The 49,331-nt window shown below is 76.7% G+C and carries 40 protein-coding genes and 1 pseudogene; 13 read left to right on the forward strand and 28 right to left on the reverse strand.

The window, feature by feature from the left end:
- Positions 1–276: 276 nt before the first annotated feature.
- The 5 genes from ACYVOF_RS12755 to ACYVOF_RS12775 form a co-directional block, all read right to left on the reverse strand.
- Complete coding sequence (locus tag ACYVOF_RS12755; protein WP_460867024.1) at positions 277–1,128, reverse strand: shikimate dehydrogenase; 852 nt, start codon at positions 1,126–1,128, stop codon at positions 277–279.
- Positions 1,115–2,449, reverse strand: coding sequence for an endolytic transglycosylase MltG (locus ACYVOF_RS12760; RefSeq protein WP_460867026.1), 1,335 nt, complete (start codon positions 2,447–2,449; stop codon positions 1,115–1,117). Before ACYVOF_RS12760 ends, ACYVOF_RS12755 begins: the two co-directional genes overlap by 14 nt.
- A complete protein-coding gene (gene ruvX / locus ACYVOF_RS12765; protein ID WP_460867028.1) occupies positions 2,446–2,982 on the reverse strand; it encodes a Holliday junction resolvase RuvX in 537 nt (178 codons plus the stop codon). Before ruvX ends, ACYVOF_RS12760 begins: the two co-directional genes overlap by 4 nt.
- Positions 2,979–5,654, reverse strand: coding sequence for an alanine--tRNA ligase (gene alaS, locus ACYVOF_RS12770; RefSeq protein WP_460867029.1), 2,676 nt, complete (start codon positions 5,652–5,654; stop codon positions 2,979–2,981). The genes ruvX and alaS overlap by 4 nt, the downstream gene beginning before the upstream one ends.
- Positions 5,655–5,756: 102 nt before the next feature.
- On the reverse strand, positions 5,757–6,149 hold the full coding sequence (locus ACYVOF_RS12775) for a hypothetical protein (protein ID WP_460867031.1): 393 nt from the start codon (positions 6,147–6,149) through the stop codon (positions 5,757–5,759).
- 230 nt (positions 6,150–6,379) lie between these two features.
- Between ACYVOF_RS12775 and ACYVOF_RS12780 the strand changes: the two genes are divergently transcribed.
- The gene (locus ACYVOF_RS12780; RefSeq protein WP_460867033.1) at positions 6,380–7,696 is read left to right on the forward strand and encodes a M18 family aminopeptidase; all 1,317 of its coding nucleotides are present in this window, start codon (positions 6,380–6,382) and stop codon (positions 7,694–7,696) included.
- Positions 7,697–7,712: 16 nt separating this feature from the next.
- On the opposite strand, the gene ACYVOF_RS12785 is transcribed toward ACYVOF_RS12780, so the two are convergent.
- The 5 genes from ACYVOF_RS12785 to ACYVOF_RS12805 all read right to left on the reverse strand — a co-directional run bounded on the left by ACYVOF_RS12785 (position 7,713) and on the right by ACYVOF_RS12805 (position 14,800).
- Positions 7,713–9,110 carry a replication-associated recombination protein A gene (locus ACYVOF_RS12785; protein ID WP_460867034.1) on the reverse strand — a complete coding sequence of 466 codons (1,398 nt, stop codon included), beginning with the start codon at positions 9,108–9,110 and terminating at the stop codon, positions 7,713–7,715.
- A gap of 2 nt (positions 9,111–9,112) precedes the next feature.
- Positions 9,113–10,318: a phosphotransferase family protein gene (locus ACYVOF_RS12790; protein ID WP_460867036.1), complete on the reverse strand. Its 1,206-nt coding sequence runs from the start codon at positions 10,316–10,318 to the stop codon at positions 9,113–9,115.
- A gap of 53 nt (positions 10,319–10,371) precedes the next feature.
- A complete protein-coding gene (locus tag ACYVOF_RS12795) occupies positions 10,372–11,379 on the reverse strand; it encodes a zinc-binding metallopeptidase family protein (RefSeq protein WP_460867037.1) in 1,008 nt (335 codons plus the stop codon).
- A gap of 119 nt (positions 11,380–11,498) precedes the next feature.
- The gene (locus ACYVOF_RS12800) at positions 11,499–12,428 is read right to left on the reverse strand and encodes a transglutaminase family protein (RefSeq protein WP_460867039.1); all 930 of its coding nucleotides are present in this window, start codon (positions 12,426–12,428) and stop codon (positions 11,499–11,501) included.
- Positions 12,425–14,800, reverse strand: a complete 2,376-nt coding sequence (locus tag ACYVOF_RS12805; protein WP_460867040.1) for a circularly permuted type 2 ATP-grasp protein — start codon at positions 14,798–14,800, stop codon at positions 12,425–12,427. Before ACYVOF_RS12805 ends, ACYVOF_RS12800 begins: the two co-directional genes overlap by 4 nt.
- A gap of 121 nt (positions 14,801–14,921) precedes the next feature.
- Between ACYVOF_RS12805 and ypfJ the strand changes: the two genes are divergently transcribed.
- On the forward strand, positions 14,922–15,815 hold the full coding sequence (gene ypfJ, locus ACYVOF_RS12810) for a KPN_02809 family neutral zinc metallopeptidase (RefSeq protein WP_460867041.1): 894 nt from the start codon (positions 14,922–14,924) through the stop codon (positions 15,813–15,815).
- Positions 15,816–15,917: 102 nt separating this feature from the next.
- On the opposite strand, the gene aspS is transcribed toward ypfJ, so the two are convergent.
- Positions 15,918–17,741 carry an aspartate--tRNA ligase gene (gene aspS / locus ACYVOF_RS12815; protein WP_460867043.1) on the reverse strand — a complete coding sequence of 608 codons (1,824 nt, stop codon included), beginning with the start codon at positions 17,739–17,741 and terminating at the stop codon, positions 15,918–15,920.
- Between the two features lie 147 nt (positions 17,742–17,888).
- On the opposite strand from aspS, the gene ACYVOF_RS12820 reads away from it, so the two are divergent.
- The 3 genes from ACYVOF_RS12820 (at position 17,889) to ACYVOF_RS12830 (ending at position 20,012) form a co-directional block, all read left to right on the forward strand.
- Positions 17,889–18,692 (forward strand): class I SAM-dependent methyltransferase, encoded by an 804-nt coding sequence (locus ACYVOF_RS12820; RefSeq protein ID WP_460867044.1) that lies wholly within the window; start codon positions 17,889–17,891, stop codon positions 18,690–18,692.
- 93 nt (positions 18,693–18,785) lie between these two features.
- Positions 18,786–19,385, forward strand: a complete 600-nt coding sequence (locus tag ACYVOF_RS12825) for a DUF805 domain-containing protein (protein WP_460867046.1) — start codon at positions 18,786–18,788, stop codon at positions 19,383–19,385.
- Between the two features lie 114 nt (positions 19,386–19,499).
- The gene (locus ACYVOF_RS12830) at positions 19,500–20,012 is read left to right on the forward strand and encodes a class I SAM-dependent methyltransferase (protein ID WP_460867048.1); all 513 of its coding nucleotides are present in this window, start codon (positions 19,500–19,502) and stop codon (positions 20,010–20,012) included.
- 3 nt (positions 20,013–20,015) lie between these two features.
- Here ACYVOF_RS12830 and ACYVOF_RS12835 read toward each other — a convergent pair whose 3' ends face one another.
- Positions 20,016–21,173 (reverse strand): alcohol dehydrogenase catalytic domain-containing protein, encoded by a 1,158-nt coding sequence (locus ACYVOF_RS12835; protein WP_460867049.1) that lies wholly within the window; start codon positions 21,171–21,173, stop codon positions 20,016–20,018.
- A 158-nt stretch (positions 21,174–21,331) separates the two neighbouring features.
- Between ACYVOF_RS12835 and ACYVOF_RS12840 the strand changes: the two genes are divergently transcribed.
- Entirely contained in the window at positions 21,332–22,564 is a 1,233-nt protein-coding gene (locus tag ACYVOF_RS12840) for an MFS transporter (protein ID WP_460867051.1), read from the forward strand.
- Positions 22,565–22,571: 7 nt separating this feature from the next.
- On the opposite strand, the gene ACYVOF_RS12845 is transcribed toward ACYVOF_RS12840, so the two are convergent.
- The 8 genes from ACYVOF_RS12845 to ACYVOF_RS12880 form a co-directional block, all read right to left on the reverse strand.
- A complete protein-coding gene (locus tag ACYVOF_RS12845; RefSeq protein ID WP_460867053.1) occupies positions 22,572–23,753 on the reverse strand; it encodes an acyl-CoA dehydrogenase family protein in 1,182 nt (393 codons plus the stop codon).
- Positions 23,750–25,759 carry an acetyl/propionyl/methylcrotonyl-CoA carboxylase subunit alpha gene (locus ACYVOF_RS12850; RefSeq protein ID WP_460867054.1) on the reverse strand — a complete coding sequence of 670 codons (2,010 nt, stop codon included), beginning with the start codon at positions 25,757–25,759 and terminating at the stop codon, positions 23,750–23,752. Before ACYVOF_RS12850 ends, ACYVOF_RS12845 begins: the two co-directional genes overlap by 4 nt.
- 11 nt (positions 25,760–25,770) lie before the next feature.
- Complete coding sequence (locus ACYVOF_RS12855; RefSeq protein WP_460867056.1) at positions 25,771–27,366, reverse strand: acyl-CoA carboxylase subunit beta; 1,596 nt, start codon at positions 27,364–27,366, stop codon at positions 25,771–25,773.
- Between the two features lies 1 nt (position 27,367).
- On the reverse strand, positions 27,368–28,555 hold the full coding sequence (locus tag ACYVOF_RS12860) for an acyl-CoA dehydrogenase family protein (RefSeq protein ID WP_460867057.1): 1,188 nt from the start codon (positions 28,553–28,555) through the stop codon (positions 27,368–27,370).
- Positions 28,552–30,252: an acyclic terpene utilization AtuA family protein gene (locus ACYVOF_RS12865; RefSeq protein WP_460867058.1), complete on the reverse strand. Its 1,701-nt coding sequence runs from the start codon at positions 30,250–30,252 to the stop codon at positions 28,552–28,554. Before ACYVOF_RS12865 ends, ACYVOF_RS12860 begins: the two co-directional genes overlap by 4 nt.
- The gene (locus ACYVOF_RS12870) at positions 30,249–31,031 is read right to left on the reverse strand and encodes a TIGR03084 family metal-binding protein (RefSeq protein WP_460867060.1); all 783 of its coding nucleotides are present in this window, start codon (positions 31,029–31,031) and stop codon (positions 30,249–30,251) included. Before ACYVOF_RS12870 ends, ACYVOF_RS12865 begins: the two co-directional genes overlap by 4 nt.
- A complete protein-coding gene (locus tag ACYVOF_RS12875) occupies positions 31,028–31,684 on the reverse strand; it encodes a TetR family transcriptional regulator (protein WP_460867062.1) in 657 nt (218 codons plus the stop codon). Before ACYVOF_RS12875 ends, ACYVOF_RS12870 begins: the two co-directional genes overlap by 4 nt.
- A gap of 74 nt (positions 31,685–31,758) precedes the next feature.
- Positions 31,759–32,841, reverse strand: a complete 1,083-nt coding sequence (locus ACYVOF_RS12880) for an Rv2578c family radical SAM protein (RefSeq protein WP_460867063.1) — start codon at positions 32,839–32,841, stop codon at positions 31,759–31,761.
- 224 nt (positions 32,842–33,065) lie between these two features.
- Between ACYVOF_RS12880 and ACYVOF_RS12885 the strand changes: the two genes are divergently transcribed.
- Complete coding sequence (locus tag ACYVOF_RS12885) at positions 33,066–35,156, forward strand: putative bifunctional diguanylate cyclase/phosphodiesterase (protein WP_460867065.1); 2,091 nt, start codon at positions 33,066–33,068, stop codon at positions 35,154–35,156.
- A 23-nt stretch (positions 35,157–35,179) separates the two neighbouring features.
- On the opposite strand, the pseudogene ACYVOF_RS12890 reads toward ACYVOF_RS12885, so the two are convergent.
- Positions 35,180–35,794: pseudogene (locus ACYVOF_RS12890) on the reverse strand (alpha-ketoglutarate-dependent dioxygenase AlkB); the annotation flags it as partial.
- Between the two features lie 10 nt (positions 35,795–35,804).
- Positions 35,805–36,305, reverse strand: coding sequence for a DnaJ family domain-containing protein (locus ACYVOF_RS12895; RefSeq protein WP_460867067.1), 501 nt, complete (start codon positions 36,303–36,305; stop codon positions 35,805–35,807).
- 220 nt (positions 36,306–36,525) lie between these two features.
- On the opposite strand from ACYVOF_RS12895, the gene ACYVOF_RS12900 reads away from it, so the two are divergent.
- Genes ACYVOF_RS12900 through wecB form a run of 5 tightly spaced genes read left to right on the forward strand, consistent with a single transcriptional unit; the run spans position 36,526 to position 40,868 of the window.
- Positions 36,526–36,681, forward strand: a complete 156-nt coding sequence (locus ACYVOF_RS12900; RefSeq protein WP_460867069.1) for a hypothetical protein — start codon at positions 36,526–36,528, stop codon at positions 36,679–36,681.
- Between the two features lie 2 nt (positions 36,682–36,683).
- The gene (locus tag ACYVOF_RS12905; RefSeq protein WP_460867070.1) at positions 36,684–37,244 is read left to right on the forward strand and encodes a hypothetical protein; all 561 of its coding nucleotides are present in this window, start codon (positions 36,684–36,686) and stop codon (positions 37,242–37,244) included.
- Positions 37,241–38,800, forward strand: coding sequence for a glycosyltransferase family 2 protein (locus ACYVOF_RS12910; protein ID WP_460867072.1), 1,560 nt, complete (start codon positions 37,241–37,243; stop codon positions 38,798–38,800). The genes ACYVOF_RS12905 and ACYVOF_RS12910 overlap by 4 nt, the downstream gene beginning before the upstream one ends.
- On the forward strand, positions 38,797–39,672 hold the full coding sequence (locus ACYVOF_RS12915) for a hypothetical protein (RefSeq protein ID WP_460867074.1): 876 nt from the start codon (positions 38,797–38,799) through the stop codon (positions 39,670–39,672). The genes ACYVOF_RS12910 and ACYVOF_RS12915 overlap by 4 nt, the downstream gene beginning before the upstream one ends.
- 5 nt (positions 39,673–39,677) lie before the next feature.
- Positions 39,678–40,868, forward strand: coding sequence for a non-hydrolyzing UDP-N-acetylglucosamine 2-epimerase (gene wecB / locus ACYVOF_RS12920; RefSeq protein ID WP_460867076.1), 1,191 nt, complete (start codon positions 39,678–39,680; stop codon positions 40,866–40,868).
- 8 nt (positions 40,869–40,876) lie between these two features.
- Here the strand turns inward: wecB and ACYVOF_RS12925 are convergent, their stop codons facing one another.
- The 3 genes from ACYVOF_RS12925 to ACYVOF_RS12935 are packed head-to-tail and all read right to left on the reverse strand — an operon-like array spanning position 40,877 to position 43,468.
- The gene (locus tag ACYVOF_RS12925) at positions 40,877–41,521 is read right to left on the reverse strand and encodes a hypothetical protein (RefSeq protein ID WP_460867078.1); all 645 of its coding nucleotides are present in this window, start codon (positions 41,519–41,521) and stop codon (positions 40,877–40,879) included.
- The gene (gene hisS, locus ACYVOF_RS12930) at positions 41,514–42,776 is read right to left on the reverse strand and encodes a histidine--tRNA ligase (RefSeq protein WP_460867079.1); all 1,263 of its coding nucleotides are present in this window, start codon (positions 42,774–42,776) and stop codon (positions 41,514–41,516) included. The genes ACYVOF_RS12925 and hisS overlap by 8 nt, the downstream gene beginning before the upstream one ends.
- A complete protein-coding gene (locus ACYVOF_RS12935; protein WP_460867081.1) occupies positions 42,776–43,468 on the reverse strand; it encodes an MBL fold metallo-hydrolase in 693 nt (230 codons plus the stop codon). The genes hisS and ACYVOF_RS12935 overlap by 1 nt, the downstream gene beginning before the upstream one ends.
- A gap of 135 nt (positions 43,469–43,603) precedes the next feature.
- Between ACYVOF_RS12935 and ACYVOF_RS12940 the strand changes: the two genes are divergently transcribed.
- A complete protein-coding gene (locus tag ACYVOF_RS12940) occupies positions 43,604–44,389 on the forward strand; it encodes a peptidylprolyl isomerase (RefSeq protein WP_460867083.1) in 786 nt (261 codons plus the stop codon).
- 176 nt (positions 44,390–44,565) lie between these two features.
- Here ACYVOF_RS12940 and ACYVOF_RS12945 read toward each other — a convergent pair whose 3' ends face one another.
- From ACYVOF_RS12945 to ACYVOF_RS12955, 3 genes are all read right to left on the reverse strand, one after another.
- Positions 44,566–46,932 (reverse strand): RelA/SpoT family protein, encoded by a 2,367-nt coding sequence (locus ACYVOF_RS12945; RefSeq protein WP_460867084.1) that lies wholly within the window; start codon positions 46,930–46,932, stop codon positions 44,566–44,568.
- A 52-nt stretch (positions 46,933–46,984) separates the two neighbouring features.
- Entirely contained in the window at positions 46,985–47,542 is a 558-nt protein-coding gene (locus ACYVOF_RS12950) for an adenine phosphoribosyltransferase (protein ID WP_460867086.1), read from the reverse strand.
- On the reverse strand, positions 47,539–49,331 hold a 1,793-nt coding region (locus ACYVOF_RS12955), incomplete at its 5' end, for an ABC transporter substrate-binding protein (RefSeq protein WP_460867087.1). The genes ACYVOF_RS12950 and ACYVOF_RS12955, both read right to left, overlap by 4 nt.

Genomic DNA, 49,331 nt, shown 5'->3' on the forward strand with positions numbered 1-49,331 from the left:
GAGCGCGACCGCCCCGCCGCCGAGCGCCACGCCCGTGCGGGGCAGCGGCACGGGCCGGGACGCGCCGAGCAGGGCCCGGCGGCCGAGGACGAGCGCCGCGAGCACGAGGCACGCCACGAGCAGGGACCCGGCGGTGGGCGGCAGCAGGGTGGTCACCGGCCGATCGTCGCGGCGCGCGGCCCGCCGCGGGACGGGCGTCGGGCACCTGGGGACCGACGCGACCGTGCGTCCACACCCGGGCCGCCGGGGGTTGCGCCGCGGGCCCCGACGTGGTGCTCAGCCGGGCGGGGCCGCCAGCGCGGCCGCCATCGCCGCGCGGGGGGCGGGCAGCCCGGTGAAGGCCTCGACCTGCCCGAAGGCCTGGTGCAGCAGCACCCGGGCGCCGCCGACCACCCGGCCGCCGCGGGCCAGCACGGCCGCGGCGAGGGGGGTGGGCCACGGGTGGTAGACGACGTCGAGCAGGGACCGCACCGGGGCCAGGGCGTCCACGAGCGCCGCCTGCGCGTCCGCGGGGACCGTCGACACGCACGCCGCCGCGGCCCCGGCCTCCGCCGTCACGGCGTCGAGGCGCACCACCCGGAGCGGGACCCCCAGCCGCTCGGCCGTGGCGCGCACCCCGTCGGCGCGGGCGGGCTCCCGCACGGCGACGACCACCTCCGCCACCTGCTCCCGGGCCAGCGCGGCGACCACGGCCCGCGCCGTGCCCCCCGCCCCGAGCACGAGCACGGGGCGCCCGGCGACGTCGGGCCGGCCGTGCCCCAGCTCGGCCAGCGCCCCGGCGGCGCCGTCGACGTCGGTGCAGTCGGCCCACCAGCCCCCGTCGCGGCGCACCAGGGTGTTGGCCGCGCCGACGGCGGCGGAGCGCTCCGAGCGGGTGTCGGCCCGCCCCAGCGCGGCCAGCTTGGCCGGCATCGTCACCGACAGCCCCACCCACTCCGGGCCGAGCCCGTCGACCAGCGGGGCGAGCCCGGCGGCGTCGCACTCGACCCGGGTGTAGGTCCAGCCGGTCAGCCCGAGCGCGGCGTAGGCGGCCCGGTGCAGGTCCGGGGAGCGGGAGTGCCCGACGGGCGAGCCGAGCACGGCCGCCCGGCGGGGTGTCGACGCCTGCGCCGGCTCAGCCGAAGACACCGTTGGCCTGGGCCAGCCGGATCGCGGCCTCGTGGTCGGCGAAGGAGGTGGAGAACACCGTGGTGCCCTGCGTGTCCACGGTGACGAAGTACAGCCACGTGCCGTCGGCGGGCTGCTCGGCGGCGGTGAGGGCGGCGTCGCCCGGCGACGAGATCGGCGTCTTGGGCAGGCCCGGGGTGGCGTAGGTGTTCCACGGGGTGACCGTGGCGCGGGCGGCGTCGGTGGTGGCGACGGCCTGCACGTCGAGCGGGTAGTTGACGGTCGAGTCGAACTCCAGCTTCTGGCCGACCGCGAGGCGGTTGTAGATCACCCGGGCCACCTTGGCGAAGTCGGCGGGCAGCGCCTCGCGCTCCACCAGCGAGGCGACGGTGAGCACCTGGTAGGGGTCGAGCCCGGCCACCGGTGCCCCGTCGAGCAGGCCGGTCGCCTGGAACGAGGCCGCCGAGGTGGTGAGCACCTGGTTGAGCAGCTGGGTGGCGGTGGTGCCGGGGGCGACGTCGTAGCTGCCCGGGCGGATGAGCCCCTCGAGGCGCTTGCCCGCGTCGGTCGCGGCGGTGACGGCGGGGCGGGCGAACTCCGGGACCCCCAGCGCGTCGAGGTCGGCGGTGGCCGCCGCGGTGCGCAGGTCGGCGACGTCGACGCAGCTCCGGGTGCCGTTGATGGTGGCGCAGGAGGCCTGGGAGAGCATCGACAGGATGCCGGGGGTGACCTGCCCGGTGGAGCCGGTGACGTCGTCGAGCTGGCGGCCCTCGGGGATGACGAGGGTGCCGACGCGGGCGTCGGGGGCCAGCAGGTCGGTCACGGCCTGGGTGCCGGGGATGTTGGTGGGCAGCACGTAGTAGCCGGGCTGCACGGAGGTCACGGCGGCGTTCGTCCGCGCCGCCTCGTTGAAGGCGGCCGCGCTGGCGACGACGCCGCGGTCGGCGAGCGTGGCCCCGATCTGGGCCGACGTGTCGCCCGAGGCGACGCGGACGACGACCTCGGGGCCCGCGGGGCCGGCGAAGTCCGGGGTGCTGCTGGAGCCGAAGCTGCCCAGCAGCGCCCGGCCGCCGACCACGACCCCGGCGACCACGCCGAGCAGCACGACGACGGCGACGACCGTGCCGAGCCGGCGGCGCCGGCGGGCGACCGTGCGCCGCTGCTCGGCACGCCGGGCCTGAGCCCGCCGCCGCGGCGGCAGCGAGCCCTCGGCGTCCTCGACGTGGCGGGGCACGGCCCGTGAGCTGCCCCAGGCGTCCGGGCGGTCCCACCCGTCGTCCCGGCGGCCGCGGGGCTCGTCGTCCTCGGGGTGGCCGAGCAGGCCGAGGTCGTCGTCGCTCACGCCTGCTCCTCCACGTCGGCGGCCGCGGCGGCGGCCAGGGTGCGTCGGCGGCCGTCGAGCCACCCCTGCAGGATCGCCACCGCGGCGGCCTGGTCGATGACCGCGCGCTGGCGGGCGCCCCGCACCCCGCGCTCGGCCAGGGTGCGCGTCGCGGTCACGGTGGTGAACCGCTCGTCGGACAGCCGGACGGGCACGGGGTCCACCCTCTCACCGAGCAGCCGGGCGTAGCGGGAGGCGCTCTGCGCGGCCGCCCCGTGCTCGGCCCGCAGGGTCCGGGGCAGCCCGACGACGACCTCGACGCAGTCGTGCTCGGCCGCGAGGGCCGCGACCCGCAGCAGGTCCGGTGCGTCGGGCCGGGTGCTGCCGCGCTGCCGGGCCACGGTCTCGACGGGGGTGGCCACCAGGCCGTCCGGGTCGCTGACCGCGACCCCCACCCGCACCGAGCCGACGTCGACGCCGAGGCGCCGGCCCCGGCCGGGGTCGTCGTGGCCGGGTCGGTCGGGGTCGGTGCGGTCGGGGCCGTCCACCGTCATGCCCCGGCGGCCAGGTGGGCACGCAGCGCCGCCACCGCGTCGGGCACCGCGGCGGGCTCGGTGCCGCCACCCTGGGCCATGTCGGGCTTGCCCCCGCCCCGCGCGCCGAGCACCGCGGCGAAGCTGGGCACCAGGGCTCCTGCCGCCACCCCGGCCTCGCGTGCGGCGGCGGTGGTGGCGACGACGAAGGACACCTTCTCCCCCGCCGGGGCGAACAGCGCCACGACGCCCGGGCGGGCACCGAGGCGGGCGCGCACGTCGGTGGCCAGGGTGCGCAGGTCGCCGCCGGTGACGCCCTCGGGCACCGCGGTGGCCACGAGGTCGACCGCGCCGACCCGTTCCGCGCCGTCGGCCAGGCCCGCGGCGGAGGCCAGCACCTGCCGGGCGCGCACGGCCTCGAGCTCGCGCTCGGCGACGCGCAGCCGCTCGAGCAGGGCCTCGACCCGGGCGGGCACCTCCGCGTCGGGCACCTTGAGCACCGCGGCCAGGCCCTGGAGGAGCGCCCGCTCGGCGGCCAGGTGGCGGAAGGCGTCGTGGCCGACGAAGGCCTCGACGCGGCGCACCCCGGACCCGACCGAGGACTCCGCGGTGAGCGTCACCGGGCCCACCTGCGAGGAGTGGGTGACGTGGGTGCCGCCGCACAGCTCGCGGGAGAAGGGCCCGCCGATCTCCACGACGCGCACCTCCTCGTCGTAGGTCTCCCCGAACAGGGCCAGCGCGCCGAGCTCGCGGGCGCCGCCCATGTCGGTGTGCAGCACCCGCACGGCCAGGTCGTCCCGGACGGCGCGGTTGGTGACGTCCTCGACCTCGCTGCGGGTGGCCGCGCTCAGCCCGCCCTGCCAGGCGAAGTCGAGCCGCAGGTAGCCGGGCTTGTTGTAGGAGCCGGACTGCACCGCGGTGGGCCCGAGCACGTGGCGCAGGGCCGCGTGGACCAGGTGGGTGCCGGAGTGCGCCTGGCGCGCCCCGACCCGCCACTCCGGGTCGACCTGGGCGAGCACGGCCTGGCCCTCGGCCACCTCGCCCTCGGCCACGCGCACCCGGTGCACCCAGAGCTGCTTGGCCACCTTCTGCACGTCGAGCACCTCGAGCCGGGCACCCGGGGCGGTGATGGTGCCGGCGTCGGCCTCCTGCCCGCCCGACTCGGCGTAGAGCGGGGTGCGGTCGAGGACGAGCTCGACGGTCTGGCCCTGGGTGGCCGCGGCGACGCGGGCCCCGTCGGCCAGCAGGCCGCGCACGGTCGCCTCGCTGGTCAGCTCGTCGTAGCCGGTGAAGTCCGTCGGGCCCTGGGCCAGCAGCTCGCGGTAGGCGGAGAGGTCGCCGTGCCCGGTCTTGTTGCGCTGCGCGTCGGCCTTGGCGCGGTCGCGCTGCTCCGCCATGAGGGCCCGGAAGCCGGGCTCGTCGACGGTGAGGCCCGCCTCGGCCGCCATCTCCAGGGTCAGGTCGATGGGGAACCCGTAGGTGTCGTGCAGCGCGAACGCGCGGTCGCCGGCGATGACGGTCGAGCCGGCGGCGCGCACCTGCTCGGCGGCGGTGTCGAACAGCGTCGAGCCGGCCTCGAGGGTGCGCCGGAACGCGGTCTCCTCGCCCACCGCAGCCCGCTCGATGCGCTCGGCGTCGCTGACGAGCTCGGGGTAGGACGGGCCCATGGTCTCGCGGACCACGGCGACGAAGCGCGCCATGCTGGGCTCGGTGATGCCGAGCAGCCGGGCCGCGCGGACGATGCGGCGCAGCAGCCGGCGCAGCACGTAGCCGCGGCCGTCGTTGCCGGGGGTGACCCCGTCGGCGATGAGCATGACCCCGGTGCGCGCGTGGTCGGCGATGACGCGGAAGCGGACGTCGTCGGCGGTGCCCTGCTCGCCGCCCGCGCCGTAGCGGCGCCCCGAGAGCTCCTCGGCGACGGCGATCACCGGGCGCACCAGGTCGGTCTCGTAGACGTTCTCCACGCCCTGCAGCAGCATCGCGACCCGCTCGACGCCCATGCCGGTGTCGATGTTCTGCCGGGGCAGCGGGCCGAGGATCTCGAAGTCGTCCTTGCCGATCCCCGCGCCGCGCTCGTTCTGCATGAACACGAGGTTCCAGACCTCGATGTAGCGGTCGGAGTCCACCGCCGGGCCGCCCTCGGCACCGTGCTCGGGGCCGCGGTCGAAGAAGATCTCCGAGTCCGGGCCGCACGGGCCGGGGATGCCCATGGACCAGTAGTTGTCGGCCTTGCCCAGGCGCTGGATGCGCTCCAGCGGCACCCCGGCGACCTCCTGCCACAGCCCGATCGTCTCGTCGTCGTCGAGGTAGACGGTCACCCACAGCCGCTCCGGGTCGAACCCGTAGCCGCCGTCGTCCTGGCTGCGGGTGAGCAGCGACCAGGCGAACGCGATGGCCTCGCGCTTGAAGTAGTCGCCGAAGGAGAAGTTGCCCGCCATCTGGAAGAACGTGTTGTGCCGGGTCGTGACCCCGACGTTCTCGATGTCCCCGGTGCGCACGCACTTCTGCACGCTGGTCGCCCGCGGGTAGGGCGCAGGCACCTGGCCGAGGAAGTAGGGGACGAACGGCACCATGCCGGCGTTGACGAACAGCAGGTTCGGGTCGTCGAGGAGCAGCGACGCGCTGGGCACCAGGGTGTGGCCGGAGGCGGTGAAGTGGTCGAGGAACCGGCGGCGGATCTCGTGGGTCTGCACTGTGCGTCCTTCGCTCGCGGTGCCGGGCCGGTCCGGGTCCCGGGTCGGGGACGCGCGGGCGCGGCGCGGCAGGGCCTGTGGGTGGCGGCCGGTGGGCCGCCGTCAGCCCGGGGGCTGCTGCGGGTCGGGGCCGGACTCCTCCGGCGGGACCCAGGCGTGCCGGCCGGAGGGCTCCGGGCGCGGGCGGGGCCAGGGCGCCGGGGTGGGCCGGGCCGTGCTCACCGTGGGGCGCTCGGGCGGGGCGGGGTCGGGCACCTCGGTGGCGGGGTCGGGAACCTCGGTGGCGGGGACCGGGGCCTCGGTCGCCGGGGTGGTCGCGGCACCGGACGCGGGGCCCTCGGCGGGTCCCCCCGCGGGGGTGGCGCCGAGCGCGACCCGGGTGGCCGCGGCCAGCACGGGCGGGCCCGGCTCGGCCTCGGTGCGCCGCGCGACCACCCGGCCGCCCAGGATCCCCACGGCCACGCCCAGGGCCATCCAGCCCAGCCGCGCGATCACCGTGGCACCCCGGCGGTGGGCACCGTGCGTCGCTGCACCAGCACCTCGTCGACCTCCCTGCGTCGTCGGGCGCGTCGTGCACCCGGGCCCCCGTCGGCGACGGCGGCGTCCTGTCGTGCGGTCACGCTACCGGGCGCACCGCGGACCGACCGCCCCGTGCGTGCCCGGTGGGGTCGGCGGCGGTGCCCGCGGGGGCGGGCCGGACGCCCGCACGTGGCAGGGTCGCGGTCGTGACGGACCACACCTCCGGGGTCGACAGCACCCCCGGCACGACCGCACCCGCACCGACCGGCGACGACCTGCGGGCGTTCGTCGACGCCGCGCCCTCGCCGTCGCACTCGGTGGCCGAGGCGACCCGGCGGCTGCGCGCGGCGGGGTTCACCGAGCTCGCCGAGGCCGACCGGTGGGCGCTGCGCCCCGGCGACCGGCGCTACGTGGTGCGCGGCGGGGGCAGCCTGGTGGCGCTGCGGGTGGGCACCGACGCCCCGGCCGCGGCCGGCTTCCGGCTCGTCGGCGCCCACACCGACTCCCCCACCTTCAAGGTGCGTCCCCGCTCCGACGTGCACCGCTCCGGGTACCGGCTGGTGGGGGTCGAGCCCTACGGCGGGCTGCTCGCCCACACCTGGCTGGACCGCGAGCTGACGGTCGCCGGGAGGGTCGTGCTGCGCGGCGGCGCGGTGCGGCTGGTGGTGCTGCCGGGTGCCCCGCTGCGGTTCCCGTCGCTGGCGATCCACCTCGACCGGTCCGTGCGGGAGGGCCTGGTGCTCGACCCGCAGCAGCACCTCGTGCCCGTCTGGGGCGCCGAGCTGGGCACCGAGCCGGGGCTGCGCGAGGCCGTCGCGGCCGCCGCCGGCGTGGGGGTCGAGGAGGTGGTGGGCCACGACCTGGTGCTCGCCGACACCCAGCCGGCCGCGCGTGCCGGCGCGGACGGGTCCTGGGTGGCGGCGCCCCGGCTGGACAACCAGTCCAGCTGCCACGCGGGCACCCACGCCCTGCTCGCCGCCGCCCCCGCCGCCCACACCCAGGTGCTGGTGGCCAACGACCACGAGGAGGTGGGCAGCGGGTCCGCGGAGGGCGCCCGCGGGTCCTTCCTCGCCGACGTGCTGGCCCGCGTGGTCGCCGCCACCGGGGACCCGGACCCGCAGGCGCTGCACCAGGCCGTGGCCCGATCGAGGCTGGTCTCCGCCGACGTCTCCCACGCCGTGCACCCCACCCGGGGCGAGCGCCACGAGCCGGCCCACACCCCGGTGCTCGGCGGTGGTCCCGTGGTCAAGCTCAACGCCAACCAGGCCTACGCCACCGACGCCCGCAGCGGCGGCTGGTTCACCGAGCGGTGCGAGGCGGTCGGGGTCCCGGTGCAGCACTTCGTGTCCCGCGCCGACCTGCCCTGCGGGTCGACCATCGGGCCGCTCACCGCCACCCGGCTGGGCATCTCCACCGTCGACGTGGGCAACCCGGTGCTGGGGATGCACTCCTGCCGCGAGCTGGCCTCGGCCGACGACGTGCCGCTGATGGTGCGCGCGCTGGTGTCCTGCCTGCAGGACTGACGCCGGGGCGGCCGGTCTAGCGGGCCAGGCCCCGGACGATGCGGCGCAGCCGGCCCAGCCGCTCGCCCACGCCGCGCTCGTGGCCGTGCGGGGTGGGGGCGTAGTAGTCGCGCCCGACGAGCTCGTCGGGCGGGTACTGCTGGGTGAGCACCCCGTCGGGGTGGTCGTGGGGGTATCGGTAGCCGACGGCGCTGCCCTGGGCCTGCGCCCCGGCGTAGTGGCCGTCGCGCAGGTGCGGCGGGACCGGACCCGCCCCGCCCGCGGCGACGTCGGCCAGCGCGGCCGAGAGCGCGGCCACGACCCCGGGTGACTTCGGGGCGGTCGCCAGGTGGATCGTGGCCTGCGCCAGGGCGAGGCGGGCCTCGGGCATGCCGATGAGCGCCACCGCCTGCGCGGCGGCGGTCGCGGTCAGCAGGGCGGTCGGGTCGGCCATGCCGACGTCCTCGCTGGCGTGGACCACCAGCCGGCGGGCGATGAAGCGGGGGTCCTCCCCCGCGGTGATCATCCGCGCCAGGTAGTGCAGCGCGGCGTCGACGTCCGAGCCGCGGATCGACTTGATGAAGGCGCTGATGACGTCGTAGTGCTGGTCGCCGTCGCGGTCGTAGCGCACCGCCGCGGTGTCGACGGCCGCCTCGACCACGGCCAGGTCCACCGTCGCGGGGTCCTCCGGCGTGCCGCCCACGGCGCCCGCGGCGGCCTCCAGCGCGGTCAGCGCGCGGCGGGCGTCCCCGGAGGCCAGGCGCACCAGGTGGTCCTCGGCGTCCGCGGCGAGCACGACCCGGCCATCCAGGCCCCGGGGGTCGGTGACCGCCCGGCGGACCAGGGCGCGGACGTCCTCGGCCCCCAGCGGGCGCAGCGCCAGCACCAGGGACCGGGAGAGCAGGGGTGAGACGACCGAGAACGACGGGTTCTCGGTGGTGGCGGCGACGAGCAGCACCACCCGGTCCTCCACCGCGCCGAGCAGCGCGTCCTGCTGGGTCTTGGAGAAGCGGTGCACCTCGTCGATGAACAGCACGGTCTGCTCGCCGTGCACCAACCGGCGCCGGGCCAGCTCGATCACGGCGCGGACCTCCTTGACCCCGGCGCTGAGCGCGCTGAGGGCCTCGAAGCGCCGGCCGGTGGCGTGCGAGACCAGGGTGGCCAGCGTGGTCTTGCCGGTGCCGGGTGGGCCGTGCAGCAGCACCGACGCCGGGGCGGCGCCCTCGACCAGGCGGCGCAGCGGGGCGCCGGGGCCCAGCAGGTGGTCCTGGCCGAGGACCTCCTCGAGCGAGGCGGGGCGCATCCGCACGGCCAGCGGGGCGTCGGGGCGGACCGCGGCGGGGGCCCGGCGGGGCGCGTCCTGCGGCGGGCCGACGGGCTCGACGCCGGGGGCCACGTCGAACAGACCGTCCTCGGCCGCGTCCGGCTCGGTCACGCTCAGGCCCCGAGCGCCCCGGCGACCGCGCGGGCGTGGGCGGCCACGGCGTCCTCGTCGAGGGCGTCGGCCGTGGCGGCCAGCCGGGACCAGCGGGTGGCCAGCACCTCGGCGCGGGGGTGGGCCAGGGTGTGGACGCTGCTGGGGCCGCGGCGGGCCGGTGCGGCGGGCAGGAACCAGTGGGTGCTCGCCCACACCCACAGCAGCTGGGCGTCGAGCAGCCGGGTGGCCAGCGCCGCGTCGTCGGCCAGCTGCGGCCACACGCCGACGACCTCCGAGCGCCAGGCCTGCACCAGGTCGCCCGCCTGGCCGGCGGAGAGCTCCGCCGAGCACCAGCAGTCGGGGAACGGCACGAGCATGTAGGCCGCGTCGAGGGCCACGTCGCGGAACCCGCCGTCCTCGAAGTCGAGGAACTTGACCCCGTCGGAGGTGACCAGGGCGTTGCCGGGGCACAGGTCCGACGGGCTGAACGCCCGCAGGCCGCCGTCGAGCAGCCGCTCGCACCGCGCCGCCCGCTCGAGCACGGCGTCGGGGGTGGGCACCCCCAGGTGCGTCCCCAGCAGCGCGGGCAGCTCGGCGAGCGCCGTGCGGGCGGGTGCAGCCAGGGGGTCGACCCAGGCGGAGTCGTCGCTGCGGCGCAGCAGCGCGGCGAAGTCCTGCTCCCGGCCCGCGGTGGCGGCGTGCAGCCGGCCCAGCGCCTGCGCCCACGCCATGAGCGCGTGGTGCAGGTCCGCCCCGTCGTGGGAGGCGATGACCTCCGCCATGGTCGGGGCCGACCCCAGGTCACCGAGCACGAGGAGCTGGGAGTCGACGTCGTAGCCGACCAGCGCCGCGCCCGGGCGGCGGTCGGCGTGCAGGGCGGTGGCGAACTGGTAGGAGACGACCTCGCGCAGGAAGGCCTGGCGCTCCTCGGCGGCCGAGCGGCTCGCGCCGACGTCGAGCAGCGGGCCGTGCTCGCGGTCGGTGCCGCGGGCGGGGCGGACCTGCTTGACCACCAGGGTGCGCGGCAGGGAGAAGGGGTTCTCCGCGACCCGCACGCGCAGCACCACCGAGCGGCCGCTGCCCCCCAGGTCCTCCGGGTCGGCCAGCACCACCGGCGCCCCGGTGCGGCGGGCCAGCAGCCGCTCCGCGCTGTCGAGGACGTCCGAGACCGGGTCGAGGACGGTGGTGGGGGTCGGGGTCGTCGCGGTGGGGGTCGAGGAGGGCATCGACTCGACCGTACCGTCCACGCCCGACTCGTCCGGCTCCGTCACGCCCGGGGTCAGGAGCTCGCCCCCGTCACCAGCTCGTGGACGAAGGCCATCTTCTCCAGGACCCGGCCGCGCAGCACGAACGGGTAGAGGTCGGCGTGGCCCATGGAGCGGTTGATCATGTTCAGCGACCAGGCGAGCGGCAGCCACAGCTCGATGATGCGGTCGAAGCCGACCCGGCCGGGCACGGGGCCCTCCAGCGTCATGCCGGCCGGGGCGAAGCCGAAGGCGGCGGCGGTGTCGAGGGTGTCGCGGATGTGCAGGTAGTGGGCGAAGGTCTCCGCCCAGTCCTCCGCGGGGTGCATCGTGGCGTAGGAGGAGACGTGGTCCTGCTCCCAGCCGTCGGGCGCGCCCTGGGAGTAGTGCCGGTCGAGCGCGGCCTGGTAGTCGCTGGCCGGGTCGCCGAACAGCTCGGTGAAGCGCGGCAGCTCGGGCCCGGCGCCGACCAGCACCGTGAAGTAGTAGTGGCCGGTCTCGTGGCGGAAGTGCCCCAGCAGGGTGCGGTACGGCTCCTCCATCGACACCCGCAGCTGCTCGCGGTGCACGTCGTCGCCCTCGGCGAGGTCGAGGGTGATGACCCCGCTCGCGTGCCCGGTGATGACGTTCGTGCTCGAGCTGTCCAGCAGGTCGAAGCAGAGCCCGCCGTCGGGGTCGACGCTGCGGCCGGTGATGGGCAGGCCCAGCTCGGTCAGCTCCACGACGAGCCGCCGCTTGGCCGCCTCGGCGTCGCCGAACGCGCCCATGGCGTCGCTGCTCGCGGCCGGTCGGGTGCGGGTGAGCGCGCAGGAGGCGCACATGCCCTCGCTGGCCGTGGTGGGGGCCAGCCAGTTGCACCGCGCGGTGCGGGCGCAGGCGCAGCGCTCGTGGACCACGCCGTCGACGCTGACCGTCTGGTTCTCGTCGAGCACCCGCAGCTGGCGCTCCGGCAGGCTGTAGCCGAGGCGGCTGTGGCAGTGCAGGCACTCGGTGTTCTCGAAGGCGAGGCGTTGGCCACACGTGGTGCAGGCGAAGTCGCGCATGGCGGTGGGAGCTCCTGGGGTGGGGGTGCCGGGACGGGCCGCGGGTCGGCCGACGGTCCGCGGCGCCCGGGGAACCGTAACGACGCCCCGGGGCGGCTGCCCAACGATCCGGGGCCCGCTCAGCCCGCCCCGTCCGCCGCCGGGGGCGGGGCGACGTCGACGGAGACGTGCATCCGGCTCGACGCGGCCTCGGTGTGGATGATGCCGCGCAGCGGGCTGACGTCGACGAAATCCCGACCCCGGGCCACCACGGTGTAGCGGTCGTCGACGACGCAGTCGTTGGTCGGGTCCAGGCCCAGCCAGCCGCCCCCGGGCAGGGCGGCCTCCAGCCAGGCGTGGGTGGCGTCGGCCCCCACCACGCGCTCGCGGCCCGGCGGCGGGGCCGTCGCGAGGTAGCCGGAGACGTAGCGGGCGGCGAGGCCGTGCGAGCGCAGGCAGGCCAGGGCGAGGCGGGCGAAGTCCTGGCAGACCCCCGCCCGCGCGGCGAGCACCTCCGCGACCCGGGTGGCGTTGGTGGTCGAGCCCGAGGCGTAGGTGAACCCGGTGTGGATGCGGTGGGTGAGGTCCGCCAGCGCCTCCCCCACCGGCCGGCCGGGCCGCAGCGACACCGCGGCGAAGGCGCGGACGTCGTCGTCGACCTCCGGCGGCTGCAGGTCGAGCACCGCCGCGACCGCCCGGGCGGTGGTGGCCGGGTCGGGGTCGTCGGGGTCGGGCCCGTCGGGGTGGCCGGACCAGCGCGGCCGGGCGTCCTCCCACGGCCGGGCGAGGACGTCGTCGGCGTGCTGCGGGGTCGACGTCTCCACCTCGGTCACGGCGGTGACGACGAGCCGGCGGTGCGGGGTGGTGACCTCGTAGTAGAGCTGGGCGTTGCCGTGCTCGTCGTCGGACTCGGCGAGGTCGTCGGGGGTCGGCTCGACGGTGAGCTCGTGGGCGAGGACGCGCTGCCCCGGGCCGTCGAGCGGGCGCAGGTGGGCGCGGCCGTAGGAGGCGGTCACGTCGGCGTCGTAGTCGTAGGTGGTGCGGTGGACGATCCGCAGCCGGCGGCTCACCGGGAGCCCCGGGCGGCGGACTGCTCGAGCTGGCGGGCCGGGGACGGCAGCCGCAGGTGGGTCGCCACCACGGCCCCGCCGAGCTCGCGCAGCTGCTCGTGCAGGTCCTCGAGCAGCTCGGCGAGCCGGGTGCGGCGGCCGTCGTCGCCCACCCGGTCGAGCTCGGCGACCTCGGTGCGGCGCAGCGTGGCCAGCACCTGCTCGACCAGCAGCTCGGGCCGTGACGCCCCGGTGGCCTCGGGCAGCGACCGCAGCGCGGCCCCGGCGGCCGCGACCTGGTGGGCCACGCCCCGCGGGTTGCCCGGGTCGAGCAGCAGCAGCTCCAGCGCCGCGCCCGCGTCGGCCCGGCCCCGGCTGCGGCGGCGGTGGGTGACGACCGACTCGGTGGCCACCAGCACGGTCTCCACCAGCGGGTCCTCGGTGAGCCGGTCCCGGGCCGGACCCAGCGAGCCCGCGAGCAGCGCGGTGACCTGCTGCGCGCGCTCGACCCGGCGCCCCGTCTCCAGCAGGTACCAGCCCGGGTCGCGGACCATGTTCTCCGCGACCAGGCCGGACAGCGCCAGCAGCCCGGTGAGCGTGGCCTGGGCGGCGGCCCGCCACGACGCGGGCCCGCGGGACCGCCGGGCGGCCGCCAGGGCGTCGTCGACCACGGAGAGCACCGCCCAGGTGTCGCCGCTGAGCTGCTCGCGGACCCCGCGGGCGGCGGTCGCCGCGGCCGCCACGGACGCGGCGACGGAGCCGGGGGTGGCGGGGTCGGCGAGCAGCCGGGTGGCGGGGACGTCCGGGTGGTCGGCCTCGGGGGCGAGGGCGACCAGCAGCGCGCGGGCGGCCGGGTGGGCGCCCCAGTTTCCGTCGTGCACGGCCAGCAGCACCCGGGCCAGGCCCTCGGCGCGCTCGGCGTAGCGGCCCAGCCAGTGCAGGTCCGACAGCACCCGGGGCGAGCCCAGGGCCACCGCGACGGGCCGGCGCGGGGTCGCGGGGGCGACCGCCCCGGCGGAGGTCTCGACGGGGTGCGCGGCCCGGACCCAGACGTCCTTCGCGGCGCCGCTGCGGGGCAGCCCGCCCGCGGGGTCGGGCACCACCACGCGGCCCAGCGCGCCGGGCAACGCGGTGGGCCCGGCGGGGGTGTCCACGGTGAACACCCGCAGCCCCACCCCCGCCGAGCCGACGGTGCCCCCCGAGCCCAGCACCGGCGAGGCGGCGAAGTCGACGAGCTCGCGGCCCACCCAGCGCCACGGGGCGGCGGCCAGCTCCTCGGCCCAGCGGGTGCGGGCGGCGGCGTCGAGGGTGCGCGGGGTCAGCACCCGGCCGTCGGCCAGGTCGTGCACGACGAGGTCGTCGGCGCGGGCGAGCACGTGCGAGCGGGAGGCGGGGTCCCCGCACCACCAGGTGGGCACCGACGGCAGGACGAGGTCCTCGTCGAGCAGGGCCCGGCACAGGGCGGGCAGGAAGGCGGGCAGCGCCGGGTTCTCCCCCGCCAGCGCGCCGAGGCCGTTGACCACCCGCACCCCGCCGCGGCGGACCACCTCGGTCAGCCCGCTCACCCCCAGCTGCGAGCTGCGACGCAGGTCGAGCGGGTCGGCGAAGTCGGCGTCGACGCGGCGCAGCAGCACGTCGACGCGCTGGTCGTCGCCCAGCGAGCGCATCCACAGCGCGCCGCGGTGCACGGTCAGGTCGGCGCTCTGCACCAGCGGCAGGCCCAGCGACGCGGCCAGGTAGGCCTGGTCGAACGCGGTCTCGGAGTGGCTGCCCGGGCTGAGCACCACCACGAGCGGGTCCTCCACCGCCGGGGGCGCGGCCGCGCGCAGCGCCGCGGCGAGGGCCCGGGTGAAGCCGGTCAGGGGCAGCGGGGCGGTCTCGGCGACGTGCTCGGGCACGGCGCGGGCCAGCACGCGGCGGTCGGCCAGCGCGTAGCCGAGGCCGGACGGGGCCTGGGTGCGGTCGGTCAGCGCGAGCACGCCCCCGGCGGCGGTGCGGGCGAGGTCGACGGCGTGCAGCAGCAGCGCCCCGGGGCCGTCGGTGCCGTGCGCCCCGGGCAGGTGCCCGTGGTGGCCGAGCACCACCTCCGGCGGCAGCAGGCCCCGGGCCAGCAGGGTGCGGGGGCCCGCCAGGTCGGACACCACCGCGGCGAGCAGCCGGGAGCGCTGCTCCACCCCGGCGGCGAGGGCGGCGAACTCGTCCTCGTCCACCACGAGCGGGACGGCGTCGAGCTTCCAGGGCTGCGGCTGCGGGTCGGTCTCCCGGCCCGCCTCGCCGGTCGGGGTGTAGGTGATGCCGTCGGCCGCCACGAGCCGGCGCACGCGGGCCGCGAGCTCGGCCGGGTCGCCGGCGTCACGCAGGTCCGCGCCGGGCGCGTCGACGGTCAGGCCCACCCGTGCTCCCCGGCTGTGCTGCGCCGGGGGTGTTCCCGGCCGGGGCGAGCGTAGCCAGGCGGCGCGCCCGGCCCGGCCACCCCGTGCCCGCGGGGCGGGCGCACCCGCCATGATGTGCCGCGTGACCTTCAACGACGGCGTGCAGATCGACCCGGGCCGCGCCGGGGGCGGCGGGGGCGGTGGCCGCCGCGGCGTCGCCGTCGGGGGCGGCATCGGCGGGATCGTCGTGGTGCTGGTGGCGGTGTTCCTGGGGGTCGACCCGTCCTCCCTGGGGCTCGACGACGGCTCCGGCTCGGCGCCGGCCACCCAGGGCAGCGCCGACTTCTCCCGCTGCACCACGGCCGAGGCGGCCAACACCGACGTGCAGTGCCGCATCATCGCCACCGCCGAGAGCCTCGACGCGGTGTGGGCGGACGTGCTGCCCGCCGGCGGCGGCCCGGCCTACACCCAGCCCGGCCTGCAGATCTTCGACGGCTCGACGAGCACGGCGTGCGGCGCGGCGACGAGCGCGACCGGGCCGTTCTACTGCCCCGGCGACCAGTCGGTGTACGTGGACGCGTCGTTCTTCGACGTCCTCGTGCGGGACTACGGGTCCTCGGGCGGCCCGCTGGCGCAGGAGTACGTGATCGCCCACGAGTTCGGCCACCACGTCACCGACCAGCTCGGGCTGCTGCGCCGCGCCCAGCAGGACCCGTCCGGGGCCGCGTCGGGCTCGGTGCGCGCCGAGCTGCAGGCCGACTGCTTCGCCGGGGTGTGGGCGAACCACGCCACCACCGAGCCCGACCCGGAGAGCGGGGTGCCGTTCCTGGCCCCGCTGACCGAGCAGGACATCACCGACGCGCTCTCGGCCGCGGCGTCGGTGGGCGACGACCGCATCCAGCAGGCCTCGGGCGGCCGGGCGGACCCGGAGTCGTTCACCCACGGCACGTCGGCGCAGCGGCAGCGCTGGTTCACCCAGGGGTACCGCGGGGGCGACGTGGCCGGCTGCGACACCTTCTCCGCCGCCACCCTCTAGTCCCGGGCGGCCTGCCCCGCCGAGCGCCGGTGTGTGTCGCCCCGGGCGGGCCTGCGGCCGCCACACACCGGCCCTCGCCGTGACCGGGTGCGGCGGAGGGGCTCAGGTGTCGTCGCGGGTGGCCTTGCCCGCGCCGCCGTCCTGTCCCGTCGCCGACGGCGGGGCGGGCCTCGCGTCGATGCCGGAGTCCTTGCGCTGCCCGGCGGTGATGGGGGCGGGGGCGTCGGTGAGCGGGTCGACCCCGCCGCCGGACTTGGGAAACGCGATGACCTCGCGGATGGAGTCGGTCCCGGCGAGCAGGGCGACGATGCGGTCCCAGCCCATGGCGATGCCGCCGTGCGGGGGCGCGCCGAAGGCGAACGCGTCGAGCAGGAACCCGAACTTCTCCTGCGCCGCCGCGGGGTCGAGCCCCATCACCGCGAACACCCGCTCCTGCACGTCGCGGCGGTGGATGCGGATGCTGCCGCCGCCGATCTCGTTGCCGTTGCAGACGATGTCGTAGGCGTCGGAGAGCGCCGAGCCGGGGTCGGCGTCGAACGTGTCGAGGACGTCGGCCTTGGGCGAGGTGAACGCGTGGTGCACCGCGGTCCACGCCCCGCCGCCGACGGCCACGTCCCCGCTGGCCACCGCGTCACCCGCCGGCTCGAACAGCGGGGCGTCGACGACCCACGTGAACGCCCACGCGTCCGGGTCGATCAGCCCCTGGCGCTTCGCGATCTCGCCGCGGGCGGCGCCCAGCAGCGCGCGGGAGGTCTTGGTCTCCCCCGCCGCGAAGAAGATGCAGTCCCCGGGGCTCGCGCCGACGTGGGCGGCGAGGCCGTCGCGCTCGGCGTCGGTGAGGTTCTTGGCGACCGGGCCGGTGAGCCCGCCGTCCTCGGCGACCAGCACGTAGGCCAGGCCCTTGGCGCCGCGCTGCTTGGCCCACTCCTGCCAGCCGTCGAGCGTGCGCCGGGCCTGCGAGGCCCCGCCGGGCATAACGACGGCGCCGACGTAGGGGGCCTGGAACACCCGGAAGGTGGTGTCGGCGAACAGGTCCATGCACTCGACGAGCTCGAGGCCGAAGCGCAGGTCCGGCTTGTCGGAGCCGTAGCGGCGCATGGCTTCGGCGTAGGTCATCCGCGGGATGGGCAGCGCGATCTCGTGGCCCACCAGCCGCCACAGCGCGGCCAGCACCTCCTCGGCCAGGGCGATGACGTCGTCGGTGTCGACGAAGCTCATCTCCACGTCGAGCTGGGTGAACTCCGGCTGGCGGTCGGCGCGGAAGTCCTCGTCGCGGTAGCAGCGGGCGATCTGGTAGTACCGCTCGAGGCCGCCGACCATGAGCAGCTGCTTGAACAGCTGCGGGCTCTGCGGCAGGGCGTAGAAGCTGCCGGGCTGCAGCCGGGCGGGGACGAGGAAGTCCCGGGCCCCCTCGGGGGTGGAGCGGGTCAACGTGGGCGTCTCGACCTCGACGAAGTCGTGCCCGGCCAGCACGCCGCGCGCGGCGGCGTTGACCTGCGAGCGCAGCCGGATGGCCGCGGCCGGACCCTCCCGGCGCAGGTCGAGGTAGCGGTGGCGCAGCCGCACCTCCTCGCCGACCTCGGTGTGCTCGTCGAGCGGGAAGGGCAGCGGCGCGCTCTCGCCCAGCACCACCAGCTCGGTGGCGTTGACCTCGACGGCGCCGGTGGCCACCGCCGTGTTCTCGCTGCCCTCGGGCCGGCGCTCGACGGTGCCGGTGACCTGGACGCAGTACTCGGCGCGCAGCCGGTGGGCGGACTCGGCCGCGGCGCCGGAGCGGAAGACGACCTGGGCGGTGCCCGAGGCGTCACGCAGGTCGATGAAGACCACCCCGCCGTGGTCGCGCCGCCGTGCCACCCAGCCGGTGAGCGTGACGGTCTGCTCGGCGTGCTCGGCTCGCAGCGAGCCGGCGGGGTGCGTGCGCAGCACGGTGGTCCTCTCGGTGGGGGTGGTGGCCCGCGCGGGGTGCTCCCACGGGGCGTGACGTCCGACGGTCGATCCTACGGAGCCGGGCGAACCGGTTCTCCCCGCCGTCGCACCCTGGTGCGGGGCCGCGGGCGGGGACACGATGGGCCCGTGACCGGGGCACGGAACATCTTCGACGAGGTCGCCGACACCTACGACCGGGTCGGCGTGCCGTGGTTCTCCCCCGTCGCCGCCCGGCTGGTCGCCGAGCTGGCGCCGCAGCCCGGGGAGCGCGCGCTGGACGTGGGGTGCGGGGCGGGCGCCGCACTGCTGCCGCTGGCCGAGGCGGTGGGCAGCGGCGGCTCCGCGCTCGGGGTCGACCCGGCGCCGCGGATGGTGGCGCGCGCCGCGGCGGCCGTGTCGCACCTGCCGCAGGCGGGTGCCGTCGTCGGGGACGCCCGCGTGCCTGACCTCGCCGACGCCTCGCTCGATGTCGTCGCCGCCTCGCTGGTGCTGTTCTTCCTGCCCGACCCGGCGGCGGCCCTCGCCCGGTGGCGGGAGCTGCTCGGCCCCGGGGGCCGGGTGGGGGTGTCGACGTTCGGCGAGCAGGACCCGCGGTGGGTCGACGTCGAGGCCGGGCTGGTGGACCGGCTGCCCGCGGGCACGCGGGACGCCCGCACCACGGGTCGGACGGTGGAGCTCGGGACCGACGACGGGGTCGCCGGGCTGCTGCGCGCCGCGGGGCTGCAGGACGTGCGCACGGTCCACCAGGAGCTGTCGGTGCGCTTCACCAGCCCGGAGCACTGGCTGGCCTTCTCCCGCTCGCACGGCCAGCGCGCGATGTGGGACGCGGTGCCCGAGGCCGACACGGACGCGGTGCGCGAGGACGTGCTGGGCCGGCTCGGCGCGCTGCGGGCCCGCGACGGCACCGTGACGCTGCGCCAGCAGGTGCGGCACACGGTCGGGCGGCGATGACGCGCCGTCACCTCATCGAGACTTCACACCGGGCGGCTGGTCGGCGAGGATCGGTCGACCACCGCCGTCGGGGCGGTCGACCCGGGAGCTGACATGTCCTTCGCGGATGCCGTGCGCTCGTGCCTCACCCAGTACGCGGGCTTCTCCGGACGCGCCCGCCGGTCCGAGTTCTGGTTCTTCTACCTCTTCACGTTCCTCGTCGGGGTCGTCGCGGGCATCATCGACTCGATCCTCGGCACGGGCAGCATCGTCGGCGGCATCGCCGCGCTCGCCCTGGTAGTCCCGTCGCTCGCCGCCGGCGCGCGGCGGCTGCACGACACGGGTCGGACGGGGTGGTGGCAGCTCATCTCCCTCGTCCCGATCCTGGGCTTCATCGTGCTCATCGTGTTCTGGGTCCAGGACAGCCAGCCGGCCAACCAGCACGGCCCCTCGCCCAAGCAACTCGCCGGCGGGTTCGACCAGGGCGGGCTCGGCCAGGGTGGCTACGGGCAGGGCGCCCACGGCGGCTACGGCGAGCAGCCCGGCTACGGCCAGCAGCCCGGCTACAGCCAGGGCGGGTACGGCGACCAGCCCGGCTACGGCCAGGGCGGGTACGGGCAGGGCGGCTACGGCGAGCAGCCGGGCAGCGGCCAGGGCGGGTACGGCCAGCAGCCCGGGCAGGGCCAGCCGGGGTACGGCCAGCCCGGGTACTGAGCCCGGCTCGACCGGCGCGCGGCCCCGGCGGTGCCTACCGTCGGGGCGCCGCCGCGCGCCTGCGCGGCGTCACGCCCCGCCCCGCCCCGGGGCCACCGACCGCCAGGAGGACCCGTGCCGATCAGCTCGACCGAGGGCAAGCCGTGGACGCGTGCCCGGATCGCGGCGCTCGGCCCGGTGACGGTGCTCGACGTCGGGGCCGGTGCGGGCACCTACGCGAAGCTCCTGGCCGGCAGCGAGGTCACCCACCTGACGGCGCTCGAGGTCTTCGAGCCCTACGTCGAGCGGTACGGCCTGGCCGAGCTCTACGACGAGGTCGTCCTCGGCGACGCCCGCACCACCGAGCTCCCCGAGGCCGACGTGGTGATCCTGGGCGACGTCGCCGAGCACATGACGCGCGAGGAGGCGCTCGACCTCTGGGCCCGGGCCGGCGCGGCCGCCCGCCGGGCGGTGTACCTGTCGATCCCGATCATCGACTACCCGCAGGGCGCGCTGGAGCACAACGACCACGAGATCCACGTGGTCGACGACTGGGACCACGAGAAGGTCCTGGCCGCCTTCGAGGGCATCACCGACCACTGGACCGGGGACGTCGTCGGCGTCTACGAGCGCCGCACCGACCGGTAGCGGTCAGGGCGCGGTGGCCGGGCTTCGCGGGTCGATGAGCACCTTGGCGTGGTGCGCCGCCCCGCGCAGCGCCTCGAACGCCGCCCCGACCCCGTCGAGCCCCACCGTGCCGGTGACCATGGGCGAGGGGTCGACGGCCCCGTCGGCGAGCAGGTGCAGCGTGTCGCGCAGCTCGAGCGGGGTGTAGCCGAGCACGAACCGCAGGTCCACCTCCTTGTTCACCGCCATCGACGGCCGGATCGTGTCCGGGCCCATGCACACCCCGACGACGACCACGCGGGAGTGCAGCGGCGCGTCCGAGAGCACCGCGTCGAGCATCCCGGGCACGCCCACGCACTCGAAGACCACGGGACGCTTCAGGTCGACCACGCCGAGCGCCTCCGCGGCGCGGTAGAGGTGCGTCCACCCGGGCACCCGGCGGAGCCTGTCCATGGACCCGACGCCGAGCTCGAAGAGCTCCGGCGCGCTCGTCAGGTAGCCGCGGTCCCCCGCCGCCGCGTACGGGGAGTCGACGCCCGGGTCGACCACGACGTCCGCCCCGCACCGGGTGGCCAGGGCGCGCCGCCCGGCGGACGGGTCGCTGGCCACGACGGTGCGCACGCCGCGGGCCTTGAGGTGGCAGACCACGGCGAGACCGACCGGGCCGCAGCCCAGCACCACGGCCACGTCCCGCCGGCCGACCTCGCTGCGGTTGACCGCGTGCCGGGCCACCGCCATCGGCTCGGTGAGCGCCGCCACCTCGGGGGCCAGGCCGTTGGGCACCGCGAGGGTCATCGAGCCCTGGGCCAGCACCTGCTCGGCGTACCCGCCCGGCGCCAGCGGGGAGAGGCCCGTCAGGTGCACCGCCCCGGCGGTGCGCAGCAGGGGGAAGGTGACGGCGACGGTGCCCTCGGCCAGCCCCCGGGGCACGCCGCGGCCGCGCTCGGTGACGGTCCCGCAGATCTCGTGGCCCAGCACGGTGGGCCGGTCGGAGCGGATGGAGCCGTCGTACCCGACTTCGACCATGACGGCGTCGAGCTCGTCGGCGTGGTCCTTGGCGTGCAGGTCCGACCCGCAGATGCCCGTGCGCAAAACGTCGAGCACGAGCTGGCCGCGCCCGGGGCGCGGGGCGGGGAGGTCGACGACGTCGAGCCGGCCGCCGGCGCAGCGCACGGCCCTCACCGGCGTCGGGGGGTGGCGTCGGCGGGGCGGGGGGTGGCGCGCACGGGGGCTCCCGGGGGTGGTCGGTCGGTGGCCCGCGGACGGTAGCGCGACCGGGTGGCGCAGGTCTCGTTGCGCCGCACAGCGGTCCGGGTGGCGTCGGACGAGGATGGCCGGATGTGACCCAGGACAGTACGGCCGCTCCGACCACCGACGCGGGCGCCGGCCCCGACACCGGACCCGGGCGCGGCGTGTCCCGGGCTCTCGTCGTCCTGCTCGCGGTGGCGTGCGGTGCCGCGGTGGCGAACCTGTACTACGCCCAGCCGCTGCTCGACACCATCTCCGCCGACCTCGGGGCCTCGCCCGGGACCACGGGCCTGGTGCTCGTCGCCACGCAGCTGGGGTACGCGGTCGGCCTCGTGCTGCTGGTCCCGCTCGGGGACCTGCTGGACCGCCGGCGGCTGGTCACCACGGTGCTCGTGGTGACCACCCTGGCCCTCGCCGGGGCCGCGGCGGCGCCGGGCATCTCGACGCTGGCCGTGGCGCTGGCCGCGGTGGGGGTCACCAGCGTGGTCGCGCAGGTGCTGGTGCCCTTCGCGGCGACCCTGGCGAGCGACGCCGAGCGCGGCCGGGTCGTCGGCACCGTGATGAGCGGGCTGCTGCTGGGCGTGCTGCTGGCCCGCACCCTGGCCGGCGTCATCGCGGCGGTGGGCGGCTGGCGGGCGGTCTTCGTCGTCGCGGCGGTGCTCATGGTGGTGCTGGCCGTGGTGCTGCGGCTGCGGCTGCCGCAGGTGGCCCCGGCGAGCGACCTGCGCTACGGCGCCGCGCTGCGGTCCATCCTCACGCTGTTCCGCACCTACCCCGTGCTGCGCCGCCGGGTCGCCTACGGCGGGGTCGGGTTCGCCGCGTTCTCGGTGTTCTGGACCGCGGTGGCGTTCCTGCTGTCGGGCCCGCCCTACGGCTACGGCGAGGCCGCGATCGGCCTGCTGGGCCTGGCCGGGGTGGCCGGGGCGCTGTGCGCGCAGGTGTCGGGCCGCATCGCCGACCGGGGGTGGACGCGCTGGGGCACCGGGGGGTGGCTGGTGCTGCTCACCGCCTCCTTCGCCGTGCTCTACCTGGGCGGCACCTCGCTGGTCCTGCTGGTGCTCGGGGTGGTCGTGCTCGACGCGGGGGTGCAGGGCAACCAGGTGCTCAACCAGTCGGTGATCTACTCCCTCGACGGCGAGGCCCGCTCGCGGCTGACCACGGCGTACCTGACCACCACGTTCGTCGGCGGGGCGCTGGGCAGCGGGCTGTCGGCGTTCCTGTACAACGCCGCCGGGTGGGGCGGGGTGTGCCTGGCCGGCGCGGTGATCGGCGGCGCGGGCGTGCTGCTGTGGGCGACCGAGCTGCGCACGCCCGCACCGGCCTGAGCCGTCCTCAGTAGGAGCGCGGCAGCGCCAGGGAGTGCTGGCTGACGTAGTTGAGGATCATCTCCCGGCTGACCGGGGCGACCCGCGCCAGCCGGGAGCCGACCAGCAGCGAGCCGAGGCCGTACTCGGTGGCCAGACCGTTGCCGCCGTGGGTCTGCACCGCCTGGTCGACGCACAGGATGGACGCCTCGGCCGCGGCGTACTTGGCCATGTTCGCCGCCTCCCCGGCCCCCTTCGCCCCGGCCACGTAGAGCGCGGCCGCCTTCTGCGTCATCAGCGCGGCCAGCTCGAGCTGGATCTTGGCGTGCGCCAGGGGGTGCGAGAGCCCCTGGTGCGCCCCGATCGGCGTGCCCCACACCTCCCGGGTGCGGGCGTAGTCGGTCGCCTTGTCCAGCGCGTACCGCCCCATCCCCACCGCGGAGGAGGCGCCCATGATGCGCTCGGGGTTGAGCCCGGCGAAGAGCTGCGCGAGCCCGGCCGACGGGTCGCCCACCAGCGCGTCGGCGGGCACCCGCACGTCGTCGAGGAACAGCGTGAACTGCTTCTCCGGCATCCGGATGTCCATGGGGATGACCTGCTTGGTGAAGCCCGGGGCGTCGGTGGGGACGATGAACGCCGAGGGCAGGCCGAGGGTGCCGTCGGGCTGGCGGTGCCGGGCGACGAGGAGCACGTGGCTGGCCTCGTCGACCCCGGAGATGTAGTACTTCTGGCCCGAGATGACGTACTCGTCGGTGTCGGCGTCGTGACGCACGCTGGTGGCCAGGTTGTGGGAGTTCGAGCCGGCGCCGGGCTCGGTGATGGCGAAGACCATGGTGAGGCTGCCGTCGGCGAAGCCCGGCATCCAGCGGTCCTTCTGGGCCTGGGTGCCGAACTGCTGGATGACGGTGCCGCAGATGGCGGGCGAGACGACCATGAGCAGCAGCGGGGACCCGGTTGCGGAGAGCTCCTCGCACACGGCGGCCAGGTCGCCGACGTCACCGCCGCCGCCGCCCCACTGCTCGTCGACGGCGACGCCGAGGTAGCCGGCCGCGGCCGCGGCCTGCCACAGCTCGGTGGTCTTGCGGCCCTCCTCGACGCAGCCGCGGACGTACTCGGGGCCGAAGCCGCGGCCGAGCTTGTGCACGGCCTCGCGCAGGTCGCGGCGCTCGGGGCTCTCCAGGAACGGGGTCTGGGCGGTCGCGGTGGTCATGGGGTGCTCCCTCGGTCGGTGCTGCTGCTGTCGGTGCTGGTGCTGATGACGGCGAGCACGGCGCCCGCCTGGACCTGCTGGCCGGCGGTGACGCCGACCTCGGTGAGCGTGCCCGCCGTGGGCGCGAGCACGCGGTGCTCCATCTTCATCGCCTCGAGGACCACCAGCTCGGCCCCCGCGGCCACCACGTCCCCCACCGCGGCACCGACCCGCACCACCGAGCCCGGCATGGGCGCCAGCAGCGTGCCGGGGGCCAGCACCACGGTCGGCTCGGGCAGGGCGGGCACGAGCGCCAGGCCCAGCGCGACGCCCGGGGAGTCGACGGCGACGAGCCCGCCGGGGTGGGCGGTGACGTGGTGCGCGCGCCGGACCCCGCCGCGCTCGAGCACCACCCGCTCCGGCGCGGCCGAGACCAGGACGACGTCACCCAGGGCCTCGGTCTCGTGGTGCAGCACCCCGCGGCGCACGGCGTGGCGCACCACGACGTCGTCGTCCCCGCGGCGGAACCGGGTCACGGTCGGCGCGGAGGCCACGTTGCGCCACCCGGTGGACAGCGCGGCGTGCCGCCCCGCGGCCCGGCCGCGCTCGGCGAGGGCGACCGCGGCGGCCAGCGCACCCTCCGCCACCTCCTCGGCGGTGGGGCCCACGACGATCCCGGCCGGGTCGACCCGGTCGAGCCAGCCGGTGTCGCAGCCGGGCCCGGCGAACAGCGGGTCGGTGAGCAGGCCGACGAGCAGCTCCCGGTTGGTGGCGGGGCCGTCCACCCGGGTGCCCCGCAGCGCGGCGACGAGGCGGCGCAGCGCGGTGGCCCGGTCCGGGCCGTGCGCGACCACCTTGGCCAGCATGGGGTCGTAGAAGGTGCCGACCACGTCGCCGGTGGCCACGCCGCTGTCCAGCCGCAGCCCGGTCTCCCCCGGCGCCGGCGCGAAGGTGGTGTCGACGTCGGGGACGTGGAACCGGTGCAGCACCCCGGCCGACGGTGCCCACCCCGCGGCGGGGTCCTCGGCGTAGAGCCGGGCCTCCACGGCGTGCCCGCGGGCGGGCGGCGGCTCGGCGGGCAGCGCGGCTCCTTCGGCGATCGCGAGCTGCCAGCCGACGAGGTCGAGCCCGTGCACGGCCTCGGTGACGGGGTGCTCCACCTGCAGCCGGGTGTTGACCTCGAGGAAGGCGAGCCGGCCGTCGTCGGCCAGCAGCATCTCCACGGTGCCCGCGCCCACGTAGCCCAGCGCCCCCGCGGCGGCCCGGGCGGCGTCGTGCAGCCGGGTGCGCGTCGCGGCGTCCACCGACGGCGCGGGGCTCTCCTCCACGATCTTCTGGTGGCGGCGCTGGGCGGAGCAGTCCCGCTCGGTCAGCGTCCACACGGTGCCGTGGGTGTCGCACAGCAGCTGCACCTCGACGTGGCGGGCCCCGGTGAGCAGCGGCTCGCAGAACACCGTGTCGTCGCCGAAGGCGGAGCCGGCCTCGCGCCGGGCGGCGGCCACCGCGTCGGCCAGCTCGCCGAGGGCGCGCACCTCCCGCATGCCCCGGCCTCCCCCACCGGCGGAGGCCTTGACCAGGATCGGCAGGTCGGCCTCGGTGACGGCGTCCGGGTCGAGCTCCCCCAGCACCGGCACCCCGGCGCCGGCGACGAGGATCTTCGCGGCGACCTTGGACCCCATCGCGTCGATCGACTCCGGGGTGGGCCCCACCCAGGTCAGGCCTGCGGCGAGCACGGCCCGGGCGAAGCGGGCGTTCTCGGAGAGGAACCCGTAGCCCGGGTGGACCGCGTCCGCCCCGCACGCCAGGGCCGCGGCGACGACGGCGTCGACGTCGAGGTAGGTCTGCGCCGGGGTCGAGCCGGGCAGCCGCACGGCGACGTCGACCTCGTCGAGGACGAGTGCGCCCGCGTCGGCGTCGGAGAACACCACCGCGGGGGAGATGCCGCGGGCGCGGCAGGAGGCGACGACGCGGCGGGCGATCTCGCCGCGGTTGGCCACCAGCAGGCGGCGGATCGGGGTGGTGCTCATGGTCACCGCGCTCACATCCGGAAGACGCCGTAGTGCCGCGCCCCGGACACGGGGGCGGAGTGGATCGCGGACAGGCACAGCCCCAGCACGGTGCGGGTGTCGCGCGGGTCGATCACGCCGTCGTCGTAGAGCCGGCCGGACATGAACGGCGCCAACGACTGCGACTCGATCTGCGCCTCCACCGCGGCCCGCATGCCGGCGTCGGCGGCCTCGTCGAACTCCGCCCCGCGGGCGGCCGCGGCCTGCCGTCCGACGATGGAGATGACCCCGGCCAGCTGCGCCGGGCCCATCACCGCGGACTTCGCCCCGGGCCAGGTGAACAGGAACCGGGGCTCGTAGGCGCGGCCGCACATGCCGTAGTTGCCGGCCCCGTAGGAGGCGCCCATCGTCACGGTCAGGTGCGGCACGGTGGAGTTGGCGACGGCGTTGACCATCATCGCGCCGTGCTTGATGATCCCGGCCCGCTCGTAGGCGCTGCCCACCATGTACCCGGTCGTGTTCTGCAGGAACAGCAACGGGGTGTCCGCGGCGTTGGCGAGCTGGATGAACTGGGCGGCCTTCTGCGCCTCCTCGCTGAACAGCACACCGCGGGCGTTGGCGAGGATGCCGACGGGGTAGCCGTGCAGCCGCGCCCACCCGACGACGAGGCTGTCGCCGTACCCGGGCTTGACCTCGTCGAACTCGGAGCCGTCGACGAGGCGGCCGATGACCTCGCGCGGGTCGAACGGCACGCGCAGGTCGGCGGGCACGATGCCCAGCAGGTCCTCGGGGTCGAGCACCGGCTCCACGACGGGCGCCGGGGCGGGACCCTGCTTGCGCCAGTTGGTCCGGGCCACCGCCCGGCGCACGAGGCGCAGCGCGTCGTGCTCGTCGACCGCGACCGCGTCGGCCAGCCCCGACTCCCGGGCGTGCATCTGCGCCCCACCCAGGGTCTCGTCGTCGGCGTCCTCCCCGGTGGCCATCTTCACCAGGGGCGGACCGGCCAGGAAGACCTTGGCCCCGCCGTCGACGAGGATCGTGTGGTCGCTCATCCCCGGCACGTACGCCCCTCCCGCGGTGGCGTTGCCGAACACCGCGGTGATGGTGGGCACCCCGGCGGCGGAGAGCCGGGTCAGGTCGCGGAACAGCCCCCCGCCGGGCACGAAGATCTCCGCCTGGGTGGGCAGGTCGGCCCCGCCGGACTCCAGCAGGGTGATGACGGGCAGCCGGTTGGTGCGCGCGATCTCGTTGGCACGGAACTGCTTGCGCAGCGTCCACGGGTTGCTGGCCCCGCCGCGGACGGTGGGGTCGCTGGCGCAGATCAGGCACTCCACGCCCTCGACGACACCGATGCCGGTGACCAGCGACGCGCCGACGGTGAAGTCGCTGCCCCACCCGGCCAGGGTGGAGAGCTCCAGGAACGCGCTGCCCGGGTCGAGGAGCAGCTCGACGCGCTCGCGGGCGAGCAGCTTGCCGCGGGCGTGGTGGCGGGCGGTGTAGCGCTCCCCGCCCCCGGCGACGGCGGTGGCGTGCTCGGCCTCGACCACGGCCAGGGCGGCCAGCGAGGCCTCGTGGTTGGCGCGGAACGTCTCCGAGCCGCGGTCCACGGTGGACGTCAGGACGGGCACCTCACCACCCCCACTGCTTGGCCGCGAGGTCGGTCATGACCTCGGTGGCGCCGCCGCCGATGGGCAGGATCCGCGCGTCGCGGTAGTGCCGCTCCACCTCCGTGCCCGCCATGTACCCGGCCCCGCCGTGCAGCTGCACCGCGGCGTCGACGACGAACGAGGCGGCGGCGCAGGCGGAGTTCTTGGCCACGCACACCGCACCGATGTCGGTCTCGCCGGCCGCGACCCGGACGGCGAGCGCCCGGGTGTAGGTGCGGGCCAGCTCGGTGCGGCTGCGCATCTCGACGAGGGTGTGGCGCACGGCCTGCCGGGTGATCAGGGGGCGGCCGAACGTCTCCCGCTCCCGTGCCCACGCCACGGTGAGGTCCAGGCAGCGCTGGGCGGTCGCGCACGCCTGCACCGCGAGGCTGATCCGCTCGTTCTGGAACTGCTGCGCGATCTGGACGAAGCCGCTGCCCTCGGCGCCGACGAGGTTGGCCACGGGCACCCGCACGTCGACGTAGGAGAGCTCGGCGGTGTCCGAGCAGTGCCAGCCCATCTTGGCCAGCCGCCGGGTCACGGTGAAGCCGGGGGTGCCGCGCTCGACCACGAGCAGGCTCACCCCGGGGTACCCGGGCCCGCCGGTGCGCACCGCGGTGGTGACGAAGTCCGCCCGGGTGCCGGAGGTGATGTACGTCTTGGCCCCGTTGACCACGTAGTGCTCGCCGTCGCGGACCGCGGTGGTGCGGAGGCCGGCCACGTCGGAGCCGCCGTCGGGCTCGGTGATGCCGAGCGAGCCGATCAGCTCCCCGGCGAGGGTGGGCCGCACCCAGCGCTCGACCTGGGCCGGGTCGTGCTGGGCGACGAGGTGCGGCAGCGCGATGCCGTGGGTCATCAGCCCGGCGACGAGCCCGGAGCTGCCGCCGGCGAGGATCAGCTCCTCGGTGGCGACGACGACGTCGAGCAGGTCGCCCCCGCTGCCCCCCACCGACTCGTCGAACCCGAGGCCCAGCAGCCCCAGCTCGGCGGCGCGGCGGTGCAGCGCGCGGGGCAGCTCGCCCTCGGCCTCCCACTGCTCCAGGTGCGGCACGACCTCGCGGGAGACGAAGCGGCGCACGGTCTCCCGCAGCGCGACGCGCTCGGGGGTCGCGTACGGGTCGGCCGGGGCCGGGGTGGTGCCCGCGGCGGGGGGCGGGGCGGTGGTGGTCACGGGCGCTCCTGCAGCAGCTCGTCGGGGACGTCGACGACGCGGCTGCGCAGCCACTCGCCGAGCGCCTTGGCCTGGGGGTCGAACCGGTGGGCGTCGGCGACGCCGTGGCCGAGCAGCCCCTCGCACACCAGGTTCACCGCACGCAGGTGCGGCAGGACGGTGCGGTGGACGTGCCCGGCGGCCTCGGGCAGCAGCTCGCCCACCCGCTCCGGGGTGAGGGTGCGGACGAGCCAGGCGTAGGCGGCGTCGGTCTCCGCCCACACCCCGACGTTGGCGTCACCGCCCTTGTCCCCGGACCGGGCGCCGAGCAGCGCGCCCAGCGGGGCGCGGGTGGTGGGCCCGGCCGTGGGCGCCGGGGGGAGCGCGGGTTCCGGCACGGGCGCGAGCTCCCGGGTCCGGGTGGGGTGGGGCACGTCGCGTCGGGTCCCGTCGGGCAGCACCGCGGTGTGGGTGACCTCGGCCGCGGGCACGAACGCCGGGCGGTAGCGGGGCCGGGGCGCGGCGTCCCCGGGCGGGGCCAGGACGTGGAACCCGGCGTAGGAGGCGAGCGCGAGCTCGACGGCCGCGCCGGAGAAGGCCCGCCCGACCACCGCCGGGTCGTCGTCGGTGACCACGCAGCGCAGCAGCGCGGTGGCCTGCTGCTGGGTGGGCGCGTCGGGCACGTCGAGCCGCGACAGGGTCCAGCCCACCCCGGACGGTCGCCGGGCGAGGCCGTCCTCGAGCTGGCCGCGCACCAGCTCCGCCTTGGCCTCGACGTCGAGACCCGTGAGGGCGAAGGTCATCTCGTTGCGGAACCCGGCCAGGGTGTTCACGCAGACCTTGAGCTCCGGCGGGGGCGGCTCGCCCACGGCCCCGCTCACCCGCACCCGGTCGGGGCCCTCCTGCTCGAGCCGGACGGTGTCGAAGCGGGTGGTGACGTCGGGCCCGGCGTAGCGGGCCCCGTCGACCTCGTAGAGCAGCTGGGCGGTGACGGTGCCGACGGTGACCGCTCCCCCGGTGCCCGGGTGCTTGGTGATGACGGCGCTGCCGTCGGCGTGGACCTCGGCCAGCGGGAAGCCGGGGTGGCGGACGTCGTGGCGCGCGCCGAAGGCGTAGTTGCCGCCCGTGGCCTGGGTGCCGCACTCGACGACGTGCCCGGCGACGACGGCGCCGGCGAGCGCGTCGAGGTCGTCGGGCCCCCAGCCGAAGTGGTGCGCGGCCGGTCCGACGACGAGCGAGGCGTCGGTCACGCGTCCGGTGACGACGACGTCGGCGCCGGCGTCGAGGCAGGCGGCGATGCCGAACCCGCCCAGGTAGGCGTTGGCGGTCAGCGCACCGTCCAGGCCGAGCTCGCCCGCGCGGGGCAGCAGGTCGTCGCCCTCCACGTGGGCCACCCGCAGGTCGAGGCCGAGCCGGGCGACGAGGGCGCGCAGCGCGTCGGCCAGCCCGGCGGGGTTAAGGCCGCCGGCGTTGCTGACGACGCGGACGCCGCGCTCGGCCGCGGTGCCGAGGTCGCGCTCCATCTGCCGCAGGAACGTGCCCGCGTAGCCGCGCGCCGGGTCCTTCGCCCGCTGGCGGCCGAGGATGAGCATGGTCAGCTCGGCCAGGTAGTCGCCGGTGAGGACGTCGAGCTCGCCGCCGGTGAGCATCTCGTGCACGGCGTCGGACCGGTCACCGAGGAAGCCCGAGGCGTTGCCGATGCGGAGCGGGGCGCTCACCGGGGCTCCCGCCCGGGGCCCGGCGCGCCCGCGAAGGCCTGGGCGATCCCCAGCCACCGCTGCGCCCCGGCGCCGGTGGCGGTGAGGGCGAGGTCGTCGCGGTGGCGGCGCTGGGTGACGAGCAGGGCGAAGTCCTCGGCCGGCCCGGTGACGCGGTCGGCGGCGTCGGCCGCGCCCCAGGTCCAGGTGTCGCCCGACGGTCCGGTCAGCTCGACGCGGACGTCGCCCTCGGGCACGTCGAGGCCGTGCACCACGTGGGCGAACCCGCGGGTGCGCACCCCCAGGTGGCACACGTGGCGGACCCGGTCGGTGACGGGGACGGCAACCCCCAGCGCGTCGGCGACGTCGCGGCCGTGCGCCCAGGTCTCCATGAGCCGGGCCGTGGCCATCGACGCCGCGCTCATGGGTGGGCCGAACCACGCGATGCGGGTCCCGTCGGGCACGGCGGCCAGCGCCGCGGCGAGCGCGCGACGGCCGTCGCGCCAGCCGTCGAGCAGCTCCTCGGGCGGACGGTGCGCGCCCTCGTCGGCCGCGGCGTCGACGAACCCGGCGGGGTCCTCGGCCGCCCGGGCGAGCAGCGCCTGCCACCCCGCGCCGCCGTCGACCGCGTGGCGGGAGGCCTCGTCGGTCCAGGCGAGGTGGGCGACCTGGTGCGCGACGTCCCAGCCGGCGGCGGGCGTGGGCGTGGCCCAGCCGGCGGCGTCGAGGGGGGCGACGAGCGCGTCGAGGGCGTCACCCTCGGCCCGCAGGTCGGCCAGCACCGCGTCGGCGGGGCTCACGCCGGACCGCGCAGCACCGTGTCGAGCTGGGCGGCCCACTGGTCGACGATGCGGGCGCGCCGCGCGCTGTCGTCGACGAGCTGGTCGGCCAGGGCGAGGCCGCGGGCCAGGTCGAGGGTGGCCTGCACCGCTTCCCGCACCCCCGGCCGGGACTCGTCGGCGCCCAGCAGCTCGACCGCCAGGCGGTGGCTCTGCGCGCCGAGCCGGGCCTGCAGCGGCTCGACCACGGTGCGCAGCGCCGCGTCGGTGCGGGCGGCCACCCAGAGCTCGAGCGCCGCGGCGAAGATCGGGCCGAGGTAGGTGCCGACCAGCAGGTCGACGACGGCCCGGGTCCGGGTGGACCGGTCCTGCAGCGTGGGGTCGGAGCGGGCCTCGGCCGAGCGGCGCAGCTCGGCGACCCCGGCCGTGCCCAGGTGCTCCACGGCGGCGGCGACCAGCTCGCCCCGGGTGGCGAAGTGGTGCAGCTGCGCCCCGCGGGAGACCCCGGCGCGCCGGGACACCAGCGTGGTGGTGGTGCCCGCCCAGCCGACCTCGTTGAGGCACTCCACGACGGCCGCCATCAGCTTGGCCCGGGTCTCGCGGCTGCGGTCGGCCTGCGTCTGGCGCGGCCGCTCCGCCGCGGCGGCCCGCGGCCCCTCGGTGACGGTGCTCACGCGGACGAGTGTGCGTCACCGCCGACAAACAAGCAAGCATGCTTGTTTGCGTCACTCCGGCCTCGGCCGACAGGTCAGAGCAGGCTGAGCTGTTCCTCCTGCGGCGGCGGGCCGGCCCCGGTCGACGGGCGGGAGGCCTGCGGCAGGGCACCCGCCGGGAAGTCGGCGTCGTCCTCCCCCGGGGTCGCCCCGGGCTCGCGGGTCCGCCCGGTGGTGAGGCCGTGGCGGGCGACGAGACGCTGCCAGCGGCGGGCCAGCACGGCGCGGTAGCCGCGGTCGGCGTAGGCGCCGCCCGCGTAGAGCTGGGCGTAGCGCTCGACGAGGTCGGGCCGCGTGCGGCTGAGCCAGCCCAGGAACCAGTCCCGCGTGCCCGGGCGCAGGTGCAGCACCACCGAGCTGACCCCGGTGGCGCCCGCGGCGGCCACCTCGCCGAGCAGTGCGTCGAGCTGCTCGACCGAGTCGGTCAGGTGGGGCAGCACGGGCGCGACGAACACCCCGCACGGCAGACCGGCCGCACGGACCTCGCGCACGAGCTGCAGGCGGGCCCGCGGCGTCGGCGTGCCCGGCTCCAGGGTCGCGTGCAGGTCGGGGTCGAGCAGGGCGAGCGAGACCCCGATGCCGACGGGCACGTCCTGCGCCGCCCGCGCGAGCAGCGGCAGGTCCCGGCGCAGCAGCGTGCCCTTGGTCAGCACCGAGAACGGCGTGCCGGAGCGGTGCAGCGCGTCGAGGATGCCCGGCATCAGCCGGTAGCGGCCCTCCGCGCGCTGGTAGGGGTCGGTGTTGGTGCCCATCGCGACGTGCTCGCGCGCCCACCCCGACCGGGCGACCTCGCGGGCGAGGACCTCCGCCGCGTTCACCTTGACCACGACCTCGGCGTCGAAGTCCCGTCCCGTGTCCAGCTCGAGGTAGGCGTGGGTGCCGCGGGCGAAGCAGTAGGTGCACGCGTGGCTGCAGCCGCGGTAGGGGTTCACGGTCCAGCCGAACGGCATCGTCGAGCCACCCGGCACCCGGTTGAGCAGGGAGCGGGCGGCCACCTCGTGGAACCGGACCCCGGCGAACTCCGGCGAGGTGACGGTGCGCAACGAGCCCGGCATGCCCGGCAGCACGGCCGTGCCCACGACCTCCCCGGCCACCGCCCGTTGCGCGTCCCACCTCACGGGTCGATCGAACACGCGTTCGACACCGGGGTCAAGCGGGGCCGGCCCGCGGCCGTCGTGATCACCGAGCGCCACCGCGGTGCTCTTAGGGTGACGGAGCGTCACACATCATCACCCGTGTGAACCTGCTCACCACCACGGTGCGAAGACCGGACGTGGAGCAGGCACCCAGCGTGCGCACCGGACCGGGCCCCCGCGGGCCCCGGTCCGACCGTCGTGTCGTCGTGACGGTCCTCGGGACCGTCGCGGTGGTCGTCCTCGAGCTGGCCCTGCTCGTCGCCGTCTACCACCGCCCCGACGAGGTCACCGCCGAGCAGCTGCTCGCCGCGCGGGCCGTCGGGGCCGTCGCCGCGGCCCCGGGGTCCGCGGAGCGGGTGCGCACCGGCCTCGCCGACGAGCTCGCCGCGCGGGGGGCCGACCCCGCCCTCGTCGCCGGGCTGCGCTCCCCCGCCGCCGACCCCGGGCAGGCCGTCGCCGCCGCGGCCGACGAGCTCGAGCAGGCCCACCGACGGGTCGACGCGCAGTCGTCCACGGCGTTCGTGGTCCTGCTGCTCGTGGCCTCGGTCGGGTGGATGGTGTGGTTCCGCCGGGTCGTCGCCCGCCACCGCGGGATGGCCCGGGCGGTCACCGAGCAGCGGGCCACCGCGGCGGCGGAGCGGCGGCTCGCCGGGCTGGTCCGCAACTCCTCCGACCTGGTCGTGGTCTGCTCCCCCGGGTCCTCGATCAGCTGGGCCACCCCCTCCGCCGCCGCGGTCCTGGGCCGGGACCCGGCCACGCTGGTCGGGACCCGGTTCACCGACCTCGTGCACCCCGACGACCGCGCGGACGCCGCGCACCTGCTGGCCACGGACGGGGGTGAGCACGTCGACCTGCGGCTGCGGCTGCTGCGCCACGACGGCCGGGCCATCCACGTCGAGGGCACCGTCGCGGGGCTGCTAGACGGTGACGACGACGAGCTCGTCGTCACGGTGCGCGACATCAGCGAGCGGGCCGTCCTCGAGCAGCGGCTGACCCACGACGCGTCCCACGACCACCTCACGGGCCTGGCCAACCGCCGCCGCCTGCTCGAGAGGCTGGACCACGTGCTCACGCGGGCCGGCCCCGGGGCGCCCGGGGCGGTGCTGCTGTTCTGCGACCTCGACGGCTTCACCGAGGTCAACGACCGCTGGGGTCACCGGGTCGGCGACCTCGTCCTCGTCGAGGTCGGCCGCCGCCTCAGCACCACGGTGCGTGCGGCCGACACCGTCGCCCGGCTGGGCGGTGACGAGTTCGCCGTCCTCGTCGAGCACGCCGGGCCGACCGGGGCGCAGGGCACCGCCGAGCGCGTGCTGGCCGAGCTCGGTCGCGACGTCGTGGTCGACGGGGTGGCGCTGCGGGTGGCGGCGAGCATCGGCACCGCACCGGGGACACCCGGGGTGCACACGCCGGAAGACCTGCTGCGCAACGCCGACGCGGCGATGTACCTGGCCAAGCAGCGCGGCGGTGCCCAGGTGGCGGCCTACGAGCCCGAGCTGCACGACGCGGCCCGGCGGCGGGCGGCGCTGCGTGACGACCTGGAGGTCGCGCTCACCGACGGTGGGCTGCGGCTGCAGTACCAGCCGACGGTCGACCTGCGGGACGGACGGGTGGTCGGGTTCGAGGCCCTGGTCCGGTGGCAGCACCCCGCGCTGGGCCTGCTGGCGCCGGCGGCGTTCGTGCCGCTGGCCGAGGAGACCGGCCTGGTGGTGCGCCTCGGTCGCTGGGTGCTCGCGGAGGCGTGCCGGGCGGCGGTGCAGGTGGGGGCGCCGGAGGTCGCGGTCAACGTCGCCCCCCAGCAGCTGGCGTGCGACGGGTTCCCCGCCGAGGTGGGTGCGGTGCTGGCCGTGACGGGGCTGGCCCCCGAGCGCCTCGTCCTCGAGATCACCGAGCGCGTCGCACTCGACGACGTCGAGCTCGCCGCCACCCGGCTGCAGGCCCTGCGGGCGCTCGGGGTGCGCATCGCGATCGACGACTTCGGCACCGGGTACAGCTCGTTGTCCTACCTCGACCGGCTCCCGCTCGACGTGCTCAAGCTCGACAAGTCCTTCGTCGACGGCGTCACCGCGGGGGGCCGCACCGCGACGGTGGCGTCGACGATCCTGGCCATGGGCCGCAGCATGGGGCTGCGGACGGTGGCCGAGGGGGTCGAGGGCGTCGAGCAGTCCCGGTGGCTCGCCGCGAACGGGTGCGACCGCGGGCAGGGCTACCTGTGGTCGCGGCCGCTGGACCTCGCCGACGCGGCGGCGCTGCTGGACCCCTCGACCGCGGTCGACGACGCCGTCCGCGTCCCCGGCTGAGCCACCGCTACCGGCATGGCCCAGCTGCGCAGCTGCACGCTGACCCGGGGCCCGACCACCCGGGAGCTGCGGGGGACGGCGTGCTGCCAGGTGCGCTGGAAGGACCCGCCCATGACCAGCAGGTCACCGTGACCGAGCTGCAGCCGACGGACCGGGCCCGAGCCGTCCCCCGGCCGCAGGGCCAGCGTCCTCGGGCACCCCAGGGAGAGGATCGCGACCAGGGCGTCGGGCGCACCCGGCTCGCGCGCCACCCGGTCGGCGTGCCAGGCGACTGCATCCGTCCCGTCCCGGTACAGGTTGAGCCCGGCGGTGAGGAACGGCCCCTGCTCGCCGTAGTGCCGGTCCAGCCGGCCGCGCACCTGCTCGAGCACCGGGTGCGGCAGCGGCTCCCCCACCCCGACGAACGCCGTCAGCCGCGGCACGTCGACCTCGCGCTCGTACATGCGGCGCCGCGTCGACCGCCACGCGACGGTGCGCAGCAGCGCCTCGTGCACCTCCTGGGCCCCGGTGAGCCAACCGGGCGCCAGGTCGACCCACGCCCCGCCACCCAGCTCGGTGCGGCGCAGCGCCGACGGGTCCCCCGCCGCGGGTGCGGCGCCCGGGAGGTCGAGCAGCGAGCCCTGGCCGGTGTCGAACACGCGTTCGACCCTAGTCCTCCCGCGGGCGCCGCCGCCACCACGCCCGACGGGTCCGGGCGGGGGGTGGCGCTGGCGGCGCCGGGCGGGGTGCCGGGGTGGGCCGGTCCGCCCGCCAGCGCGCCACCGCGGCGTCGGCGTCCACGGGCGCCAGCCGCACCGGAGGGCCCTGCGGGGTGCGCAGCCAGGCGACCACCCGGCGGTTGAGGGCGGCCACCTCCGCACGCACCTCGGCCTCGCTGCGCAGCTCGGCCAGGGTCTGCGGCAGCCGGTCGAGCTCCTTGCGCAGCCGGACGGACTCGGGCAGCAGCGCGTCGGCGGAGAGCCCCTCACGCTCGACGAGCCCGCGCACCCAGGTGTCGTGGTCGACCCGCGGTGGGATGGGGCGGCCGGCGCCCGGGAGGTCGTCGAACTCGCCGCGGGCCTGCGCCTCACGGATCGCCCGGTCCACGACGGAGGCGTACCGGCTGGCCGTCGGGGGCGGCAGCCGCCGCCCGGGCTCGTCCCCCACCACGTCCGTCCCCTCCCGTGCTCGCCATCCGGTTCACCCGTCGGGGCTACCGCGGGCAACGGACGCGAGCACGACAAAGGTTGTGCGAAACCGTTCTTCGGCCACAGAGAGCAATGGTCGAGGCCCGTTCCAGACACCATTCGGGTGATTACCTCGATCTTACCCAGCGTGGTCCACTCCCTCGCGCACAGCCACTCCGGGCTGGGCCGAGGGGGGTTGCCACGTGTACCGAGGACCGTTCATCGGCGGTGGCGCCGCCGGCGCGGCCGGGCTGGCGGCAACGGGGTTCGACTCCCTCGCGGTGGCCCTGGTCGGCCTCGTCCTGCTCGTCGTCGGCGTCGTCCTGGTCCGCCTCGCGCTGCTGCGCCGGAACGGCTGAGCGTGCCCAGCCACGCCGCCGCGGCGCGCCCGACGCTGCGCGGTGACCACGCCGCCGCCGAGGTCTGGCGCAGCCGGGCCCTGGCCGCGGTGCTCGCCGCCACCGCGGCCGCCCTCGTCGTCCTGGGTCCGCAGCTGCGGGTGGCCGAGGCCGGGCTGCAGACCCTGGTGCTGCGGGCGCTGGGGCAGTCCGCCCGCCACCTCGGCACGGCGTCGATCTTCACCGTCGACGGCCGGTCGACCGGCCTCAGCTTCACCCCCGGCTGCAGCGTCGGGCCGGTGCTGGCGCTGTTCCTCGGGGCCACGGCCGTGGCGGCCTTCGTGCGGCCGCTGCGCACCCGGCCGGTCGTCGTCTCGGCCCTGGTCCTCGTCGGGCTCTTCGTCGTGGTCAACCAGCTGCGCGCCGGCGTCATCGTCGCCTCGATGCGGTGGTGGGGCGTGGAGAACGGATACGACGTCAGCCACGTCTTCCTCGGCTCGATCATCAGCACCGTCGGCTTCCTGCTCGCGCTCGTCCTCGTCGTCCGGCTGCTGCTCGGCGCGGGGCCGGGGCGGCGACCATGACCCTCACGACGGTGGTCCCGGCCGTCAACGCGCTCGCGATCGTGCTGTGCGTGGGCTTCCTGGCCTACGTGGTCGCGATCCTCATGCCCTTCCTGCGCCAGCCCCCCGCGGTGCCCGGTGACGGCCGCACCCTGGAGTGGCACCTGCTCGTGCCCTGCCTCGACGAGGCCGCCGTCATCGGCCGGACCGTCGGCCGGCTGCTCGCCGCGGCCCCCACCGCCCACGTGTGGTGCATCGACGACGACTCCACCGACGCCACCCCGGACGTCCTCGCCGGGCTCGCCGCGGCCCACGACCGGGTCCACGTCGTCACCCGGCGCGCCCCCGCGGCTCGCGAGGGCAAGGGTGCGGCCCTGAACGCCGGGTGGGCGGCCGTCGTGGAGCACCACCGGCTGTTGCGCCCCGACGTCGACCCGAGCACGGTGGTCGTGGGCGTCGTCGACGCCGACGGCCGGCTCGACCCGCTCGCGCTCGACGTGCTCGCCGGGCCCACCGTCTTCGGCGACCCCACGGTCGGCGCCGCCCAGGTGCAGGTGCGGATGCTGAACCGCGGCCTGGCGCACCGGGCCGACGCGGACGACCCGGCGCCCGCCACCCGCCGCGGCCGCGCCCTGGTCGCGCTGCAGGACCTGGAGTTCCGCACCGTCATCTCGGCCATGCAGGTGCTGCGGCGTCGCCTCGGCAGCGTCGGGATGGGTGGCAACGGGCAGTTCACCCGCCTCTCCGTGCTGGACGAGATCGCGGCCGAGCACGGGGTGCCGTGGCGCGGGGCGCTGCTGGAGGACTTCGAGCTGGGTCTGCACGTGCTGCTCGCCGGGCACCGCAACCAGTACTGCGACGACACCTGGGTGGCCCAGGAGGCGCTGCCGACCGTCTCCGCCCTGGTCCGCCAGCGCACCCGCTGGGCGCAGGGCGGCATGCAGTGCGCCAAGTACCTGCCCGCGGTGCTCGGCAGCAGGCGGGTCTCCACCGCGGCCGCGCTCGAGATCGCGTACTTCCTGCTGATCCCCTGGACGCAGCTGCTGGGCTCGCTGGTCTACGCGGCCGCCCTGGGCATCATGGGCTTCTTCGCCCTCACCACCCCCGGCGGGCTCGGCGCCTGGGTCGTCGGTGGCGGCTGGGGGGTCTTCGGCCTGGCCGTGCTGTTCGGGATCGGCCCCGTCGCCCTGTGGGGCCCGGTCTACCGGCGCAGCTGCGAGCCCGGCACCACGCGCCGACGGGCGCTCGCCCTGGGGCTGCTGCACTGGCTGTACACCTACGTGCTGCTCGTGGCGGTGTGGAAGGCGCTGGTCCGCGTCCTGCGCTCCGAGCGCGGCTGGGTGAAGACGACCCGCGTGCTGCACGTCCCGTCCGCCGCCACCCCCGCAGGCGCACCCGCCGTGGCGACCGTCGGCCCCGTCGGGCCCGCCACCGTGCTGCCCGCCCCACTGACCGCGGCCGTGGTCACGGCCGCCCCGACCGCCCCCGCGGTCGTCCACCGTCCGTCGCGCCACCCGGTGCGCCGGCTCACCTACCGAGGCGTCCACCGGGCGTCGCGACCGAGGAGAACAGCATGACCCGACCCCCCGGTGGACGGCTGCGCCGCCACCTCCTGCGCTCCGGCGCGGTCACGGCCGTGCTCGCGGCCGGCGCCCTGCTCTTCGCCCCCACCGCGCTGGCGGCGACGACGTCCCAGGCGACCGCGCAGGCCCTGAACGCCACGCTGCTCGGCGGCACCCTCCTGCAGACCAAGCCGGCCTTCGCCGCCAACGACGGCACGCAGGCCACGGCGACGGCACAGTTCAACAGCCCGCTGTACCTGCTGCCCGGCCAGACCGCCCTGAACACCGGCGCGGTCTCGCAGACCGCGGTCGCCACCGCCACCGGGACGTCGGCCGCCTGCGCCGGGGTCGTCGGCTCCGGGGGTGTGCTCACGGTGGGCGACGACGGCGCCTGCACGGTGACCGGAGCCCAGGGACCGGCCCTGGTCAGCCTGGGCAACCTGCTCGGCATCGGGAACGTGTTCCTCCGGACCAACGCCCTGTACGCACAGTGCACCGCCGGGCCGTCCGGCACCGGCCCGTACACCGCGAGCTCCACCCTGGTGAACCCGAGCATCGTGGTCCGCGTCGGCGGGGTGACCCTGGCGGACGTCGCGATCCCGCTGAACGGACCGGTCAACCTCGACGTGCTCGGCGCAACGGTCGTGGCCAACGTCAACCAGACCAGCACGGCGGGCCCGCAGTCCTCCGCGACCGCGCTCACCCTGTCCCTGCTCAACGGGGGCCTGCTGAACGTGAACATCGGTCAGGTCACCTGCGGGGAGAACGTCGTCACCGCGGACATCCCCATGGTCCCGCTCAAGGGCATGGGCGTGGCCGGGGCGACCGTGCTGCTGGTCGGCGCCGGGTATCTCGGCCTGCGCCGCCGTCAGGGCGCGACGGTCTGACGCTCGTGACCTCCCCCGGGGCGGGTGCCGCCGTCGACCTCGTCGTCGTCGTCGGCACCCGCCCCGAGGCGGTCAAGGTGGCCCCGGTGGTCACCGTCCTGCGGTCCCGGGGCCTCGCCGTCCGGGTCGTCGACACCGGCCAGCAGCCGGGCCGGGTCGACGAGGCCCTCGCCCCCTTCGGTCTGGCCGCCGACCTCGACCTCGCCATCACGCGGCGTGACGGCGGGCTGGCCGAGCTCAGCGCGCTGACCCTCACCGCCGTCGACGCGCTCCTCGCCGCGGACCCGCCGGCCGCCCTGCTCGTCCAGGGGGACACCACCACCGCGCTGGCCACCGCCATGGCCGCGGCACTGCGCCGGGTGCCGGTCGTCCACCTCGAGGCCGGGCTGCGCACCGGGGACCGGGCGCACCCGTTCCCCGAGGAGATGAACCGGGTGCTGCTCGCCGGGGTGGCCGACCTGCACCTGGCCCCGACGCCGCGCGCCCGCACCGCCCTGCTCGCCGAGGGGGTCGACCCGGCGGCGGTCGTCGTCACCGGGAACACCGTGGTCGACGCGCTCGCCGCGCAGCTGCCCGCGCTGCAGCAGCGGCCCCGGCCCCCGCTCGCCGACCGACCGGCCGGCGCCCCGCTGCTGGTGGTCACGGTGCACCGCCGTGAGGCGTGGGGGGCGGGCGTGCGGGCGGTGGCCGGGGCGGTCGCGACGCTGCTCGGGGAGCACCCGGCGCTGCGGGCGGTGGTGGTGACCCACCCCAACCCGGCGGTGGCCGCCGACGTGCGCGCCGTGCTCGACGGCGTCGACCGCGCCCGGGTGGTCGACCCGCTCGCCTACGACGACATGATCACCCTGCTCGGCCACGCCGACGTGCTGCTCACCGACTCCGGCGGGCTGCAGGAGGAGGCCCCCACCCTGGGGCTGCCCACCGTCGTCGCCCGAGAGACCACGGAGCGGCCCGAGGGGGTCGCCGCCGGCTGGGCCCGGCTCGTGGGGCTCGACCCCGCCGCGGTCACCACGGCGGTCACGGCCGTCCTGGCGTCCGGGGCCCGACCGCCCGGGCCCAACCCCTACGGTGACGGCCGCGCTGCCGTCCGGGCGGCCGACGCGGTGGCGTGGCTGCTCGGCCGAGGCGGTCGGCCCGAGGACTGGCGGCCCGAGGACGGGCGCCCCGCCCCGGCCGACCTCCGTGCGGTGGGCTGACCGGGGGCTCAGGACCCGAGCTCGGCCACCTCCGCCGGGGTCAGCACCACCCGCGGCGCGCGCGGCGCCCGGGCGGCGGCGACCTCGACGGCCCGCAGCAGCGGTCGCTCGTCGGCACCGGCGTCCCGGGCCTGGGCCCGCAGCGCGGCGACGAGCACCCCGGCGACGGCGACCCCGGGCACCGCTCCCCCGGCCAGCAGCGCGTCGGCCAGCCGGCGCAGGGCGAGCGCATCCAGCTCACGAGCGCCCTGCGGCAGCACCACCGCGACGGGCACCGTGGCCAGGCCGCGCCCGGGGCCCACGACCACCGAGACGGTGCGGAACCCCCGCGGCACCACGCTGAGCACCACCTCGTCGACGTCGACGAGGTCCACCCGACGGGTCAGCAGGCCGCGCTGCACCAGCACCCGGCCCTCGAGCCAGGTGGCCCGGCGGGCGGTGGCCGTGCACCAGCCGACGACGGGGCCCACCAGCACCACCGCGGTCCCCACCGCGACCACGGCCGGGACGAGGGCGATCAGGGCCAGGGCGAGCAGCACCCCGAGCAGCGCGGCCGCGACCCCGACCGCGCGGGCCCGGCGGGCGACGAGCTCGCGGGGCAGCAGGTCCAGCGGGACCCGCAGCGATGCAGCCGGACCGGCCGGCTCAGCCACGGACGGTCGCGACCACCCGGGCCACCACGTCGTCGAGCGGCACGGGCTGCTGGTCCCCGGTGACGAGGTCCTTGACCCCGACGGTCCCCGCCTCGAGGTCGCGCTCACCGAGGACGAGGGCCAGCGACGCCCCGGAGCGGTCGGCCGCCTTCATCGCCCCCTTGAGCCCGCGCCCGCCGTAGGCGAGGTCCACCCGCACCCCGGCGGCCCGCAGCCGGCCGGCCACGACGACCAGCCGGTCCCGCGCCGCGTCGCCGAGGGGGACGCCGAACACCTCGCAGCGGGCGGGCACGTCCCCGGTCAGGCCCTCGGCGGCCATGGCCAGCACGGTCCGGTCCACGCCGAGGCCGTAGCCGATACCGGAGAGGTCTTGGCCGCCGAGCTGGGCCATGAGCCCGTCGTAGCGCCCGCCGCCGCCGATCCCCGACTGCGCCCCGAGCCCGTCGTGGACGAACTCGAAGGTGGTCTTGGTGTAGTAGTCCAGCCCGCGCACCATCCGCGGGTTGACCTGGTACGGCACCCCGAGGGCGTCGAGGTGGCGGCGCACCGCGGCGAAGTGCTCGGCCGCGGAGTCGGAGAGGTGGTCGAGCATGAGCGGGGCGTCCGCCGTCAGCTCCCGGACCTCCGGGCGCTTGTCGTCGAGCACGCGCAGCGGGTTGAGCCGAGCCCGCTCCCGGGTCGCCTCGTCGAGGTCGAGACCGGCGAGGAACTGCGTCAGCCGCTCCCGGTAGGCGGGCCGGCAGGTGTCGTCGCCCAGCGAGGTGAGCTCCAGGCGGAACCCGGTCAGCCCCAGCGCGCGGAACCCGGCGTCGGCCGTGGCGACGACCTCCGCGTCCAGCGCCGGGTCGTCGGCGCCGATGGCCTCCACCCCGACCTGCTGCAGCTGGCGGTAGCGACCGGCCTGGGGGCGCTCGTAGCGGAAGAACGGGCCCGCGTAGCGCAGCTTCACCGGCAGGGTGCCGCGGTCCAGGCCGTGCTCGATGACGGCGCGGACCACCCCGGCGGTGCCCTCCGGCCGCAGCGTGACCGAGCGGTCGCCGCGGTCGGCGAAGGTGTACATCTCCTTGCTCACCACGTCGGTCGACTCCCCCACCCCCCGGGCGAACAGGGCGGTGTCCTCGAACACGGGCAGCTCGACGTGGCTGTAGCCGGCCCGACGGGCGGCCTCGGTGAGGGTGCCGCGCACCAGCTCGAAGACGTCCGAGCCGGGCGGGACGTAGTCGGGGACCCCCTTGGGCGCCTGGAAGTCCGCCACTACAGCCCCTTGCGGGGGCCGGGGGTGAGCCCGGCGAGGAAGGGGTTGGACCCGCGCTCGCGGCCGACGGTGGTCGACGGGCCGTGCCCGGGCAGCACCACCGTGTCGTCCGGCAGGGTCAGCAGCTGGGCGCCGATCGAGGCGAGCAGCACGTCGGGGTCGCCCCCGGGCAGGTCGGAGCGACCGATCGAGCCCGCGAACAGCGTGTCCCCGGCCAGCACCACGCCCACGCTGCCCGCGTCGGTCTCCGCGGTGGTGCGGAAGAGCACCGAGCCGCGGGTGTGGCCCGGGGCGTGCGCGACGGTCAGCGAGACCCCGGCGAGGTCGAGCTCGGCGCCGTCGGTGAGCTCGCGCACCTCGCGGGGCTCGCGGAACTGCAGCTCGCCGAGCATCGCCGCCATCTGCGGGCCGACCCCGGCCATCGGGTCGGCGAGCATGAACCGGTCGTCGGGGTGGACGTAGGCGGGCACGTCGTCGCCGTCGCACACCGGCTGCACCGACCAGGTGTGGTCGAGGTGGCCGTGGGTCAGCACCACCGCCACCGGGGTCAGGCGGTGCCGGGCCAGGGTCTCGCGCAGCGGCTCCACGGCGTCCTGGCCCGGGTCGACCACCACGCAGGCGCCGCCCTCGGCGGGCGCGACCACGTAGCAGTTGGTCTGGAAGGCACCGGCGGGGAACCCGGCGACGAGCACGGTGCCTCCTGGGCGGTCGGGCGGACGGGGACACCCCAGCCTATCGGTGGGCGCCGAGGCCTCACGCCGGGTGCACGGCGTCGGCTGGCAGACTCGCCCGCGACCACCGGCGGACGACCCAGGGAGCAGCACGCGGTGCCCACCAACGAGCAGCGGCGGCAGAACGCTAGGCGCAAGCTGGAGCGCCAGCTGGAGCGGCGGGCCGAGCGGGCGCGCCGCCGCAGGCAGCTGGCCGTGACCGCGAGCGTGGTCGTGGTGGTCCTCGTCGCCGGTCTCGGGGTCGGCATCTACCTGCTGACCCGCCCGGACCCGGCGCCCGCGGCCGCGGCCCCCGCGCTGTGCACCTTCGCCCCCGACGGCTCCGAGCCCGCCAAGCCGGCCACCGCGCCGACGGACGTGAACCCCCCGACGACGGGCACGGTGCCGGCGACCATCACCACCAGCGTGGGCGTCATCCCGGTCACCCTCGACCGGGCGACCGGGCCCTGCGCGGTGGAGAGCTTCGTCTCGCTGGCCCGGCAGAGCTACTTCGACGACACCCCGTGCCACCGGCTCACCACCCAGGGCATCTTCGTGCTGCAGTGCGGCGACCCGCAGGGCACCGGCCAGGGCGGGCCCGGGTACACGATCAACGACGAGAAGCCCACGAACCTGGCCCCGGCCACCGACGGGCAGTCCGTGGTGTACCCGCGCGGCACCCTGGCCATGGCGAAGACGTCGGCCCCGAACTCCGGTGGCAGCCAGTTCTTCCTCGTCTACCAGGACTCCCCGCTGCCCCCGGACTACACGGTGTTCGGCACCATCGCCCCCGAGGGCCTGACCGTGCTCGACGACGTCGCGAAGGCCGGGGTCGCGGGCGGCGGCGCCGACGGGGCCCCCGCCACCGCGGTGCAGCTGCAGACGGTGTCCACCCAGGCCTGACCCAGGGGGTTCTCCCGCTGCACCCGGTCCTTTCCGGCACCCGCTGCACCCGATCCGGGCTGCCGCGCGGGTTCCCCCGTGCGGGGCCTGATCGGGTGCACCCTCGCCCGGACCGCGCAGATCCGGTGCAGCACGGTCCAGCCCGGGACCGGAGCGCGGGCGCGGCCCTGGCCTTCTCAGCCGGCGGAGGTCACCCGGTAGACGTCGTAGACGCCCTCGACGTTGCGGACGACCCCGAGCACGTGCCCCAGGTGTTTGGGGTCGCCCATCTCGAAGGTGAACTTGCTGACGGCCACCCGGTCCCGCGACGTCGCCACCGACGCCGAGAGGATGTTGACCTTCTCGTCGGCGAGCACCTTGGTGACGTCGGAGAGCAGCCGGTGCCGGTCGAGCGCCTCGACCTGGATCGCCACCAGGAACACCGAGGACGGCGACGGCGCCCACTGCACCTCGACGATCCGCTCGGCCTGCTCGTGCAGCGACTCGGCGTTGGTGCAGTCGGTGCGGTGCACGCTCACCCCGCCGCCGCGGGTGACGAAGCCGAGGATCTCGTCACCCGGCACCGGGGTGCAGCACTTGGCCAGCTTGGTGAGCACGCCGGTGGCCCCGGGGACCAGCACGCCGACGTCGGCCGAGCTGGGCCGGCGCGGCATCGTCGAGGGGGTGGAGCGCTCGGCCAGCTCCTCCTCGGCGTCCTCGACCCCGCCGATCTGGGCCAGCAGCCGCTGCACCACGTGCTGGGCGGAGACGTGGTTCTGCCCCACCGCGGTGTAGAGGGCGGAGACGTCGGCGTAGTGCAGCTCGTGGGCCAGGGAGGCCATGGCGTCCGCGCTGACCAGGCGCTGCAGCGGCAGCCCGCCCCGGCGCACCTCCTTGGTGATGGCGTCCTTGCCCACCTCGAGCGCCTCCTCGCGGCGCTCCTTGGCGAACCACTGCCGGATCTTGGCCTTGGCCCGCGGCGAGACGACGAAGCTCTGCCAGTCCAGCGACGGCCCGGCGGTGGGCGCCTTGGAGGTGAACACCTCGACGACCTCACCGTTGTCCAGCGCCCGCTCGAGCGCGACCAGGCGGCCGTTGACCCGGGCCCCGATGCAGCGGTGGCCGACCTCGGTGTGCACGGCGTAGGCGAAGTCCACCGGGGTGGAGCCGGCGGGCAGCGTGATGACGTCACCCTTGGGGGTGAAGACGAAGATCTCCCGCACCGCGAGGTCGTAGCGCAGCGACTCCAGGAACTCCCCCGGGTCGGCCGCCTCCCGCTGCCAGTCGAGCAGCTGGCGCATCCAGGCCATCTCGTCGACGTCGGCGGCCTGGGTGGCGGCCGAGCCGGCGCGGCCCCGCATCTCCTTGTAGCGCCAGTGCGCGGCGATGCCGAACTCCGCGGTGCGGTGCATCTCGCGGGTGCGGATCTGCACCTCCAGCGGCTTGCCCTCGGGTCCCACGACCGTGGTGTGCAGCGACTGGTACACCCCGAAGCGGGGCTGGGCGATGTAGTCCTTGAACCGCCCGGCCATGGGCTGCCACATGGAGTGCACGACCCCGACGGCGGCGTAGCAGTCGCGCACCTCGTCGCACAGCACGCGCAGCCCGACGAGGTCGTGGATGTCGTCGAAGTCGCGGCTCTTGGCGATCATCTTCTGGTAGATCGACCAGTAGTGCTTGGGCCTGCCCTCCACCGTGGCGTCGATGCGGACGGCGGCGAGGTTGTCGGCGATCTCGGTGCGCACCCGGGCCAGGTAGGTGTCGCGCGAGGGGGCCCGGTCGGCGACGAGGCGGACGATCTCGTCGTACTTCTTCGGGTGCAGGATGGCGAACGAGAGGTCTTCCAGCTCCCACTTGACCGTGGCCATCCCGAGCCGGTGGGCGAGCGGGGCGATGACCTCGAGGGTCTCGCGGGCCTTGCGCGCCTGCTTCTCCGGCGGCAGGAACCGCATGGTGCGCATGTTGTGCAGCCGGTCGGCGACCTTGATGACGAGCACCCGGGGGTCGCGCGCCATGGCGATGATCATCTTGCGGATGGTCTCGGCCTCGGCGGCCGTGCCGAGCGCGACCTTGTCCAGCTTGGTCACCCCGTCGACGAGGTGGGCGACCTCGTCACCGAAGTCGGCCCGCACCCCGTCGAGGCTGTAGCCGGTGTCCTCCACCGTGTCGTGCAGCAGGGCCGCGACCAGGGTGGTGGTGTCCATGCCTAGCTCGGCGAGGATCGTCGCCACCGCCAGCGGGTGGGTGATGTAGGGGTCCCCGGACTTGCGCAGCTGCCCCTCGTGGCGGGCCTCGGCCTCGTCGTAGGCGCGCTGCAGCTCGCCGACGTCGGCCTTGGGGTGCAGCCCGCGGTGCACGGCGACGAGCGGCTCGAGCACCGGCTTGACCGCCCCGGTGCGCTGCGCGGTGATGCGCCGGGCCAGCCGGGCGCGCACCCGGCGCGACGCCGAGGCGGTGGGTGAGGGCTCGTCCCGGGACCGGCCGGGGGCGGCGGGCGCGTCGGTGGGCTCGACCGGGTCGCCGTCCGCCGACGCGGCGTCGAGCGCGTGCGTGTCCTGGCTCACGGCGGTCCTCCTCCCGGCAGGCGCGCCCACCGCGGTGGGCAGGGCGCCGAGCCTAGTCGTGCGGCCCGACCACGCACGCCAGCGGGAATCCGGCGACGGCCTCGCGGCCCCCCAGGCCGGGCACCTCCAGGACGACCCCGAGGCCGACGACGTGCGCGCCCGCCGCGGTGAGCAGGTCGGCGGCGGCGCGCAGCGTGCCCCCGGTCGCGAGCACGTCGTCGAGGACGAGGACCCGCCGCCCCGCCAGGTCCACGCCCTCCGCGGGTACCTCCAGCGTCGCGGAGCCGTACTCGAGGTCGTAGGAGCGCGAGCGCACGGGCGGGGGCAGCTTGCCCGCCTTGCGCACCGGCAGCACCCCCAGCCCGCGCCACAGGGCGACGGCCGCGGCCAGCAGGAAGCCGCGGGCGTCGACCCCGGCGACGAGGTCGACGTCGTCGGGGCCGTGCAGCGCCGCGACGACGGCGGCGAAGGCGGGGCCGTCGGCGAAAACGGGGCTGAGGTCGGCGAAACGCACCCCCGGGGCGGGGAAGTCGTCGACGGTGCGGGTCAGCCCACGCACCAGCCGCGCCGCGGCACCGGCCCGGTCGGGGCTCACGGGGTCAGGGCTCATGGGGTCAGGGCCCAGCGGTCGACGTTCCACGCGACCCCGGCCGCGCTGGGGTTCGCGACCACGCTCGGCAGCCGGTCCAGCGCCGCGGTCACCGTGGGCACCTGGTGCAGCGGCAGCGTCGGCAGGTCGGTCCACAGCACGGTCTCCAGCTCGGTCAGCGCGGGCAGCTGCTCGCCGAGGGTCGGGGCGGTGGCGACCTGGTCGAGCAGGGTGTCCACCCGGGGGTTGGTGTACCCGCCCCAGTTGGTGGGGGCGCCCGTCCGCAGGCCTGCGGTGCCGGAGCCGGGCAGGGCTGTGCCCCCGGTGTCGACGACCACCGCGTCGGCCGTGCCCGCGGCCAGCGCCTCCGGGGTCACGTCGGGCCCGCCGACGTCGACGACGGTGAGCCCGGCCGCGCCGCAGGAGCGGGCGACGAGGGCGACCGTGCGGGCGAGCCGCTCGTCGGGCCCCCGGTAGCCGATCCGCACCGTGGCCCCGCCGAGCCCGGCGGCGTCGACGGCCGCGCGGGCGGCGGTGGGGTCGACCGCGTCGAACGGCCGGGCGGGGGCGGTGGTGGCGTCGTAGCCGAGGGTCCCGGGCAGCAGGGCGTGCGAGTCGAGCAGCGCCGCCCCGGGCGCGACCGGGCTGACGAGCTCGTCGAGCACGTCCTGGCGGGGCACGCAGGCGGCCAGGGCGCGCCGGGCCTCGCCCCGGCCCAGCACCCCGCGGGTGTCGAGCACCAGCGACTCGCGCTCCAGGGAGAGCCCGCCCGCCACGCGCAGGGTGCCCGCCGGGCTCGTCGCCGCGGCGACGGCGTCGCGGGTCGTGGGGCCGGCGGGCACGGCGAGGGCCTGCACGGCGTCGGTGCCGAGCAGCGTCTGCGGGTCGGTCGGCGAGAGGTGGACCTCCACCCGGGGCACCAGCGGGGGGTCGCCCCACCAGGCGTCGTTGCCGACGAGGGTGGCGGTGGTGCCGTCGGGCGCGACGGAGTCGAGGCGGTAGGGGCCGGCGGCGGGGAACAGCGCCGGGTCGACGGTGACCTCGCCGTCCGGCCCGACCGGGCCCGTGGGCAGGGTCCAGCCGGTGCGCCAGAAGTCGACCAGCATCGTCAGGGCGGCGGTGTCGCCCCGGGTCACGGCGCCGACGACGTCGGTCACCCCCGTGCGCGTGGCTGCGACGTGGGCGGGCAGCAGGTCGCCGGGGCCGAACAGCGTCTGCCACTGCTGGTAGGGCCGGGTGAAGCGGACGGTGGCGGTCCGCTCCCCCGCCGCGCAGTCGACGGCCTCGACGTCGGACCACCCGCTCGGGTCGGCGGCACCCGCGCCGTAGCGGCCGCTGTGCGCGGCCCAGGCCAGCACCAGGTCCTCGCACACCAGCGGGGCGCCGTCGGACCACCGCGCGGCCGGGGTGAGGGTGTAGCGCACGGAGAGGGGGTCGGTGCTCAGCAGCGTCGCCACGCCGACGTCGGTGTCCGCCACGGGCACCCCCTGCGGACCGGTCACGCTGAACCCGGGCAGCACGCGGGCGAGCGCCGCGCGGGCGTCACCCCGTGCGACGGCGTCGGTGGTGGCGGTGTTGTAGCTGGTCAGCCGGCCGGGCACGGCCACGCCGAGGAACGGGCCCGCGTCGTCGGCGGGCTCACCGCCGGGCAGCGGGGCGCACGCGGCGGCGAGCACCGCCAGCAGCACCCCGGCCACGACGGCCCGCAGGCCCCTGGTCCGCACCGGGGTCAGCGGCCGCGCTTGCCGCTGGGCCGTCCGCCCGGGCGCGAGGGCCGGCTGCGGGCGCCCGTGGGCCGGGCCCCCGGCCG

This window comes from Rhodococcus aerolatus, from assembly GCF_054783215.1.

What these genes read in the sequence shown, in the direction of transcription:
- ACYVOF_RS12825 (WP_460867046.1), top strand. Translation starts at nt 18,786, where the DNA reads ATGTCCTTCGCGGATGCCGTGCGCTCGTGCCTCACCCAGTACGCGGGC.
- ACYVOF_RS12845 (WP_460867053.1), bottom strand. Translation starts at nt 23,753, where the DNA reads ATGACCACCGCGACCGCCCAGACCCCGTTCCTGGAGAGCCCCGAGCGC.
- ACYVOF_RS12910 (WP_460867072.1), top strand. Translation starts at nt 37,241, where the DNA reads ATGACCCTCACGACGGTGGTCCCGGCCGTCAACGCGCTCGCGATCGTG.
- ACYVOF_RS12790 (WP_460867036.1), bottom strand. Translation starts at nt 10,318, where the DNA reads ATGCCCTCCTCGACCCCCACCGCGACGACCCCGACCCCCACCACCGTC.
- ACYVOF_RS12915 (WP_460867074.1), top strand. Translation starts at nt 38,797, where the DNA reads ATGACCCGACCCCCCGGTGGACGGCTGCGCCGCCACCTCCTGCGCTCC.
- ACYVOF_RS12795 (WP_460867037.1), bottom strand. Translation starts at nt 11,379, where the DNA reads ATGCGCGACTTCGCCTGCACCACGTGTGGCCAACGCCTCGCCTTCGAG.
- ACYVOF_RS12850 (WP_460867054.1), bottom strand. Translation starts at nt 25,759, where the DNA reads ATGAGCACCACCCCGATCCGCCGCCTGCTGGTGGCCAACCGCGGCGAG.
- ACYVOF_RS12950 (WP_460867086.1), bottom strand. Translation starts at nt 47,542, where the DNA reads ATGAGCCCTGACCCCGTGAGCCCCGACCGGGCCGGTGCCGCGGCGCGG.
- ruvX (WP_460867028.1), bottom strand. Translation starts at nt 2,982, where the DNA reads ATGACGGTGGACGGCCCCGACCGCACCGACCCCGACCGACCCGGCCAC.